Source organism: Hymenobacter sp. (assembly GCF_036387835.1).
Taxonomy (GTDB): Bacteria; Bacteroidota; Bacteroidia; order Cytophagales; family Hymenobacteraceae; genus Hymenobacter.
Map to the genome: position 1 here is coordinate 1 of NZ_DASVSY010000016.1, position 49,162 is coordinate 49,162.

The following is a 49,162-nucleotide window of genomic DNA, read 5'->3' on the forward strand; positions in this document are numbered from 1 at the left end:
TACAGCCTCCAACATCGTGACGCCTGCTCGAAACGGGTCGTTCAACGACGAGACGCGAAGTGTCGCGTCTCTACACCGTTCACGAAACGGCTATAAGGCAAAACTGGATCGGACGTAGTTTGAAGAATGGTTACTGTACACTCACCGTGGCCCTGAATTCGCTCGGCGCCTTACCTCAGGGCGCAAACACCACCCGCATACATTCGTCGGTTTTGTGCTTGAACATCTGGTAGCCTTCCTGGCCGCGTTCCAGGGGCCAGCGGTGCGTGAGCAGGTAAGCGGGGTCCACGTCGCCGCGCTGCACGTGCTCCAGCAGGCGCGGAATGTACTTTTGAGCATGCATCTGGCCCATACGGAAAGTCAGCGCCTTGTTCATGGCGGCGCCCATAGGCAGCTTATCGATGTAGCCACCGTACACGCCCACAATCGACAGCGTACCACCTTTGCGGCACGCCAGAATAGCCTGGCGCAGCACATGGGGCCGGTCGGTTTCTATTTTGAGCTGCTGCTTCACGAGGTCGTAGTAATGCAGCGCGCCGGGCGTATCCGCTTCCTGACCGACGGCGTCGATGCAGTGGTCGGGGCCGCGGCCGCCGGTCATTTCCTTTAGGGCCTCCAGAATGTCTACTTCCTCGTAGTTCAGCGTTTCGGCCTTGCCTTGGATGCGAGCCATAGCAAGGCGCTCCGGAAACCGGTCGATGGCAATAACGCGGCTAGCCCCGAGCAAAAAGGCGCTCCGAATGGCCATCTGTCCAACGCCGCCCGCGCCCCACACGGCTACAATGTCGCCGGGCTGGATGTTGCACATGTCGGCGGCCATAAAGCCCGTCGGGAACCCATCGGACACAAACACCGCCGACTCGTCGGACACACCGTCGGGTATCTTGAACATGCCGTTGTCGGCAAATGGCACCCGGATGTACTCGGCGTGGCTGCCGGCGTAGCCGCCAAAGGCGTGGGAGTAGCCGAAGATGCCGCCGGGCGAGTAGCCGTAGGCTTTTTCGGCGATGCTAGCGTGGGCGTTGCCGTTGTCACAGAGCGACCAGCTGCCATGGTCGCAGAACCAGCAGCCGCCGCAGCCTACCACCGAGGCTACTACTACCCGGTCGCCGCGCTTCAGCTTTTTCACCTCAGGGCCTACTTCCACTACCTCGCCCATAAACTCGTGGCCGATAATGTCGCCCTCCCGCATACTCGGCACGTAGCCATCAATCAGGTGTAGGTCGGAGCCGCAGACTGACGACAGCACAACGCGCACGATGGCATCTTTAGGATTCAGGATTTCGGGGTCCGGTACGCGTTCCACGTTCAAGTGGTTGGTGCCTACCCAGCACAATGCTTTCATAGCGGTTTGATTTGGCTTGAGCGGAAAATAATGTGTGGCAGCAGTGGCTAACCTTTGTCGTGCCCCCGGCCCGAGGGCTGCCCCTCAATGGTGGATATTTCCCCGGTTTCCATGATTTGCTTGAAGCGGCGCATGTCCGAGCGCACCAGCTGCTTGAAAGCCGGGTTGAACAGCTTAGCCACACCCTGCCCGAGCGCCCCCACCGGCGCCCGGTAGCTAATCACCGACTGAATTTCGGTGCCCTTGTCGCCGGGCGCCTCCCGAAACGTGACCCGCCCCGCATGGTCCACCGCCGACCCCGGCAACGACTGGTAAACCAGCAGGCGGTTGGGGTACTCCGTCAGGATAATGGCATCCCAGGCCACCGTGCCTAAGCCGCCCGGAACCCGGGCTTCCCAGTGCGAGTGACGCTCATCTATCTGCTCTACCCGCTCGAGATGCTGCATGAAACGGGGCAAGTTTTCGAGCTGACGCCAGAAAGCATACACCTCTTGCACTGGCCGGTAGATGGTGAACGTCTCGGTTATTTCGATGGGGTCGAGTTGCTTGGCAACTGAGTTGCGGCCCAGCGTCTCGTTGAGCGGGCAGTAACCCGAAGCGCCCCTAAACACCAGGCTGCCGCCTACTACTGAGTAGCCTACCGTGGCCGCGGGCTTAGTACCGCGGCGCATCCCGAGGTAAAGCAGCACACCACCGGCCGCCGCCGAAAGCAGCCGCTCAGCGAAGCCAACATTAACGCGGGATGTCCCGCGGGCTGGTGTAGGCAGGGCCTTGCGGCGCCCCGCCGCAGCGGTGGGTTTTGAACTCATAAGCGCAGATGAAGTAGGTTCAGTTTGGTAGCTTACGTTCTTGTTAGCCCCTCGTCGTGGCGAAAAACACGTAATACGCCCTGCGGATAGTACCTATTTTGCGTATTCACGCCATTGAGCGTGGAAGTGGAGTTAGTGCCTGGGGAAATCCTGTGGCTTCCGTTCCGCGACGAGCACAGCGAGTATCTGGTATTGCCTGAATACTTAGCAACTCAATCTGCAGGATTTTCTCGCCACAAACTGGCAATTCGCTTAATCAGAAGCAATCGGAACCAACCACCGAAGCCAGACCGTTCTGGAAAACAACCTTTGTAAGTCTTCGCTGTAAACTACAGAGCTTCTATATAGAAGTGCAGGCATACACTCTACATTTAGTTGCGCTTCGTTACAGCTATCCGCTTCTACTCACTCTGCATTCGTCATGCTGCACACCTTTTTGCTGCCTCCTTTCGCCAACCCGATTCGCCAAGCTCAGTTTGAGGCGGTGCAAGCGGCGCTGGAAGCAGAGCCCAACGCCCCGATTTCGTTGTTGCTAGGCAACTTCGCAGTGGAGGAAGGCGGGGACGTGTACGATGCTGTACTAATACGCCCACACAGCCTGACTGTCCTGCTATTTGTGCCCGGTGGCGGGCTTTTGGATATCTCACCATCCGCTCCTGGCGTTTGGCGGCTCGATGAGCAGACGCTACGCATGCCCAACGGGGCCGCCAATCCATTCGGGCAATTTCGGCGCTTGAAAGAAGCGTTAACTAACTGGCTGGTTTCGCAGCTAGGTGCTGGCCGCATAGCGCCCGAGCTTATCACCGGGCTTGCTTTGTTTGAAGAGCCCGTCACGTTTGGCCCCGGAGTAGAGCAGTATCTGCGTACCCAGCCCGGCGCCGACAGCTTTCAGTTATTTTCTGCGGTTGATCAACTTCCACGCCGCCTCCGCCAACTGGCCCACCCCGAAATTCAGTTAACCGACGCCGAGCTGACTGGTTGGGCGCACGACTTAACCGCCGAACACCCCGAAGCGCCAGAAGCCAACGAATATGCCGACGACGATTCAACAGGCGAAGGTTTCTGGACGCAGAAAGCCCGCCAGCTCTGGCGCTGGCTTGGCGCCGAAGACGTGCCGCACGATGCGCCCTTCGGCTCGGCAGAAGCAACCGTAGCCGCCAGTAGCGAAGAAAAGCAGCACCTCGAACAGCTGCGCCAGCAGGTACGGCTCGAACTCAGCCAGCAGCGCCAGGAAATGGAAGCCCGCGAAGCCGAGCGAGAGGCCAGCATCACCAGGCTGCGTGCCCAACTAGCCCAAGCCCCAACCGCCGACACCAACGCCGCTCTGGAAACTCGACTAGCTACTGAAACCCGCGAGAAAGTAGCGCTGGAAGAAACTATCCGCACTTCTCGCGCCGAAGCAGCCGCCCGCAATCAGGAGCTAGATGCCCGCATTCAACAGCTCGGCCAACTCATCGAGCAGATGCAGGCCCGCCCGACAGCCTCTGCCCCAACCACTGCGGGCACCCCCGCCCCGCGGCCTGTGGCTCGCGTTGCGTCTACTAACCTTTTGCAGCGGCCTACTTCGCAGCTACGGCTACCGCGCGTAGCCTTGGTTGGGGCCGTTGCGGTCGGCCTCGGCGTCGGCGTTTGGGGCCTCACGAAAGTGTCTTGGGGTGATGATAAACGCGAAGAGCTGCCGCGTTATTCATCAGTGAATGAGCCTCAGCAAGACGAAACTTCAGACGAAGAAAGCTTCAACGACGAAGTCATTGATTCAACCGTCCAGGAAACTCCTACCGTCCGGGATTCCGTAACCGGTGAAGAGCAACCCAATTCTGAGGCCGTTGCCCCCGCCAACGAAACTCCTGCCGAACAAGCTCCTCAAGATTCCTTGAATTCAGAACCCGCAACGCCACCAGTCACCGACTCCATCGGCACGCCAATCGAGTAGCCAGACCCGCTACCTCGGTATCTACCGCCGGGTACCAGCAGGCTTCTTTTTGCAACTACCCGCCATCAGTGGATGAAGCGCAAACAACTGCTATCCACCTGGAAACCCGTCCGGAAGTTGCCGAAACAAGGTGGCAAGCCTTTTCGGATTGCACGCGCAATTATGCTTTCGTAGCCATAGAGGCCGAGTAAGCGTAAGGCAACGTTCTCAGGAGCCTAATTGCACGTGCATGTGTCCCTCTTCCTGCTCCTGCTCAGGCACAAAAAAAGCAACTTACTAGGCCGCTTTTTGCTGTTTATTGGGTACATCGCCTGCCCGTTTTATTCAGCAGCCCACTTACCGGATTTCTTCAGGTATTTAACCAATAAGTAAAGAAAGCTTAGTGCTCCTAGAATAACTCCGAGCAAGGTATTGCGCAGGCTTTCATTACTATTTGTGAGTTCCGGGTATTTCAGCAGCAGAATAAGCGTAATACCCACCAGCCACACAAACTGCGTGTTATACTCCTTTAAAATCCAGCGGCCAGCGCTGAAATCGTGGCTGCTGAAAGTATCGCCCAAGCCCGCCGGATTTATCAGCCAACGGTTGACACGGGTGCAATACGCATCGAATTGAGCACCAAACTTGCCCCGCAGAAAGTTTTCCTCTGCCAACACGATAGCCTGATAAATAAACAGGAACAGTGGAATAAACACCGTCATGTAAAGCAGCGAATTGCATAGCACACCTACGCCGGCCAGCATCAGAATATTACCTACATAAAGTGGATTTCGGCAGTGGTTGAACATGCCTTGCGTCACTAAGTCTTCGGCGTATACTTTTTTGTCTTTACCTCCTCGCACAATATATACTAGGCCAATTGAGGCCCCCCGAATAAGCTGCCCCGTCACGGTTATGATAAGCCCTATGGTAATAGGCCAAACGTAATAATGCGCGCCAAATACTTCGGGTTTGAAAAGAGGAGGTGAAGGAATAAACAACGCTATGTACAGAAAAATAAAAAGCGTATTTCTGTACTTGAAGAAAAAATTACCAATTGAAATCATCTATTTTTTTATTGCAACAAGGCCCGAGAAATTATACCACTTGAAGAAGACCTCGCAGGAAGCAAAACCGGCTTCTCTCAGCATATGGATGTTTTCGCTCAGTTTGTATGGAATAAGAACATTTTCTAAGGCTTCTCTTTTTTGAGAAATCTCCATTTCACTGTAATGGTTTCGGCGCTTATAGTTGTAGTAATATTTTATATAGTCTCGGTTGAAGATGCTGTCTTCCGTCAGTATTTTCTCGACTAGTATTAGTACGCCATTGGGCACCATACCTTCGATAATCGACTTCAGCAATTTCTCCCGGTGAATAGGCCGAATAAATTGTAAAGTAAGGCACAACACTACTACGGAAGCATTCTGAATATTTACCCCCTGATGCAGATCGGTTACCTGAAGTTCATAAGGCCTTACCAAACCGGCCTCTTTCAACTTAGTGTCGCATTTTTCCAGCATTTCAGCGGCGTCGTCAATACCAATAAACTTGATATCGGACGGCACCGAAGTGTCCATGCCAATCATGGTAGTGCCAGTCGAGCAGCCAAGATCGTACACGTTGGTTCCTTCCTGCGCATGATCAGCGGCTAATTCAGAAATCATCCGTTGAATTTCTCCGTAATAAGGAACAGAGCGGTTCACCATATCATCGAAGACACCGGCAACCTTGGCGCTGAATTTAAAATCAGACGCTTGCTTTATTTCTTCCTTAAATACTTCATCCGTATTTTTTTCGGAATTTTCTAGCATGGTTTTTTTATTTTGCTGAAAAAGTTGAAATGTCTTAGAGGCTATTTTTTATTATCAACTCACTAATTCTTACACCACTCAGAACGCCTACAATAAAAATATTTATCGAGTAACCTCATACGCTAAGGCGGGCAAATTTAGGCTAATTTCTGCAATGCCAAACCCATCCTTTCAATTGAAGCCGAGCTTGCCGCTACCTACTAGGGCAGCAAATGCAACCTAGCAAGCTCTGAACGAGGGGTAAAAGCAGCTTCCCAACAGTTTGCCTCCCCCTTTCTACCACCCTCTGGCCAAGTCAGAGCGCAGCAGCAGTGGTATTGTTCGCAGCATCCTACCAGAATCAGGGAAGCAATTGAGGTCGGTGAAGTAAGTACTGTGGCACTTAAACCAGTAATTCCCGTATACAGCCGGACGCCAGTAGAGGCTGCGGCACGCATTTTAGCAAAAACTACACTCTTTTGTCGCCACAGAGCCATACTTGGCGCTCTGTGCCTAATTGGTCGTCAAGTGTCCCCGAAATTATGATTTGCTTCATTGACTTGGGTTAGCTGAGGTTCAACCAATGCCGGGAGCAGCAGTAGAAAATCCTGCTCGAAGCGAGAAACTAAGTAAAGTTATGCTTCGTCTCACCGCAAAACGTTGCTATGAAAGGGTGAAATTCAAGAATCTGCAACTGCCAAGCTCAGCAATATAACCTTGGTGGTCTTCCTCTGTTACTTGTTCGAAACACCAACCAGCCGCTGAGTACGCACCTCATTTTGCCTTTTAGCGCGTGTGAAAGGAGCAGCTTAATAAAAATTTCAAAGGCTTGAATTATATCAACAGGTCTTAGTAACAGCACTGCATTTTTGTTATTAGAATAATCAAAATTTATTTATTGTATATCTGTTGCTACGCCAGAGCTTATCTAACCCTAGACGCATACCAGCAAGCTCTATCAAATAATTTCTTTATATTTTTGTACTCGCACAGTGAGTTAAGATTATTACCGCAACTCAGGCCTATACTAAAACAGTGGGAATAGTAAGAGCTGAGTTACTGTAATTAATTGGGGGCGACATGGATAAAATAACACCACGTTTAATAAGCACAAATTCAAGCTTATTTCTTGACACTTTAAGATTAGCTGCTGCACTAATAGTTGCTATCTTTCATGCGTATATTATGTGGTTTCCTGAAAAGGATAGCACTACTACGCCCTTATTTAATATTTCGCACGCGGCGGTTGTTATATTCTTCGTTTTGTCAGGTTATGTTATTGCTTACACAACCACTATCAACAACCGGGGTAGCTTACAGTACGCCCAAGCACGATTAAGCCGTCTCTACTCAGTGGTATTACCGGCATTACTTATTACCGGTCTAACGGAGCTTATCATACGCTATGCTGATACCGACTTACATGCTATGTATTCGAGAGGTGCCTCCTTGCCTCGCTACATATTGTCGGGTACATTTTTAAACGAAATATGGTTTTTTTCGGCGGCACCACCCATGAATTCGCCGCTGTGGTCGCTTAGCTATGAGTTTTGGTATTATATAATTTTTGGGGTTTGGTTTTTTCGTAGTACCGGCTGGAAATCAACTGTCTTACTGCTGCTAGCTTGCTTGATTGCCGGACCCAAAATCCTTTTGATGATGCCCATTTGGTTGGCTGGCTTCGCTGCTTATCGCCTACCTAAGCTCAACATTAGCGCCACTACCTCATGGCTCTTTGTGTTGCTGGCAGTTTGCGTAACTATAGCAACCGTAGTGTACGTTCCTATTTTTCCGCGCCCAATAGGAACCCCTCCACTTTTCTTCGCCAATCAATTTGTTACTGATTGGGTAAATGGTTTTTTCTTTGCAGTTGCGCTTTGGTTTTTACCTCTCAGCACCCGTGTAGTTCCTTCAGGAAACTTAATAACTTCATTTCGCAAAATCGCAGATCTTACATTTCCAATTTATGTTCTGCATAATCCTTTATTAATTTTATCCCGCGCTATTATGGGTTATGAGAAAAATAACCTCGCGCACATGTGGCAGAATCTTATAGTTGTATTAATAGCAGCAGCTATCATTGGTGTTTATTTAGAAAAACAACGTCCACTCTGGTCTAAGTTCTTTGGGAAGTTGCTCGGTTTAAAAACCAAACTTAAAAGCGTATATACCTAATACTGTTAGTCAATATTAGCTCTCATAAACCATTGTAATATAGCTGATGAATAAGCCACTGCGGAATTAAATTATTATGCCGTAGCCTCGCGATGAATACCGAATCAGTTATTGAAATAACAAGTTCAGCATAACGGTTTATCGTCCACTTGAAATAAGCATCACAAAAAACAGCCTTCCCCAAACCGTTACCGGTATTTGAGGAAGGCTATTTTTATATGCAGTAGTGCTGTACAGCACCGCTTAGTCTTTAATAAGGCTTGGCGTCGTGAGCCATTTCTTCGGCTTCCTGTACGGCTTCGGAAGTGGAATCAGAGCTTGTCATCTTGGCCGGATGATGTCCGCTCTTTTTAAGACCCTCGGCCACGCGACGGCCGTAGTCGGCGTCGCACTGCGTGAACAAGTCAATCATCTTGTCTTGTACCACCTCTGCGGCGCCCGATAACGCATCCACCAAGTTGTTGATGAGGTCGTCCTTTTCCCAATCCTCGTGCAAGCGCCACCGCTCGCCGGCTTGCTTGAAGTTGTTCTGGCGGTCGATGGACTGACGTACCAGATTGGCTTCGTAGCGCGGCGTGTGCTCGGTACCCGCTTTTGGGGCTTCCTTCAGGCCATTTAGGTTAGAAGGCTCGTAGTTGACGTGCGGGTTCTGGTTGGGGGCCGTATCCACGTGGTACGTCATCTGGCCATCGCGCTGGTTGGTCGACACGTGCTTTTTCGGGGCGTTGATGGGCAGTTGCAGGTAGTTGGTACCTACGCGGTAACGTTGCGTGTCCGAGTAAGAGAACGTACGACCTTGCAGCATCTTGTCGTCCGAGAAGTCGAGGCCGTCTACCAGTACGCCGGTACCGAAAGCCACCTGCTCTACTTCGGCGAAGTAGTTTTCGGGGTTGCGGTTCAGCGTCATCATCCCTACGGGCAGGTGCGGGAACTGGTCTTCGGGCCACAGCTTGGTGTCATCCAAGGGGTCGAAGTCCAACTCTTCGTGGTAGCCGTCGGGCATCAGCTGCACGCGCAGCTCCCACTGCGGGAAGTCGCCAGCCTTGATGTGCTCGAACAGATCCTGAGTAGCGTGGTTGAAGTTCTTGGCCTGAATGGCTTCGGCTTCGGGCTGCGTCAGGTTCTTTACGCCCTGCATCGGCTCCCAGTGGTACTTCACCAGGTGCGCTTCGCCGGCTTCGTTGACCCACTTGTAGGTGTTTACACCCGAGCCCTGCATCTGGCGGTAGTTGGCCGGAATGCCCCAGGGCGAAAACAAGAACGTGAGCATGTGCAGCGACTCCGGCGTGTTGCTCATGAAGTCGAAAATGCGGCCGCCGTCCTGCATGTTAGTTACCGGGTCAGGCTTGAGCGAGTGTACCATGTCCGGGAACTTGAGGGCATCCCGGATAAAGAACACCTTCAGGTTGTTGCCTACCAGGTCCCAGTTGCCGTCTTCGGTGTAAAACTTCACGGCAAAGCCCCGCGGGTCGCGTAGCGTTTCGGGCGAGTGCCCACCGTGAATTACCGACGAGAAGCGCACGAACACGGGCGTTTCCTTGCCTTTCTGCTGGAACAGCTTGGCGCGGGTGTAGCGGGCAATAGGCTCGTCACCAACTTTGCCGTAGGCTTCGAATACGCCGTGTGCACCAGCGCCACGGGCGTGCACCACCCGCTCCGGAATCCGTTCCCGGTCGAAGTGGCTGATTTTCTCGAGCAGATGGTAGTTTTCCAGCGTAACCGGGCCACGGTTACCTACTGTGCGCGAGTTTTGGTTGTTGGTGACCGGATGCCCCTGACGGGTGGTTAGCGTCTGTGCACCTTCGCCATCAGTAGTTCGCTTATCGTGCGAAGTACCGGCCCCGGTGACAGCCGTGCCCGTACCCGAAAGGGCATCGGAAGCACCATTCTGATTCTTGTCCTGGTCCATGAAAAAAGCGTTTTTAAAAGTTAACTAGAAACAATCCTGATAGAGAATACAAACTCTTTACCAGGCTTAGAGTTTGCGATTTTCGCCATAAAATTTCAGTTATCACACTGCAAATGGCGTTTTTCTTTCCTTGGTGGGCCACTACAACTCACGGCGGTGGTACCTTTGCACTTCATGCCTTCTACCGCTACTGCCACTCGTACGTATACTATCGGCTTCTGGCTGATGTGTTTATCGTCGTTTCTGTTTTTTGCCAGCTTCAACATGCTGTTGCCGGAGCTGCCAGCCCACCTGACGCGGCTCGGCGGCGGCGAATACAAGGGTTACATTATTGCGCTCTTCACCCTCACAGCCGGCCTTTCGCGGCCGTTTAGCGGTAAGCTGGCCGACACGGTGGGGCGGATTCCGGTGATGGTATTCGGGTCGCTGGTGTGTTTTGTATGTGGCTTTTTTTACCCGTGGGCGGCCACTGTATCGGGGTTTCTGCTGCTGCGACTACTCCACGGCTTCAGCACGGGCTTCAAGCCTACCGCCACGGCTGCTTTTATCGGCGATATTATTCCGCTGGCCAAGCGCGGCGAGGCCATGGGCCTGCTCGGGGTGGCCGGGTCGTTGGGCATGGCGGCTGGTCCGGCCCTAGGCAGCCGACTGACAGCGGCCACTTCGCTCAACACGCTTTTCTACTTTTCGTCGGGGTTGGCACTTTTAAGCTTGCTGGTGCAGGGCACCCTGACGGAAACGCTGCCTTTGGCCCAGCGTCAGCGTTTCAGCTGGAAGCTACTTCGCCTGAAATGGAACGAGCTGCTGGAGCCCCTCGTGTTTCGGCCGGCCGTTGCGACGCTGCTGTGCTTGTTTCCTTACGGCGCCATTCTGACGGTGGTACCCGACCAAAGCACGGCCCTAGGTTTAAAAGCGGCCGACAAAGGGCTGTTCTATACTTGCTTCACGTTGGCCTCGTTGGCAATACGGCTGCTGGCCGGCCGAGCCTCCGATAAGTACGGCCGCCTGCCGGTGTTGCGGGTTTCCACAATTATACTGGCTGTAGCGCTCGGGGTGCTTACGCTGGCCACTCACTCCATACCGCTATTCCTGGGTGGCGCTGTGTTATTTGGGCTATCTACGGGGCTCAACTCGCCCGCTCTCTACGCCTGGACCATTGACCTGAGCCACCCCGAGCGGCGGGGCCGTGGGGTAGCCACCATGTACATTGCTCTCGAAGCAGGTATCGGCTTAGGTGCCTTGCTCGCCGGCTGGATATTCTCTAACCAGATCGAGCGTCTGCCCTACGTGCACGGCCTGAGCCTGGCCGTGACGCTTACCGCCGTGGTATACCTGTTATTCGGAGTGAAAAAGCAGGCAGTAGTATCGTAAGAAAATAATAATAAGAGGATTATATATACTATTTGGTAGCTAGTTCGTTTTCTTGCACCTTTAGATTAGCTAACCTTCCTCTTATCACTTACAGGGCGATAGAATTGCAATTTTCGCCTGCTCTACTCCATGCTGCTATCCTTTACTCGCCATTTGCAGGCTTTACTTGCCTGCTTGTTACTGACGGGGCCATTAACGGCACAAAAAATTATTAATCCGCCTATCAAGTTTGGCAATGTGGCACCTGCCGACTTCGCTAATCAGCCCGTGGCTACTGACACGGCGGCGGTAGAGGCCGAGTTCTTGTGCGACTTCGGCACTAGCAAGATCATAGGCTCACAAAACCATTTTCAAGTGGTATTCGAGCGAACGGCCCGGCTGCGCATCAACCGCAAATCCGGCTACGACTGGGCCACGGTGCAGGTGCCATTGTACACCAAGGACGGTAGCGCCGAACGCCTTTCCAACCTCAAAGGCTGCACCTACAACCTTCAGGATGGCCGCGTAGCGCAAACCAAACTTAACGCCGAGCCGCTGTTCAAGGAAAAAGTCGACAAAAACCACTTGCAGGTATCGTTTACCATGCCCGATGTGCGGGAGAACTCCATCGTAGAATTCTCTTACACCATCACCTCCGACTTTATATTCAACCTCCAGGACTGGCAGTTCGAGCACAGCATTCCGGTGCGCTGGAGCGAGTACCGCGCCACCATCCCGCAGTTCTACCGCTACAAATCCGTCACCCGCGGCTACTTACCCTTTGCGGTGCAGGAAACCATTACGGTTCCCTACAGCACCAACTACAACATGTCGGCGGAAACCGGCCTTGGCCCTAGCAAGGACGCCCACATTTCGGGGCAGGCTTTGCAGCTGCGGTGGGTTATGAAGAACGTGCCCGCCTTCCGGTCGGAACCCTTCATGACCACTCCGCATGACTACATGCGCAGCGTGCATTTCGAACTAGCGGGCAGCGACTTTACGGGCACCGACTACCATGACTTAACCGGCAAGTGGGAAACCCTCTGGAAAACGCTCCGCGAAGACGAAGAATTCGGCAAGGCCCTAACCTCTCCGGCGCCACTGGCGGCCCAAGCGAAAGCCCTGCAAGTTAAATATCCAGATCCTACGGCCCGGGCCGCGGCCGTGCTAGCCTTGGTGCAACGGAGCGTGCAATACAACGGCCAGCCGCGAATATTTTTGTCGCAGCCCTTGCGTCGGACGTTTGAGAAGCACTTAGGCAACGCCGCCGACGTGAACCTGCTGCTAGTGCAAACCTTACGCGAAGCCGGTTTGCAGGCAACTCCCCTCCTGCTTAGCACCCGCGACCATGGACAGGTACAAACCACTATGCCGGTTATTTCGCAGTTTAATTACGTGGCGGCGCACCTCGCACTACCCAACCAACCCGACGTGCTGCTAGATGCCACCGAGCCTCAGCTACCGCTTGGTTTCCTACCCGAGCGCTGCCTCAATGGCCAGGGCTGCCTCGCTGACACCGAGGGCCGGTGGCTACCATTGAAACCCACTGCCAACCACGTTCAATACCGTACTGCCAAACTGCATCTTAGTCCGCAGGGCTTGCTGGAAGGCAGCGTTAAGCTCGAATACGGTGGCTACGCCGGCCTAGAAGCTCGTCGTCAAATCCGGGAAAGCTCGACGGGCGACTACTTAGGACGCATCAGTCACCGCTGGAACGATTGGCAGCCGACCGCCTTAAAGCTGGTTGCGCTCGACTCAGTGCGCAAACCCTTAGCCGTAGAACTGAATCTTTCTCTCCCGAATGACAACCCTGATGCCGCTCTGTTTTATCTGCCGCTACTTAAGGCAGTAGATCTGGCGCCTCATCCTTTTCAGTCGGAAAACCGCGTCTACCCCGTGAACCTGGGCATGCCGCACGAGTACACGAGCCTCGTGACGCTGACGCTGCCCCCCAATTTCACGGTGCAGGAACTGCCGGCTAACCTGATGCTGGCGTTGCCCAATGGGGGCGGGCGGTTTAGCTACCAAGCCAGCTTGGTTACTCCAGAAACCATCCAGATTTCCACCCGGCTTCAGCTCTCGAAGTCGGACTACAGCCCCGAGGAATACGCCGGACTGCGTGAAATTCACCAGCGGGCCGCGTCTAAGTATGCCGAAATGCTGGTAGTGCGCCGGAAGTGAAAATCGAATACGCAATAGTATATGGGTACTGAAGCCGTTTAGGAAGTCAGCTAAACCCTCTAGACCGTCCTGCTTGATCTGGCGTCTACTTGTTGAAACACCTTGCATGCTGACGTCCGATCAGTAATCCAGCATCAGCACCCAAGGAGCTTCGGCGGCGTCCGGCATGACAGTCGAGCAACTTCTTAACCGGTTTCACTGTGTCTAGAAAGAGAATAGAAGCTCGAAAGCAAGTAAAATTATATCAATAATTAATAAACTTTAATTTTGTCTTTTCATTGATGAGTTTACCTGCAAAAAGGTGATATTTAAATCCTCTTCGACTCGCCTCTACTTTATCTAGATCAAGCATATTTTCTTCTTTCTCCTTGCGAGAAGGCCGACCGCATTTTGCTTCTCCTCACCTATTCATTATATGAAAAAACGTGTATTCTGCCAGCTTGCGCTATTAGGCGCGCTTGGTAGCGCCGCCTCGCTACCGGCTTTAGGCCAAACCGACCCTATTAAATTCGGCAAGCCCAACCTTGAGGACTTCAATTCTAAAAGCTTCGTGGCCGACAGCGCGGCGGAAGCAGTGGTACTTTGCGACTATGGCCGCTCCCGCTTCGAGTACATCGACGGGGACTTCCGCGTGGTATTCGACCGGGTTACGCGCATCAAAATTTTACGCAAAGCCGGCTACGAGTGGGCAACGGTGGAAGTGCCACTCTACCACCAGAGCAGCCGCGAGGAAAAGCTCACGAACGTAAAAGGCTTCACCTATAATATGGTGAACAACGAAGTTGCCAAGGAGAAATTCGACGCAACCATCTTCCGTGAGGAAGCCAGCTCCAACGTAACGATGCGCAAGTTTACGCTGCCCAACGTGCGCGAAGGCTCGGTTATCGAGTACTCGTATACCGTGCTGTCCGACTTCACCTTCAACTTTCAGGACTGGCAATTTCAGCATACGATTCCGGTGCGTTGGAGTGAATACCGAGCCTCTATTCCAACTTACTTCGATTATAAGATGCTGATGCAAGGCTACGTGGCGCCCACTATCGGTGAGCACTCGGATGGCACCATGCAGGTAACCGTATCAGAGGGTGGAGGCTTCGTTGGGGCTGGCATGAATACGCAACGCGTTTCGGGGAGTAGCACCACGGTTAATGTGCCGCTGAAAACCCACCGCTGGGTAACGAAAGATGTGCCTGCTTTCCGGGAGGAGCCGTTCATGACCAGTTACCGCAATTACATTTCGCGCATCGACTTCGAGTTGGCGGGGGTGCGTTGGGAAGGGCAACCGTATCGGGCGGTGGCCGACAGCTGGGAGAAAATCAACGACGACTTGTTGGCAGACGAGAATTTTGGGGTGCAGCTAAAGCGAGGCAGCTTCCTGAAAGAGCAGCTTACCGCGCTGCTGGCGCAGGAAAAAGATCCGGCGGCACGCATAGCGGCCATTCATACCCTGGTGCGCAAAGCCGTGAAATACGACGGCCACGACCGGCTGTATAGCACCACCACCATCCGCAAGGCCTACGACCAGCACCGCGGCACGGCCGCCGACGTGAACCTGCTGCTGATTGCCGCCTTGCGGGAGGCTGGTTTTCAGGCCAACCCGGTGCTGCTGAGTACCCGCAGCCACGGCATGGTCAATCAGGAGTTTATGCCGTTGCTTTCGCGCTTCAACTATGTAATGGCGCACGTGGCACTGCCCGAAGGCAAGGAGATGATGCTGGATGCCACCGAAGAACTGCTGCCTTGCGGCATGCTGCCTACGCGCTGCCTCAACGGCACTGGTCGCCTCATTATGCCCAAGGCCGCCGAGTCGCGCTGGGTTAGCCTGGTGCCCCAGCAACGACTCACGGAGTACCAACAGATTCAGCTCACGCTGGATGACAAAGGGGGGTATACCGGCAAGGTGCACTCCGAGCACAGCGGCTACGCAGGCTTGCAGCAGCGCACCCAGCTAAGCGAGAAAGGCGAGAAGAAATTTGTGGAAGAGCTGCTGCGCGGCCGTGAAGGCTGGAACCTAGGCAAGTACCAGTTCGGCCAGCGCGAAACCCTCGATAAGCCTCTCACCTTCGACTACGAGCTAACGGCAGCGGGTGGCGACGCCCCAGCCGGCATGCTTTACCTGAAGCCGCTGCAACACTTCGGCAATGCCCGCAACCCCTTCGTGCACGAAGACCGCAAATTTCCGGTGGACTTTGGCTTTGCTATGGATGAGACGCTGGTGATGACCCTTACGCTGCCCGCCGGCTACGAAGTGGAAGAACTGCCGAAAGCGGCCTCCATTGCCTTGCCCGACAACGGGGGCCGGTTCCTGTTTCAGGCTCAGCCTTCGGGCACTACCATTCAGATTATGAGCCGGCTCAACCTAACTCGGCCCGTATACTCGGCCGCAGAATACGCCAGCCTGCGCGAGTTCTACCGCTTGGTGGTCGCCAAACAGACCGAGCAAATTGTGTTGAAGAAGAAATCATGAGCCACTGCCTGCATTTCCTGAACCCGGGCCGCCAGATGAGCCTGCTGTTGGGTACTAGCTTGCTGGCGGGTACCGTACTGGCGGGCCCGACTCCTAAGTATTTGGTGGCAGACATTCCCGCCGCTTTGCGTGAAAATGCGCACGCGGTGGTTCGGCTATCCGAAGAAACGTTGCTGGTGAAGTCGGCGGGCCGCACCGTTGAAACCGAGCGCCGCGCCGTTACGGTATTCGATGAGGCAGGCTCCCGGTTTGGCACCAAGGTGGTGTACTACGACCAGCTGAACTCGGTAAACTACCTGCGCGGCTTCGTGTACGATGCCGACGGCCGCCTATTGCGCACGCTCAAGTCGTCGGACATCAAGGACGTATCCCTATCCGATGGGTTCAGTTTGGCTAATGATGGGCGGGGCCGCTCCGCCGATTTGCGCCAGCCGCAATATCCTTACACGGTGGAATTTGAATACGAAATCAGTTCCACCAACACGCTTTTCTACTCCACCTGGCGGCCCCAGGCCACCGAGCAGGTAGCAGTGGAGCAAGCGGTATTCCGGGTACTGACGCCCACCGAGTTGCCGCTGCGCTACCTGGAGCGGGACCTGCCCACTGGCACGGCCGTGGCGCGCACCACCCAAGCGGGCGGCTTGCAAGCTTACGAGTGGCGGGTGCAGAACCTGGCCGCCGTAGAAGACGAGCCCGACGGTCCGCCCGTGTCGGAAACGACGCCCGTGGTGTTTACGGCGCCGAGCCAGTTTGAAGTGCAGGGCCACCTAGGCACCCTCACTTCCTGGCAAACACTCGGTCTTTGGAGCTACCAACTGAATAGGGGGCGCGACGAATTACCGGCTGCTCTACAAGCGAAAATAGCCGCCTTGGTAGAAGGCGAAACCGACGAGCGGGCGCGCATCAAGAAAGTATATGAGTGGCTACAGGCCAACACGCGCTACGTATCGGTGCAGCTGGGTATCGGCGGCTGGCAGACGTTTCCGGCTTCCAGCGTAGCGGCCAATGGCTATGGCGACTGCAAAGCCCTTACCAACTACTGCCAAGCCTTGTTGAAGGCGGCCGGCATTACGGCGCATTGTGCGCTGGTGCGGGCCGATGAGGAAGATATTCGCACCGAGTTTCCGAGCCAACAGTTCAACCACGTGGTGCTGTGCGTACCGCTGCAGAAAGCTGCCAAGCGCGACACGGTTTGGCTGGAATGCACCAGCCAAACCAACGCCTTTGGCTATATGAGCAGCTTCACCGGCAACCGCCACGCCCTGCTTGTCACGCCCCAAGGTGGCAAACTGGTACGCACGCCCCGCTACGGCGCCCCGGATAACAGACGCGAGCGGCTGGCCGACGTGTATCTGGACGAGAAAGGCAGCGCCACCGCCAGCATCCGGACCCGCCGCACTGGGCTGGAACAAGACAATTATGCCGCGCTGGCCAATTCCATGAATGTGGTCGATCAGAAGAAGGTGCTGGCCGAACACCTGCCACTGGCCAACTTCACGATCAATAAGCTAGCCTACACTGCCGACAGACGCGGCTCGGTACCGGCGCTTACCGAAACCTTAGGTTTGGCTCTGCCGGGCTGGGCCAACGTATCGGGCAAACGGGCTTTTCTGACCCCTAACCTGCTTAGCCGCTGGAGTGCGCTGCCACCAAGTGCGGGTGAACGGCGGACTGCCATCTGGCTCGAAAATCCGTTCAGCTACGCCGATACGGTGCGCATTCACGTGCCGGCAGGCTTCAAGCCCGAAAGTTTGCCGGCACCCGTGCAGCTCAACACCGCCTTTGGCACGTATTCCAGCCAAGTGCAAGCCCTGCCCGATGGCACCCTATTGTACGTACGCCGGCTTCTGGTACCCCGCACCCGATTCGCCCGCTCTGAGTACCCCGCGTACCAAGACTTCCGCCGCCGCATCAGCGCGGCCGATAAAGCGCAAGTGGTGCTGGTGAAGACCGACGCGTAAAAGCAATAAACAACCAAAGAAGCCCTCTGAAAGCAATTCCAGAGGGCTTCTTGCTTTCCAAAGCACTGTTCGCTTGCAAGCAGATTATCCGGCAAATAAGGCGGAGAGCCTGCTCTTACCTGCTCATATAAACAAGTGATTTTAGATCAAAGCCCAGCTTTCATCGTACGCCCTGATTGAACTCAACCTACCTACAACCTATGAAAGTCAACCTAAAAAAGCTCTCCCAACAAGTAGTTGTTATTACTGGTGCCTCATCGGGCATAGGATTGGTTACGGCGCGTATGGCGGCCAAGCAAGGCGCCAAGCTAGTGCTGGCAGCCCGCAGCGAAGAAGCCCTGCAGCAGCTCACCAGCGAAATTCAAGAAGACGGTGGCCAGGCAACCTACGTGGTGGCCGATGTGAGCAGCCAGGAAGAAGTGCAGCGCATTGCCCAAGCAGCGCAGGAGCAGTTTGGAGGATTTGATACCTGGATCAACAACGCGGGGGTTTCCATTTATGGCAAGCTCGAAGAAGTGCCTATTGAGGACATGCGCAAGCTGTTTGAAACCAACGTCTGGGGGTTGATCTACGGGTCGTTGGAAGCCGCTAAGCACCTCAAGCAACGTGGGGGCGCTATCATCAACCTGGGCAGTATCTTGTCGGAAACCACCGCTATTCTGCAAAGCATCTACAGTGCCAGCAAGCACGCGGTAAAAGGCTTCACCGATGGGTTACGCATGGAGTTGGAGCTCGATGAAGCCCCCATTTCGGTTACGCTCATCAAGCCGGCCGCTATTGATACGCCTTACCCGCTACACGCCAAAAACTACATGGAGCGGGAGGCCAAGCACGCGCCCCCGGCCTACGCACCCGAAACCGTGGCCCGCGCTATTCTGCACGCCGCCGAAACGCCCACCCGCGAAGTAACCGTAGGCGGCGGCGGCAAAATGATGGAAACCATGAACCATTGGGTTCCGCGCTTACTCGACAAGTTCATGGAAAACGTGTTTGTAAAGCAAGAGCAGGCGGAATACCCTGCTGGTGCACTTGAAAACAATGGCCTCGACCAACCCACCGGCAAACTGGAAGCCCGCGGCAACTACGATGGCCATACCCGCGAGACCAGTCTCTACACCACCGCTGTTCTTCACCCGGCCGTAACGGCGGCCGTAGCCGTGGGCGCCGGCGTAGTACTGGCCGCTTGGCTCACCAAATCGGCAGGAAAGAAATCGAACGGCAAATTTTCCAGCCAAACGTACCGCGGCGTGCTGCCTCCCGAATCAATCCAGTCAACTTTGTATGCTAAAAAGTCAAGCAGCTGAAAAGTTTATTTATCAAGCAACAGACAGTAGCAAGGTACTCAAAGGTAGGACACTAGTTTTACTGTGATGGATGATAATGTCGGTTCTACGGCTTCTTAAGAGACATAAGTGGCTGACGCACCACATCCAAAACAAAACCAGCACCCGACTTCTTATGCAAATCAGGTGCTGGTTTTTTTGAACCTATATTTTATCTCTTATTAAAAGTACTGATGAGTATTGGATAGCCTAACGTAGCCGATATACCAGACCCACGTACATGCATCTTAGCAGCACCTAAATTACCGTTGTAACTATATTGCACAGGCACTAAAATCATATCTGTAAAGCCTTGAGTAATAGCAAAACTTAAATTCAAGCGTTCTTTTCCCAATCGATAAAAGTGAGCCATGACACCTATAGTTAAGAAACTCCCCCATTTATGATTGTAGTATGGCTGTTGACGAAATTCAATTATATCTCGTGCTGGATTGGTCTGTCCAGTAATAGTTGTAGAATTAAAATTACCACAGTTCAAACAATTATTACCTATTAGATTTAGCCCTCCGCCGAGAAAGACATCTAACTTAAAGCTAAGCAAATAGGCTTTATCTAAGGTATCTAGAGCACGTATATTATAACGTTTGACTAAATAATTTAACATAAGAGGAAATTGATGCAAATAGGCACTATTTGCATGTCCTTGTTTATCCCCTTTCTTAGACGCATTTACAGTTATATTATCCGGAACCTTGATTTTATATCCCCAAGACAAACCACTGCCTCTATATCCTAATGCAAAAGAAAATTTTTTATTAAGTTGAACCCGTGGTTGAATATTTAGAAAATTATGAAGAATAAATTGCCTTTTTATAAAAGGTTCATTAGCCCATCCAAAATGTCCACCCTCTGCATAGTTATATCCAAAACCTATCCCTGCATCAAGATAGACTTTTGCTTGAGCAAAACTATTTTGAGCAGAGATAGATACTAGATTTACCAGTAAAATGATTTTGTGTACGTTAGTCACATATCATTTATTTATTTATTGATTGATGTAATAGCGTCTAGAACGAAAACCGCCACATCCGAATACAACTCCCACTTGGTACAAATTCAAACCGCGAGTACCCTCGTAATAACGTCTTACTGCAGTATTATCACTGCAAGCATTAGCAGTTGAGCCAAAGTCCGAATCAGTAGTATTCAAGCATTTCTCACGCCAATATGCTCCGGGATTAGCAATAATACTCATACAGGCCTTCTTTGCGAACCAAACTCTTAAAAATCTATTTTGATATTTAACCTTAGCAAGGAGTGAAAAATACAAACCATATTTTTGATATTCCACATTACATTTTAAACGCTCATCACTATCTATATAATCGTAGTCATCATCAACTTGTGCAGCAGCTCCTGGAGCACAACCTATACCAGAGCCTATTCTAATATTGCGTGCAGATGTTCCCTGATCTCCTGCATCAACTAGATCAAGCACATCTTCATTAAGATAGTAATAGTTAACATCATCACTGTAAGAACCTCGTGACATAGAGGAATATAGATCAGAATACCTATCCTCCGGAATATATGTCACTTTCCCGGCTGCAAAATCAAGTTTATAAATCTTTTCTGAAATTTGCACGGTTCCTTCCGGTGATAATAAAGTCGCAAAATACATATCTCCTACCGGACAAACTGAAGAATCCCCTTGTGCTTCTGCGTCAGCGTACTGCTTTCTCAAAGAAGAAAATCCTTGAATATTTTCCCAATTACTTAAATGATCATCTATTGTTTCGTCAGGTTGTAAATCATCCAGCGAACTAAGCACAGATTCGAAGCTTTCACGAGTAGGAAATGACAAGTATCCGTTTCCAGTATTATAGTATACAATCGGAGCACTTCTATCATCATCAACTTTTGTAGAGCTTAACTTTGGCTTAACATTATCGTTGACCTTTTCGCAACTTGAAAAAATCAAAAAAATAGATGTGATGAACAAAAATCGCAAAGGATTTTGCAAACGGTAAGAATTTTTCATGGGTTCTACTGTGATGTGTTTTAAATAATTGTACAGCCAAACATACTAAGCTGCATCTTAATAAGTAAATTTAAGAAGTGCAAAATATTGGCTTTATTGCTATACGTAACAGAAACTTAACATATTGAGAAAAGCTGTAATTATATTATACTAGCATTAAAATGGCACATTATTACGATATTACCACGCTTTTTGTACTGAAAGAATCTAAATGTGACATTTTCCACTTTTCGCTTTTCCTTTTTTACTATGCTGTTACCCTTTACTTTCTCGCGGCGCGTTTGGCACAAAGCCGTTCTAGGGGGCTTGCTCCTGGCGGCGGGGTCTCCACTCGCGGCTACCGCACAACGGGTGCTATGGGCTGATGCCACAGAGCCGTTACCAATCGCTTCCAGGGTCACTACGCAAGCCCTGAGCCAGTATCGCGCCGTGAGTGTGCAGCTACCGGCTCTGCGAGCGGCGCTGGCCGATGCTCCTACCGAAGCCAGCCTGCGCAGCTCTACTATTGTGATTTCTTTGCCGCTGCCCAATGGCACCTCGGAGCGTTATCGGATGGCGCAAGTGCCCGTGATGGCCCCGCAGCTGGCGGCGCGCTATCCGATGATTAAAACCTACGTGGGCCAGAGCCTCGATGATGCCTCGGCCAGTGTCCGGCTGGATGTGTCGCCGGCTGGTTTTCACGCTATGATTCAAGGCGCTGGCCGCACGGTGTATATCGACCCGGCGGCTGACGGCAACGCGGTTCAACACCTTGTGTTCAACAAGAGCAGCATGAACATGGCGGGGCAAAACCAGGTGTGCTACACAACGGAAACGGCGCCAGTGCTGCCGGCTCCTACCGCGGCCCGCTCACCCAACGGCACTACGCTGCGAACTTACCGCTTAGCCATGGCTTGTACCGGCGAATATGCCGCTACCAAGGGCGGCACTACGGTGGGCGCGCTGGCGGCCATCGTGGCATCGGTGAACCGCGTGAGTGGTGTGTATGAGCAGGAGTTGGCTATCCGCTTTGTGTTGATTCCGAAAACGGACACGCTCATTTTCCTGGATGCTGCCACCGACCCGTACACCAACCTCAGCAACTCCGCTACGCTAGCCACCAATCAAACAACTGTAGATCAGCGCATCGGAACGGCTAACTACGACATTGGCCACATTTTCAATACCGATGGCGGTGGTATTGCTAGACTTGGCGCTGTGTGCCAGACTGGCCTGAAAGCCCGCGGCACCACTGGTTTACCTAACCCCACCGGCGACGCCTTCGACATCGACTACGTAGCGCACGAAATGGGCCACCAGTTTGGCGGAGATCATACGTTCAATGGCAGCACAGGCAGTTGCGCGGGTGGTAATCGCTCGGCTGGCTCGGCTTATGAGCCTGGCAGCGGTACTACCATCATGGCCTACGCCGGTATTTGCTCTCCCCAAAATACGCAGCCAAACAGCGACCCGTATTTCCATAGCCGCAGCTTCGATCAGATTGTTACGTACATAAACGGGCTTGGCAACTGCAGTGTTAATACGGCTACCGGCAACACGCCGCCCGTGGTGAATGCTGGCGCCAACTACAGAATTCCGATAGGCACGCCTTTCACCCTCACCGGTTCGGCCACGGATGCTGATAGCGACCCGCTTACTTACTCTTGGGAGCAATTCAATCTAGGCCCTGCCGGCGCGCCTACCGCTCCGGTGGGCGACGCGCCTATTTTCCGGTTTTTCTCGCCCACAACTAGTCCGTCGCGCACGTTCCCGCGGCTGTCTAACCTGCTGGCGAACACCACGGCGCTGGGAGAGATTCTGCCTTCTTACTCGCGCCGTTTGATATTCCGCCTCGTAGCCCGTGACAACCGCGCGACGGGCGGGGGTGCAGATTACGACTCGATGACTGTAGCCGTATCCGGTACTGCCGGACCTTTTTTGGTGGCCTTGCCTAATACGGCTACGGCCTCTTGGCAAGTTGGTGCGCCTCAGCAAGTGAGCTGGGATGTAGCCAACACCACTGCTGCCCCCATCAACGCAGCCAACGTGGACATTCTGCTTTCTACGGACGGTGGCTTAACCTTCCCTACGGTGCTGCTGGCAAACACGCCCAACGACGGTTTCGAGAACGTAACCGTGCCGACCACTGTGGCGGCTACCACCACAGCCCGCATCAAGGTGCAGGCTTCGGGTAATATCTTTTTCGATCTTTCCAATCAGAACTTCACTATTCGCAATAGTGGTGTCCCCACCTTCTTCCTGGGCACAGCGGCTACCCAGCTTTCCTCTTTTTGCCCCGGTGCCACCTTAACCGTACCGGTTACGGTGGGGGCCATTCAGGGCTTCACCGGCACAGTAGCCTTATCGGCCAGCGACTTGCCAGCGGGCATTACGGTGAGCTACAACAACAGTAGCGCTGCGGTTGGCACCACGGTACAAGCTACCATTGCTACTACTACCACTGTTGCCGCCGGCCTTTACACTATTTCCTTAACCGGCACTAGCGGCGCTCAAAGCCAAGCCCAACAAGTCAGTTTCCGGGTGTTGCCGGCTGCTACCGCAGTTGCTATGCCCCTTACCCCAACGACTGGAAACCGGGTCGGCCCACGGCCACGCTTCACATGGGCCCCGGTGCCAAACGCCACTGCTTACGAAGTGCAGATAGCGTCTGACGCGAACTTTAATACGGTGCTCTTAACGCAGGCCGCCATTACTACTACCAGTTTTACGGCTACTTCGTTGAACTTAATCACGGGCAGCACCTACTACTGGCGCGTACGAGGCATCAGTGCCTGCGCCACCGCGCCGTATTCAGATATCACGGCTTTCCAAATTGGCACCCTGACCTGCACCACCACAACGGCCACGCAAGTACCCGTGACTATTGGGGCGACGACGGCCAACACCATAACCTCGGTGCTAAACGTGCAAACCGGAGAACGGGTAGGTGACATTCGCATCAGCAACTTGGCCATCACTCACCCGAACGTGGGTGAACTGACAATTTCGCTCACCAACCCCGCGGGCCGCACAGTGGTGCTGTTGGCGAATGCCTGCCCCGGCACGGCGAATATCAACCTTAGCTTGAGCGATGCGGCAGCTTCGGCCGTGACCTGCCCACTCACGGGCAGCCCCACGTACCGGCCGGCCAACTCGTTTGCTGAATTGCTGAATGACCCTGCCAACGGCAACTGGACATTGACTATAGCTGATAATGCCCCCGGCAACGGCGGGGAGCTTACCGGTTGGAGTTTGGAGCTTTGCACGGTAGGTGAAGTTCCCGCCGTTCCAACAGCACTGACGGCCATTCTCAATGGCATAACCAACAACGTAGCCAACGTTAACCTGCTATGGCTGGATAACGCCAGCAACGAAACAGGTTACCAGATTGAGCGGACGGGCTCAAACAACACAGCGTACCAGCTTGTGGCTACTGTGCCCGCTAATACCACCTTTACTACCGACCAGATTAGTGGTGCTATCAGTGGCACCACCTACTGCTACCGCATTCGGGCAGTAAACGCCACTGGGACTTCTGCCTATTCCAACGAGAGCTGCGTGAGCGTAACCATACTGGGCAACAAGAGCGCGGCCTTACTCCGTGGCGTACAGGTGTTCCCGAACCCGAGCGCGGGCTTGTTCCAAGTGAATATCGACAACGCCCAGCGCGGTGCTATCACCTTGCGCGTTACCGACGCCCTGGGCCGCACCGTTGAGCGAGCAGTACTCAACAAAACCAACGCTCCGCTTCAGCATTCGCTCGACCTGAGCAAGCTAAGCACCGGAGTATATCAACTCCACCTGGATATGCCTGATGGCACTGCCGTGGTGAAGCTGATGAAGCAATAGTAAGTGAAGCCGTAAGCTTTCTAGAAAGGTGGCTCCCGTAGAGGAGCCACCTTTTTTGGTACGTGGCCTGCGCCACAATAGACGCTAACAACCTCATAGAGAAACGGCATGTACAGCCATTTTGCACCCTTCACTAACAACCAAGTCGTGCGCTACACAAACGTGCAACCTCAAGAGACGCTACATACTGTGCAGCTCACTTGCTCAGGCTTGTTTACACATCTGGTTCCTCGATATGCCTTGTCTCATACCTAGGTATGTAAGCTTGTGCAGAACAGTAGTCAATCTTCTGCCAATTGAAAATCAGGACACGATACCCACTGAAAGCAATAAAGGCAGCACCCGCATGGATGCTGCCTTTGCTGTCGAAGAGGCGGACGTCTTATTCAGGCGTTATTCCACTACTACCTTCCGTACTACGGTTTGTTTGCCGGCCTGCAGCCGCAGCATATAAATGCCCTTAGCCAAGGCCGACGTGTTGAACGACTGCTCAGCCGTTCCCCCACGAATTATCAGTGTACGCTCGGTTACTACCTGACCAAGCGGATTGAGCAAGGTGGCTTGGGCCGTACCCAAAGCAGCAGTACCATTTACACGCACCATGAGTTGGCCCGTACTGGTGGGGTTCGGAAATATCTGTACTTCACCTTTGGCTAGTTGCTGCTGCGTACTTAGCACTGTGTTGGTCAGGGCGATAGAGAAGGCGCCTTGTACGTCGGAAGTAGCGTATGGCGCTATTGCAATGTAGTAGGTGGTATTTGGGGTGAGGCCCGTTACGTTCAAAGAACCAGCGGGTGAGTTGTTGGTTTCGCCGCCTTTGCAGGCCACTTGCCTAAAGCCCGAAGAGCATGTCGTGGCCGAAAACACTCGAACAGAACCCGCCGCTGAGCCCGTAGTAGCGATACCTACGTTGGTACTACCCGCTCCGCTGGCCGTCGTAGTGAAACGGAACCATACATCCTTAGGATTGACAGCTACTCCGCAGCCCATAGGAGGCGGGTTGGTGTAGCCGGGAGCCACGCTGGCCGTAGTGGTGGTAGCCCCTAAGTTGGTAGCATTAAGGGGAGTGGCGCCGGCAGACGGTGCGGGCAGTGGTATGGCATCGCACGGATCGTCGTTAGTGGGGCCAGTCGTAAAAGTAGTGTTTATTACAGTGCCCGTTACGCCGCCGGTGCAGTTGGTTTGCAACCTGAGCGCATAGGTCGTGCTGTTGGTAAGGCCAGTGATAACAATGGGAGAACTAGTGGGCGCAGGCGTTAAGGTAGTAGCTGTGCCTCCTGTCGGGGTGTAGGTTACGGTGTAGCTGGTATGGCCTGCACCGGGCGAGAAAGTAAGGGTGGCTGAAGTTCCACTCACCGAGCTAACCGCAAAGTTGCGAAGCGTACCACATACGTTGGCGGGGGGTGCAAAGCGATATATCTGTCCAGTGGCCGGAACGGCAGCAATATTCAATGGATCGACAGTGGAGCTGGCTGTAGGAGTAGCCGAGGCGTTGTTGAGGGCCAGAAAGCTTCCTGCTCCGGTTCCTAGCCCCCCTAGTCCAATGGATGCACTTGCCGAATTTAGTGTCCCAGCCTCACGGCGATAAATAAACTCGATGTTGTTGGAGCCTTCATACAGTTTCACTTGGAACGATACGGCCGGGGCAGGAGCATCGTAGTCCCAAAGGAAATTGCGCCATTCAAACGTGAAAACCCGGTTCGGAGCCGTACCCGTAGTCAAGTAGGAGGCCGCCCCACCATTAGCGCTTGCAATACCGCTAAGATCGTCCCAGAGCGGAGCCAGCAACGGCCGTGGGGCTGAGGCCGCCGTCAGATTATTCTCCTGACCGAGAGCTGTGTTAGCTGTATTGAATGTTAGAAATCCGTTGGAGGAAGCTTGCAGCTGGGTATAAATACTGCCATCATAAGCGAAGGAGAAACCCAGTTGAATAGTCGATGACAGAGCATCGTCGGTTAACAGGGCAGGCACGGCAGTTCCTCCGGTCAGCTGTGTGAACGTGCCGGCTACTGGGGTAAACGTGTAGGTATTTACTTGAGCTGACGCAGAACTAACAGTTAAAGCAACACTAGTTACCGCTGCTATTAAACGCTGAAAAAACCTAATACGGGTTTGTATGCGTGTTTTCATTCAAAAAACAAGAAAAACAGTGGAAAGACGCGAGGCAAAATAGTTTATGGCCTATTTCAACTCGTAATAGGCCAATATAATCTATAAATCCTTCTCGAAAGATGAACACAACAATTGATTGATGATTTCGCCAGATGTAAAAAGCCCGCTGCATCAGCAAATACTGTCTTAAGTCACAGATTAGTAGCGTTCTGTTTCCGCTAGCTAGCAAACCAGTACTAGCGCTACCAGTTATTATTTGTTAAACAATACGCAAGCTGCGCAGCATAGCACACAGCTTCATCATCGGCGCACAGCAGATAAACGACTTGGGCGTAAACCAAAGCTTAGCAAGCCAAGCAAGATGTCCTTAGAAACGGTAGCGGGCCTGCGCCTTAAGCTCAGTACGTTGCGGGCCCTGAATTTCTTCCAGACCAGACCCTACCGTGGACTGATGGCGGTAGTGCGTTTCGGCCAGCCGTAGCCAGAGCGTGAGGTGACGCGTGCAGTTGATTTCAACTAAACCGTAGATGCGCGTGCCTTGACCGGAAAGCGCCGGCACGGAAAAGGCATACAGCACGTCCTGCTCGAAAACATACTGCCGGGTATCGTAGTCGTCGGTGTCGAAAAGGGCGTAGCGGGCCGAGAGGCGCAGGCGCCGACCGACTCCTACCGTAACATCCTGCGCCAACACGTAGCCCGCGCGCCAAGCGCCTTCGTTTTCGCGGTAGCGGGTACCCTGCACGCGTGTGCGCAGCCCGAGTGTAGCAGTAGGATTGGCATCGTAGTAAAGCAACAGGCTGCGGCGCACCGTGGGTACCGGCATGGGCACGGGCTGGTTGCTATCGGCATCGTACTCCTTTTCGCGGGTGCGTACTTGGGCGTAGAGCAAGCTGGTTTTGGTAGGCGCGTAGGCCAGCCGTATCAGCCAGTCGTGCCCGCGCGAGGGGGCGCCTACCTGGTATTTCAACCACGGAAACCAGAATTGGTCGTAGTAAGCTGAAACCTCCCACCGGGCTACGGGCCGCAGCTTCGCCCCCAGATACAAGCCCGACTCGTTGCTATTACGGGTGTTTTCGCTGAGTGCGTTGCCGTACAGCGTATGAAAGTCGCGGGCATAATGCCGCACCAGCGCCGAAACGTCGAGCGTGGGGGCCACACTGGCTAGCAAGCCATTGACGGTGCCTATGCCGCCGGAGCTGCTGCGGGCGGTTTCGCCGAACAGCAGCACATTGCCGCGCACGTAGCTATAATGCGCACTTAAAGCCAGATTGTGCTGCCCCCGAAACTCATATTGATTGTAAAGCTCGGGGCGGCGCTGGATAGCTTTATCGAAATGAGTATCGACGGCGGTGAGCCCGGCGGCGAAGTTGCTGCTGCGGCTGTTGTAGCTGAGGTTGCCACCGGCGATGGTTTCGCGCAGGGCTTGGCGGTTGGCTAGCTCACTTGGGGTACGGTGGAAGCCCGTCAGCTGAAAGCCCGATGAGTATTCGTCGAATTCTGCCAGCGAATCGGCGGCAAACTGCACGTTGGCATCCACCCGCTTGCGCGAAACAAACGCCGTAGCCCGCACCGTAGGCGCCAAGCTAACCGTAGCCGCCGCGCCCCGAAAAAACGTGCTTTCCAGCACCGACGAGTACGGCCGCACCCCTACCGAGCTGCGCCGCAACGTGGTAATTGTTTCGGCTCCCTTCCCCACCTGCAACCCCGACGACAGCAGCAGCCCCTGCCCGAATTGCAGCTGATAATCGCCCACGGCTAACGTCTTCAACCGCCCCCGCTCCTGCACCACCAAATGCCCCGACAGAAAATCGGCCCCATAGCGACGAGAACCGGGGTTCCATACCAGTTGCTCCCCCGCATCCTTCTCGGCCGTGAAGCCGAAGCTGAAATCTTTGGTGTGACTAACACGGTAGCGCATCAGTAGCTTATCGGGCGAACCTACGTAGCGGGTCGGCCCCTGGCCTAGGCTGTCCAGTGGGGCTTCGGAGTAGCCTTTGCGACTTTCGAGTACCCGCTCATAGCGCACAAATAGGGCGTTGTTGTCTTCCTTGAGCACCCGCTGCCACAGCGGCCCGCGGAGTGCGTTGCTACCTCCCGCAGTTTGCGCGGTAACAAAGGGCGCCATCCGATAGATAGTCCGCAGGTCGAAGCTCGGCACCACTTGCAGCTCATACAGCGTCAGAAGGGAACCACGCTGCTGGCGGTAGTCGAGTAGGCTGGTAATCTGGTTTTCAGAGAGTAGCAGCAGGCCCCGGAGCTCTTCGCGGGTGGCCGTGTTGAGGTTGAGCGGCGTCTGGTAGTACTGCAGCAAGGTCTCGTAAAGGTCCTCGTAGGGCACCTGGTCGCTCTGAATTTCGGCAAAAAGCTCCTGCGTCAACCGGTCGAAGTCGGCTGGTGGGCGCACGTATTCTTGCGCTTGCGCCATAAAAGCCATTAACAGAAGCCCAACCAGTATTGCTAGGCTACGCTTAGACTTTGAAAGTTGCCTACAGTTCAACAGTGCACACCGCATCACTTCTTCTCGAAGAGAAATCCCACACCCACATGCTGACTCAGCCCCAGCGCCGCGTGCCAAGCCGCCGCATAGTCGATTTGTAAGGCGCCAGCCTGAAACCCGATGCCGCCTGTACTTTCCTCCGTCAAAGTTCGAAAACCGACCCGCAAGGCTAGTTTTTCAATGATGTGGTATTCAAGGCCCGCTTTGAAATCAGCGTCCTGCTCCACGTCTTTCTCGGTTTCAATGCTAAGCAACACCTTAGCCGTAGGCTGATAAGAAAGCCCTGCTTTGAGCACGGTAGGCACCCGCTCCTGCTGATAATCGGCTAGCCTGGCTTGGTTGAGATTATAGAGATACGCTCCAAATACCAGCCGTTTCGGCACCAACTCCGCCTGCCCGCCCAACGAAACAGCTATGGCCCGCTTGCTCCCCAACCCCTCGATGCTAAGCTGCAGCATATCCACCCGGGCTCCAATACTCACCAAACCGCCTCGGTAGCCGTAGCCCGCGCCTACACGCTGTTCGCTGTATAGCTTGCCCCCAAAACGCTGCACCTCCACACCTACCACCCCGTTTTTAGCTTTGTTGTTTTCCACTGCGCCCAACGGCATTGCGGCGGCCACAGCTACCGTGTTTAAGGCACTCAGCAAGTAGCGGTTCTCGGCATACACTCCTACTGCTGGCTTGCTGAGTTGCCCCAAGCCTGCTGCGTTGTTGCCTACCGCCCACACGTCACTTAGGGTTACGGAGGCATTACCTAGCGCAGCTGCTCGTGCACCGCGCGTACCAGGGCCATTGCCTTGGCCATAAGCGGTAATTGATAATAGAAATAAAATAACTACAATAAAGTAGAGTTGTCTCATAAACAAGTCAATACAAGCTTCAATAATAGTCAATTTAGAATAACAGACTACTAGCTTTATAGCGGTTATTTTTTGTGGGGCTTACTGTTGCTAGTCGCAAAAAAGCCCCGGCATCAACGGCACCGGGGCTTCTAAGTTGTTATGCTGTCTAGAAGCAGCACTATCTTCTAGCTCTGTAAAGCAGCAGTTTACGGAAGGCTTCACGCTACCGCTTACATACCAGCTGCCGTGCTTTCCTTGCCTTTCTTCTTTTTCACTTTGGTTTTCTGACCGTCTTCGGTTTTCACTTTCATCTTCTCTATGTCGCTCAGGGCCTCTACCGAGGCCGTAGCGGCTGGTCCTACCCCAGGGTTCGGGCCGTTATTGACTATCGTCATTTCATCGACGATGTGCTTGGCGCCACCTAGCTTTTCGATGCACCAGAGCACGTAGCGGATGTCGGCGTTGATGCAGCGCTTCAATTCGGGGTCGTAGGCTAAGTCGCCGGTCATGGCTTCCCAGTTGCCGTCGAAGGCCAGGCCAATTAGCTCGCCTCGGCCGTTGATGACGGGGGAGCCGGAGTTGCCGCCGGTGATGTCGTTGTCGGTGATGAAGGCTACGGGCAGGTTACCGTCTTTGTCGGCGAAGCGGCCGTAGTCTTTCTGCTTAAGCAGCTCCAACTCTTTCTTGGGCACTACAAACTCCTCGTTGGTGGGGTCTTCTTTTTCCAGAATGCCCTGCGCGGTGGTTTTGTAGTCGTAGCGCACGGCGTCGCGGCCTTTGTAAGGACGCACGCTGCCGTAGCTGAGGCGAATGGTGGAGTTGGCGTCGGGCGAGTACACTTTCTGGCTGTTTTTCTCGCGCAGCGCGGCCACGTAGAGGCGGTTGGCACGGGCCAGATTAGCTTGTAGCGCCTGCATTTTCGGCAGGATGTTCTGCGTGTAATTCAGGTACACCGAGTTGAACGTCTTGAAGCCAGGATCAGCTTCCAGCTTAGCCAGCGTAGGATTGGCCAAGAAGGCTTTCACCTTGGCTTCCGAAGTCAGGAAAGAGTTGGTGAACACATAATCGGCATACTTGGACCATGAGCCGGCGTACTGCTTCAACACAGTCTGGAACACTTCGGGCAGTTGCGCTTGGGGCACATCCTTGCCGTACAGGGTCATCAGCGCGGCAAACACCTTTTTATCGGTTGGAGCGCTGTAATCTTTGAAGTATTCGGCCACCGGCTCCTTCAAGGCTTCTACGGCCTTCTGAACGGCGGCCTTGTCGGTCGGCGTGGCTTTGAGCGTTGTGTAGAGCGGCATCATGCGCGACGACAGCGCCACGATTTCCGTCCCGAAGGCGGCTTCGTTCACGTAGTTCGCGCTTAGGTTGTATTCGCGCAAGCCGGTATAAGCCTGGTTGATAGCGTTTAAGGCTTCCCCGTACTGTTGGGTGCGGGTAGGGTCGGCGGCTATCCATTGGGCCAGGGCCGCTTCTTCGGCTTTCTTGGCATCTACCGTTTTTAGGCGCTTCATGCCTTCATTCTGACCAATGAAATACTTCCAATAGTTGGCAATACTGGCGTATTTAGAAGCATACTTCAGGCGTAGTGCCGGGTCTTGGTCCATGTCTTCTTTCCAAAGCTTGAGGCGGGTGTCGCGTAGCTTAATGCGGGCCGGGTTGCTTTGGTCGAGCGTCATTTGGAGGCCCGCGGCGGGCAGGAAGCGTTGGGTGCGGCCAGGGAAGCCAAACACCATGGCGAAGTCGCCCTCACTCACGCCCTGCAAGCTCACGGGCAGGTGCTTTTTGGGTACGTAAGGAATATTGTCGGCCTGCGGCGTGGCGGTCGGCTTGTTGTTTTTGTCGGCGTACACCCGGAACATCGAGAAGTCGCCGGTATGGCGGGGCCACATCCAGTTGTCGGTGTCGCCCCCGAACTTACCTACGGCCTCGGGTGGCGCGCCCACCAGGCGCACGTCGCCGAAGCGCTGGTACACGAACAGGTAGTACTCGTTGCCGCCGAACATGTCGCGCACGTAGGCAACGTACTGGCCGTTTTCTTTGGCCGCGTCAGCCATTTCTTTTTGGCGCTTCTGCACCGTGGCCACGCGCTCCGGCTCCGGCGTGGTGGGCGTAATGCCTTCCAGCACTTTGCCGGTTACGTCTTCCATGCGCACCAGAATATCTACAAACAAACCCTGGTTGGTTTTTTCCTCGGCTTTGGTGGCGGCGAAAAAGCCGTTTTGCAAGATGTTGTTTTGCGGCGTGCTATGCGTTTGAATAGCATCGTAGCCGCAGTGGTGGTTGGTGAGCAGCAGGCCTTGGCTGCTTACAAACTCGCCGGTGCAAAAGCCCCCAAGCTGCACCACGGCATCCTTCAGGCTGGCGTTGTTGACGTCGTAGATTTCTTCGGCCGTGAGCTTGAGGCCTTTTTTCTGCATGTCGGCCTGGTTGAGCCGCTTCACGAAGAGCGGCAGCCACATGCCTTCGTCGGCGCGGGCCGTGAACGGGAGCAACAGCGTCAGGAGCAGGGCTTTCGCCCAGTTGTTTTTACGCATGAGTGGGAAGGAAAAAAGAAGGAAAAAGAACCGATGAGTCTGGCTGGCTAATTTACGAAAAGACTTGGCCCCTAACGGAGAAGCGTAGAGTTTAGAAAGGCTTGTTGAAATACAATCTTTCTGCTTCGTTTGCAGTTCTTTGCTGGTATGTCTTATTTGATTCGCCAGTTGCTATTGGGGCTGCTGTGGGTGTACCGCTACCTGATTTCGCCGCTTACTCCGGCCAGCTGCCGCTACACGCCCACTTGCTCGGCCTACGCCGTGCAAGCCATCCAGAAACATGGCCCCTGGCGAGGCGGCCGGCTGGCATTGCGCCGTATTAGCCGCTGCCACCCCTGGGGCGGCCACGGCTACGACCCCGTGCCGTAGGAGTGAACAAGTAATTGAGTGACTAAGTGAAGTAACACACGGTGCAGGTGTTGCTGACTGCCGCTTCCTAACAGTGGAGCCCTTCATACCGTATGCTACTTCACTCAGTCACTCAATTACTTGTTCACTCTTTGATGTCCAGAATATCGCTGCTTGCTCTAGGTCTCATTGCCTTATTAGGTTCCGGCTGCTCCCAGGCCCAGAGCGACACCGCCGAACAGCTCAATGATTCGCCTAAATCAGAAAAAAAGAAAGGGAAGAAGGATAAGAAGGACGGCAAAGAAGATAAAGTGATGGCCACCGGCCTACAACCCGTAGGCGAGTTGCAAGGCAGCGTACCCGAAAGCTCCGGCCTGGCCCACGGCAACCGCCCTGGCACCTTTTATACCCACGGCGACGCTGGCACCACCCCCGTCCTTTACCTCATCAACGAGAAAGGCGAGTTGCTCGGCCAGCGCGAACTTCCCGTACCAAACGTCGATTGGGAAAGTCTCGCTGATGATGGCAAAGGCACCATTTACGTCGCTGATGCGGGCAACAACAACAATTCGCGCCAAGACTTAGCCATTTACCGCGTCAATCCTGACCAACCCAATAAAGTCGGCAAGATCAGCTTCCGTTACGCCGACCAAAAAGCTTTCCCGCCGGCCAAAGAGGAGCGTAATTTCGACTGCGAAGCCTCGCTCTGGCACGCCGGCAAGCTCTATCTGTTCACCAAAGACCGCGCCCAGCGCAGTACTAGCAAGGTCTACACCCTGACTGATCAGCCCGGCACCCAAACGGCACAGCTGCTCACCATGCTTCCCATTGCCGGTGAAGTAACCGGCGCCGACCTCAGCCCCGACGGTCGTCACTTGGCCCTGGTAGGCCAGCAAGCCTTGTATTTGTACGACGGTAATGACTTAGAAAGTGCGCTGAAAGCCACTCCCAAAACGGTTTCTCTTAAAGGCGCCGGCCAAACCGAAGGCATCTTGTTCCTTGACAATGGCACGCTGCTTATCAGCACTGAACAAGGGTCGCTCTATCGTTACCAGCTGTAAAGCCTTAGCATAAAACCCAAGAAAAAAGGGCGTAGAGCTTAGCCTTTAAATGAAAGCTCTAAGCTCTACGCCCTTTTTTCTTGGTTCTGTACTTAAACTTTGATAGCCTTCTTGTTGCCGGCTTCTTCTTCGTCTAAGTCCCGCGGGGCATAGCCGTAGGGGTTGTTCGGGTCTTTGCCGGCGCGCCACAACACCCATATGCCCACTAAAATCAGCGGCAAGCTCAGAATCTGGCCCATGTTCAGCGGCAGCTTATCTTCAAAGCCTTCCTGATTTTCCTTCAGGAACTCGCCCAGGAATCGTTGCGTGAACAGCAGCACTACAAACAGCCCGAACAGCAAGCCACGCGGCGTGCGGTCCTTGGTGCGGTTCCACATGCTGTAGAGCAGCACAAGCAGGAAGATACAGAAAGCAGCTTCGTAAATCTGCGTGGGATGGCGCGGCACTGTCATCGGCGAGTCGGGCGCAACGGGGGTGCCTTTGGGTAACAGCCGATAGGTTTGCGTACCATCGGTGCGCACCACAGGCTGCGCCGCTACCTGTACGGCACCAGGCGGCAGGGGCCGCGTAACCGGCTGAAAATGGTCGGCGTCGCGCACGAACACGAAGGCCCAGGGCTTATCGGTTGGCTCGCCTACAATTTCGGAGTTCATCAGGTTGCCCAAGCGAATCATAGCCCCGCCCAACGCTACTACAATCACGATGCGGTCGAGCACCCAGAGATAATCGAACTTGTTGTTGCGGGCAAACAACCAGCAGGCCAGCAAGATGCCTAACGTAGCCCCGTGGCTGGCCAAGCCACCTTCCCAGATTTTGAATATTTCCAGAAAGTGCTCGGAGGTCAGGTAATAGTCGGGGTCATAGAACAGCACATGCCCCAGCCGCGCGCCCAGAATGGTACCCGCCAGCATGTAGATGGTAATTACATCCACCCAACGCGGCGACGTCCGCTCCGACTTGTAGATGTGGGAGAGGATGAATGTGCCGAACACAAAGCCCGACATGAACAGCAGCCCGTACCAGCGCAGCGTCAACGGCCCTAGCTTGGCCAGAATGGGGTCGGTATTCCAAGTGATGTAAGCGAGGAAAGAAAGCATGGTTACGAAATGATGAAAGGACTCAAAGGTACTCAGACATTCGGTTTGCGACTTTGCAAACCGCTTGTCCACTCAGGTATTGGGCAGAGGCACGGCGTACTGGTGGCAACCAATCAGCGGGCGGGTAAAGGTCCTTGCTGACCCTCAGGATAAAGTTGGTATAGGTTTGTGGACTCAGATGAGCGCAGTGCGACACCGTCGCCGCTGAGCATCAGCAGCAAACCCAGCATGAAGGCATAGCTAGGCCAGCGCAGCCAAGTGGGCAACGATTGGCGCTCCGTTACTGCCTCGCTGACGAGCCGGGCGCGTACCCGACTATAAAAGAATGGCTGAGGCTGGGTAGCTTGTTGGGCACGCCATTGGTGCAGCAGGTTTTCCAATTCTTCATCAGTAGTAGAGCGAGTGGCGGAATCAGGCATGACGCAGGGGAAGAAGAAGGTGGTTACGAAGGGTTTTGCGGGCGCGGAACAACAAGGACTCCACCGCCGGCACAGTGGTTTCAAGAACAGCTGCTATTTCCTCGTAGCTTAATTCTTGCTCGTGCCGTAGCGTAAAAGCCACTTGCTGCTGGCTAGGCAGTCGAGCGATGTGCGCGAGCAAAAGCGCCAACTGCTGCTGCCCCTCCATTTGCGCCTGCGGGTGCGCATAATCAGTTAGCTCGTGTAGCACTTGGTTGTCGAAACCCAGCAGACTGGTGAAATAGGCAAAGCGCTTCTTGGCCCGAGCCCGCTGCCGGTGTTTCAGAGCCCGCGAGGTAGCCAACCGATAAAGCCAAGTACTTAGTGTGGCTTCGCCCCGAAACTTGCTAATCGTTTGGTACACTTCCACAAACACTTCCTGCGCCACGTCCTCTGCCTCTTCCGGCGACCGTAGCAAAGCGAAAACCGTACGGTATATACGATTCTGATATCGCTCTACTAGCGTGCGAAACGCAACCTCACTGCCCTGTTGCAATTGCGCTACCAGTTCTGCATCGGCGGAAACAGCGAAGCACTGCGCAGGCGGCACGACACTCTGAGCAGTAAGCAGCGGAAGTGTATACACCAGTGAAGCGAAAATTAAAGGCTAGAGACGACACCTGTTCAGCGCTTGGTTTTCCCGCGACGACTGAGGTTATGTCTGCTTAGGCCAATTTAGCGCGTAAAACTTGCGCCCACGCTCCTACCTTTTCTATAACAGCCAGACAAACAAGGTAGTGCCTCATAAATAATCCGCAGCATTCTTCTGAAGCTCGTCCGAAATCCACCCAGCAACTACAGCTTGCTTAGCTCTTCGGTGTAGCCGCCGCTCAGAATGGGGAAGCGCAGCCACGAGCGGGGGTCCACGTTATAGTCGTCGAGGTGGAAGCTTGGGGCATACCGTTCGCGCTTCCACTGGTTGCGGCTCCAGAGGCTGTAAAAGCGCTTGACGTAGGTTTTCAGCTGCTCCGGGTCTATGCTAGGTTCCTCTTGCACCAAGGTGGCCAGCACTTGTTGCGGACTCAGCCGGTTGTAAAAAGCCAGCCGCTCGATGCGGTTAAGCAACACGTAAGGCATCAGGTCCCGCTCGTCGGTTTGCTTTTCTTCGAGCGGGCGCAGTTCGGCGGTAGGCTGGAGGTTGTTCACGTGGCTAAGCGCCGGATAGCCCAGTTCGGTTTGGGCCCACACCAGCCATTTCTTTACGAAGTCCTTATCAACGCCCCCGATGGGCGAGATACTGCCAGCCGTGTCGCCGTCCATGGTGCAGTAACCCACCGAAGCTTCCGAGCGGTTGGAGGTGGTGATGAGCAGGCAGTTCTGCACGTTGGCCAGCAGCCAGATGGCCGGGGCCCGTACTCGCGCCTGAATGTTTTGCAGCGCCAGGTCATCGGTTTTCCAGCTCAGCTCGCGGTTTAGTGCGCTCTGAATCTTGCCCACGTACCCCGTCACCTCCTGGTCGATTTCCCAATTATAAAACACGGCCCCAATGGAATCTGCCAGTTCTTTGGCCGAGTTGAACGTGTCGTCGGAAGAGTTGACGGTACCCTGGTAGGCGCAGGTGAGCAAGCGACGAGTGAGCTGTTTGTTTATTTCTCTCTGCTGCTGGTCGGGATCCGTTAGAGAGGCATCCTTCGGGCCGGGCATGTTTTGGTCGGGCGCAGGGGCCACCGGACCAGCTATTGCTTCAATTTCTTCGGTGGTAAAGCAGCCACTACGCCGCATAAATTCGGCCGTGCCAAGCTCCGTGGTACCCAACCGTACCATTTCAGCCACCGATACGGCGCACAGGCACGAATCGGCGCCGCCACTCAAACTTAGCACGAAGCCCCGGCTGCGGGCTTTGCGCATGTAGTCGAACAAAGCCAGGCTTAGCGCCTGATTCAGCTCCCGGTACTCATCGGGAGCAGGCAGCGGGTCAATGGCATCGAGTGCAACTGGTTCGAGCGGCGTCGTGAAATCAACGTCGGCATATTCCAAATCCACCTCTTTGAAGCTCATGAGCTGATTGCGCTGCAACAAATGACCATTGCGGGCCACCAGAATCTCGCCATCGTAGGTGATGCGGCCAGCTTCGTTGCCGAGCAAGTTGGCGTAGAGGTAGGTGCAGTTGAAATTGCGCGAGGCCCGCAGCACCAGCTGGTAACGCAGGTCGGTCTTGCTCATAGCAAAGTGCGAGGCCGACGGATTGACAATCAAATCCACCCGGCCTTGCAGCCGGCAGGCTGGCCGCACGTTGTCGGCTCGCCACGCATCCTCACAAATTTCAAAGCCGAACTTTACGCCTTGGTGCTCGAAAATCATGTCTCCCAAGGTCCACTCCTCCCCTTCCCAAGTCACGGTAGTGGTTTCGCCGGCTGGCCACGGATAGAAAAAACGCGGCTCATAATGCACACCGTCGTTGGCGAGAAACTGCTTGGCCGCAAAGCCCAGAATCTGACCGTCGCGCAGTACGGCGGCCGTATTGTAAGTGTGGTGGTTGAGCCGCACCGGCAAGCCTACTACCACGCAAATACCTTCGGTCCAGGGCCGTACCTGCTGCAAATGAGCCAAGGCTTGCTCCGGCAGCCAGTCACTCAAAAACAAGTCTTCGCAACCGTAGCCCGTCAAACACAGCTCCGGCAGACAGAGCAGTTCTACCCCCGCTGCTTTGGCCTGCTCGATAGCCTCGCGGATAACCCGCAGATTATGGGTCCAGTCAAACGGTATTTGGTTGAGGGCGCCGCCGGCAATTCGCATAAGTCGAGAAATTGAATTTCCACAAAACAACTCCATTTCTAGCAATTGAGTTGCCGCCTGCCTCTGAGTACCTCCGCGAAACTACTGCGGGCCTCTGTGAGAACCACTATTTGAGGTTTCTCGCAGAGGCCCGCAGTGGTACACAGAACGTTCTGCTACACCCCTAGCATGTCCAAGGCTCGCTCAGCGGCTAGCTGCTCGGCTTGTTTCTTACTTAGGCCCATGCCCGTGGCTACGGCTTCTTCGTCCAGCAGCACGGTGGCCGAAAACTCCATCACGCCACCCGGCCGGGGCTCCCCGCTAAGCTCGTAGCGGAGGGCTTTGCCGTTGCGTTGCGCCCACTCAATGAGCTTGCTCTTGAAGTTGGTGGTAGTTTGGATCATGGACTTCACGTCTACGTAGGGCTTCACAATGCGGCCCAGCACAAACTTGCGGGCCGCTTTGTAGCCTTGGTCGAGGTACACCGCGCCTACCAGCGCCTCCAGGGCGTTGCCGTTCACGGAGCGCGAACGGGCGGCGCGGCCTTGCCCTGGATCGAGTTGCACCAGCTTATCGAGGCCTAGCTTCAGGGCCAATGAGTTCAGGCTTTCCCGGTTCACGATGCGGCTGCGCATCTCGGTCAGGAAGCCTTCTTGCTCGTACGGAAACTTGCGGAACAGATACTCGGCTACCACCGTGCCGAGCACTGCGTCGCCAAGGAACTCTAGTCGCTCGTTGCTTTGCTGCCGTCCTTGCTCGCCCTGCTGCCGTACCACTGAGGAGTGGGTGAAGGCCAAACGGTAAAGCCGCACGTTGGAAGGCGTGCGGCCCGTTACCGTAGCAATTGCTTGCAGGAAGGCTTGGTCCTGCCCCAGCATCCGCCGGAAAAATCCGAACAAGGGCAAGCCCGCCATTAGGATTGAATCTTGCGGAACACCACCGACGTGTTGTGTCCGCCGAAACCAAACGTATTACTCATCGCCACATTCACCTCGCGAGACTGCGCCTCGTTGAACGTGAAGTTCAGTCGAGCATCCAGTTCCGGGTCGGCGGTGAAGTGGTTGATAGTAGGCGGCACAATACCGTGCTGAATAGCCAGAATGCTAGCTACTGCCTCAATTCCGCCGGCTCCACCTAGCAAGTGGCCCGTCATGCTCTTGGTCGAGCTGATGTTGAGGTTATAGGCCTGCTCCCCAAACACCTTCTGAATAGCCTTCACCTCGGCTCCGTCGCCGAGGGGCGTGCTTGTGCCGTGGGTGTTGATGTAGTCCACCTCCTCAGGCTGAATACCAGCATCGCGTAGCGCGTTCTGCATAACCAGTACCACGCCTTCACCGGTTGGGTCAGGAGCCGTGATGTGGTAGGCATCCGAAGAAAGGCCGCCGCCGATAATTTCAGCATAGATTTTCGCGCCGCGGGCTTTGGCATGCTCGTAATCTTCGATTACCAGCGCGCCCGAACCTTCACCGAGCACGAAACCGTCGCGGTCCTTATCGTAGGGGCGGGAGGCCGAGGGAGCATCATCGTTCCGTTCGCTCATGGCCTTCAGGGCATTGAAGCCCCCTACGCCGGCTTCGGTGATGGCTGCTTCCGAACCACCGGTTACCACCACATCGGCCATACCGAGGCGGATGTAGTTGTAAGCGGCCACAATGGCGTCCGAAGAAGAAGCACAGGCCGAAGTCGTGACGAAGTTGGGGCCGCGGAAGCCGTTCTTGATCGAAATATTGCCCGACGAGCTGTCGGCAATCATTTTCGGAATGAAGAAGGGGTTGTAGCGGGGGGTACCGTCGCCCTTGGCGAAGGTGAAGCACTCGTTCTGGAACGTTTGCAACCCGCCAATGCCGGAGCCCCAGATAACCCCAACCCGGTCCTTGTTGACGCCCTGCGCCAAGCCGGCATCGAGGATGGCCTCGTCGCTGGCAATGACGGCGAACTGCGTGAACAGGTCCATCTTCCGACCTTCTTTGCGGTCGAAGTAATTATCAGGATTGTACTCCTTCACTTCGCAGGCGAAGCGGGTCTTGAACTTGCTGGCGTCGAAGCGGGTGATGGGCGCGGCACCACTCGTACCCTGGCGCAGACCGTCCCAATAAGTGGGAACGGTGCTGCCAAGTGGCGTGATGGCCCCCAACCCCGTAACGACAACTCTCCGAGAAGCCATAGGAATGGGCAGAGATTACGAAAAAGTGGAAAAGCAAAACGGTCGGCGGCAGGCCGACCGAATGCGCAAAAGTCGCTAGAAAACGAGTAGTTGGCAGTAAGTAGCGAGTGGTTGAGATAAACCTATAAGCTTGGAAGGTCTCCTTACTCTATACCAAGTACTTAATACTATCCACTTATTTGGCGTGTTCCTCGAGGTAGCTGATAGCCTGACCCACGGTGCCGATGTTTTCAGCCTGGTCGTCGGGAATAGACACGTTGAATTCTTTTTCAAACTCCATAATCAGCTCAACCGTGTCGAGCGAGTCGGCACCTAGGTCGTTGGTGAAGCTTGCCTCTGGAGTTACCTCAGATGCTTCTACGCCTAGTTTGTCGATGATAATGGCTTTTACTTTTTCTGCAATTTCAGACATTTCCGTGGGGGTTTAGAGAAAACTCGCCACAAATAACACCATCTTCCCTAACATTTTCAAACATCGGGTCTCTAATCTTGCCAGTACAAGATTCTGACCTGAGCAGTTTATTTCGTGGGCTAGCTGTGTAAATTTGCTCGCTCTGGCTTTAGTATACGCTTATGAAAACGCTTACCCTGGACGTAGAATACGAGTGCAACTTCGACTTATTCGGGGTCGTTTCGTCGAGCCGGGAGCATACCCTGGCCTGGCAACTCAACCAGCTATTGCGCCTGCGTTTGATCAAACAGCACGACCTGATTTACGATTTGTTTAGTCAGGGCCGCCTCGTTATCAGCAACTACTTGCACGCCACCGAACACTTTACGTTGCGGCTGCTGCGCAACCGTTCCCTCGATCCTTCGATGCTGAAAAAGCCCTTCCTGGCGCCCGATATCAAGGAATACGACTACCTGATTCAGGTCAGCGACGGGACAGGCATGCTGGCGCCCGAAATTCTAGTGAAAGAACTTGCAGCCTTGCCCGTGGTGCAGTACGTATGTCAATTCGACCCAAATAGCCTGAAGTTTAAAGAAAATCTGCTCTTTTGAGGATTGTAGCGCCAAGCTCCAGCTTGGCGAACAGTCAGCGCCGCGTGCTGACCTCCACTTCACTCACCGTTCAACGACTCACCAAGCTGGAGCTTGGCGCTACTTGCCCATGGAAACACGTGCTCAGTTCAATAAAACCAAAATTGTGGCCACCGTCGGCCCGGCATCCAACACCTACGAACGGCTGGCCATGCTCATCCGCGAAGGGGTGGATGTATTTCGGCTCAATTTTTCGCACGGCTCCTACGAAGATCATCTGTCGGTAATCAACACCGTTCGGCGCCTGAACAAAGACTTGCGCACCAATGTAGGCTTGCTGCAGGATTTGCAAGGTCCCAAAATCCGATTGGGCGACGTGGAAGGCGGCGGCGTGGAAATTACGCGCGGCGACAAGATCAAGCTGGTGTGCGGCGAAAAGGAAGTCAGTACGGCTACCCGCCTGAGCACTATTTACATGGGCCTAGCCCGTGACGTAAAGGCCGGCGACATGATTTTGCTGGACGATGGCAAGATTGAACTGAAGGTACTGGCTACCGACCGGGAAACCGAGGTGGACGTGGAAGTGGTGTACGGCGGCCTCGTGAAGCCCCGCAAAGGCATCAACCTCCCCGATTCCGAAGTGTCGGCCCCCTCCATGACCGAGAAGGACATTGAAGACCTGAAATTCGGGTTGGAGCACGACGTGGACTGGATTGCCTTATCGTTTGCGCGCCGCGCCGAGGATATTCGCTTTATCAAGAGTTTGATTGCGGAAGGCGGTAAGTCGACCCGGGTTATTGCCAAAATCGAAACACCCGAAGGCCTCCGCAACCTCGACGAAATTATTGCCATTACCGATGCCGTGATGGTGGCCCGCGGCGACTTAGGCGTGGAAGTGAAGATGGAAGAGGTGCCGATGGCGCAAAAGATGATTGTAGAAAAGTGCAACAAGGCCGGCAAGCCCGTCATTGTAGCCACGCAGATGATGGAAAGCATGATTTCGGCCCCGCGCCCGACCCGTGCCGAAACCTCCGACGTCGCCAATGCCGTGATGGACGGTGCCGACGCGCTGATGCTATCCGCCGAAACCGCCGTGGGGCAGTATCCGGCCGAAGTTATCCGCTCGATGGTGGGCACCGTTGCCAGCGTGGAAAGCCGCATGGCTAGCCTCTACAACCACTGGTTCCCCATCGACCCAACTGCCCCAAGCTTCATGGTAGACAGCTTGCTGTCAGCGGCTTGCCACTTGGCCAAAAACACGAACGCCAAGGCCATTACGGCCATGACGCACCGGGGGTATACAGCCTTCCAGATTGCGAAGTACCGCCCCAAGGCCAACATCTTCGTGTTTACCGACAACCGCCCCCTGCTCACCACTCTCAGCCTGGTGTGGGGCGTGCGCGGCTTCTACTACGACCGGATGGTAAGCACCGACAACACCGTGCTGGACATCAAATACGTGCTAACCACCATGGGCCACCTCCAGAAAGGCGACGTGTTCATCAACACGGCCTCCATGCCAATCAACGAGAAAGGCAAAGCTAACATGGTGAAGGTAAGCGTGGCGTAAGTTGTGCGACTGTCATTCAAAAAGCCCTCCTGATGGATCAGGAGGGCTTTTTGTGTTAGAAAAGCCTTGTTCATTGATGCTGCAACCGCAGATGCTGCGTAGTCTCGCCGGGCGCTTGCAGCTGCACCACGTATACGCCGGGCACCAAGCCTTGCAACGACACCGTAGTGGTAGTTTGTCCGGCCGCCAGCTGCTGCTCCTGCACCACCCGCCCTACGCTGTCTAGCAGGCGCACTACAACCTTGCTTCGCGCTGACTCCGGCAGTTTGAGCGTGGCCGAGGCAGTGGCGGGGTTAGGATAGAGCTGGAATGCTGAAGCCCGTTGTGCAGCTTTAGTTGGCAGCAGCGTGCCAAAATTAGTGCGGCTTCCACAGGTTTGTACGGTGCCGTTGATAGTGCGGCGGGTGTACACAAGCTCGTGCTCTGGCTGTCGTACGGCTCCCACGCCCGGTGCGCTGAATAGCTGTTGATTAAGCGCATCCAGGCCAGGCCCATAAACAGCTCCGGTGCCTGTGCTTCTGAAAAGTGCTTCCAGCAGCAGCGTAGCCGGCCCGCCGCACGCTCCTCCTGGCCGGGAACTCACCACGGGGTATCCCATTAGTATTCCACTAGCGCCAGCGCCTAGCGGCTCGTAGCCATACGCCAGCAGCGGGCTGCTAAGCGGTATCAGAAGACCCAGCCCGCGCCACTGCCCGGTGCTCCGCGACGCGGCAAATCGCACCATATAGATGGGCGAAACTACCGTACCCGCGCTAACGCAGCCGGGGGCTCCGTTGTACACGGTCCGGCTTTGCTCCTGGAACGTGTAGACGAGGCTGTCGGTGGTGAGCTGCCGCGTCAGCACCCGGCGCAATATGGTGCCGGTGGCGCAGCCGATGGGGTTGAAAGTGAATTGCTGATAATTGTAGCCTAGCTCATCGCCGGGCTGCAAGTCAAGCAGCGTTAGAGGATTGTAGTAGCTCAGGCCCGCCGGTGCGGGCCGGCGGGTTAATGTCAGAATTTTGGGTGTTGGAACTCCAAACAACAAATTGGCAGGACCTGACACCAAGCCAAAATTCTTGCTCAATACGATGATTGCGCCTGTTCGCACCTGAAACGTAACCACCGAATCCATTACTCCATCTATGAGGCTGGTACCGCGGGAAAGCAAAGTGGTCGTAACCCCGTAGTCGGTGAAGGCACTGCTCCAAGTGGTTCCAACTGGCACAAACGGCTTCAGCACCAACGAACGGTCCAGCAACAAGGGGCTTGGGTCATCCTGCCAATACAGCGTGTAGGTTCGTTGAGGTGCATTATAGCGCATCAGCTTACCGAACTGGTTGTTGCGTGACTTTTGCCACGCGAAGCTGTTGATACGCTGCACCGTACGATTGAAAAAGTATACCGAATCGTAGCCACTAACCCCGGCCGAATCGAGGCGCAAGGTTAGAACGGTGTCGGCGGAGGCGCCGCGAAAAGCGTGCACGTCGCCATTGAGGCGGAACGGGCGCCAGTTTTGTGCTTGCGTAGGCAGCCAACTCAAGCAGCAACACAAAATCAGGAAGAGGTAGAGTTTTCTCACGTATACAACGAGCTAAGCTAGAATAAGCAGTCATAAGATATAAAAATAAAGATATATTCATGCATAACGCGGAAAGGCCCCGCACTTGCGCGCGGGGCCTTTCGTGTATAAAAGAGCAGAAAGTAGCTTTTGCTGCTTAGGCAGCCAGCGACTTCACGAACTTAGCCAGCTTCGACTTGTTGTTGGCGGCTTTGTTCTTGTGGATAATGTTCTTTTTGGCCAGACGATCCAGCATCGACGACACTTTGCGCAGCAACTCTTGTGCAGCCGTAGCGTCGGTGGTTGCCCGCAGCTTCTTGATGGCGGTGCGGGTAGATTTTGCCTGGTAACGGTTCAGCACGCGCTTAGCTTCGTTGGAACGGATGCGCTTAAGGGCCGACTTATGATTTGCCATGAGTTAAAAAGGTCTTCTGCTCGGGTTCAGTTCAATTGGGTTGGCAAAGGTAAGGCTTAACTCGGAAATAGCAAAACATATACATGATTGCGGCAGCGCAAGCCTCCATTTCTACCACTATAAGCCTAACCGCTACATTATCATCCTGCCGTACTTGCTGCAATAAGCAAGGCCTTACCCGAAACGCTGCAACTTAACTAAGCTGTGTATGATTAGCTTAGCAATGTCAGCCAGCGAAATACTGCACGCCGTCTGCTACTTAAACAAGCTTAGTACGACCGTTAGCACCATCCGGTCAGCACGCCAGATGAAGCATGCTGGACGCGGCACAGCCTAATCAACCTTTTTCTCCAGCTCGCCGGCCATAGTGCGGTGCGACCGTAACATAGGCAGTGTTTTAGTGGCAAAGGTCTGGACGGTTGGTGTTTCGGCACCTTTGCTTTTCACTTCAAACATGGCAATGTCCATGGTGTGTGCGGTTTCCATGGCATCCATATACGCCTCATCGAACTGCTTACCCGCCGATTTAGTTGTCAGCTGGTCGAGCATAGCTTGGTGAATAGGCATCAGGGCTTGTGAAGGAACTACGCCAAGCGGCTTAGCAATGGTCTGGAGCTGCTGAGTGGCTTTGGTATGATGATCGACCATCATTTGAGCAAATTTCTTTACGCTAGCACTGGTTGCTTTTTGCGCAGCCATTTGTCCTGCTTGAAGCTCCAATAAGTTGCTGCTGGCAGCGGTTAGCAAAAACGTGGCATCAGGCATGGTAGCAAAGGTGCCCATGAAGGCGTTCATGTCGGTAGCACCGCCCCCACCAGATGTTCCACCTGCGGCGCCAGCGGCATCCGCGCCGGTTACGGCGGTGGTTCCGCTGCTTGCTGGTGCTCCACTTGTGCCCGCCGTACCGGAAGTACCGGCGGAGCTCGCGCCAGCAGTTGCTCCTACCCCACCGGTACCGGCGCCGCTGTTGCCGGCTCCGGTGGCCGAAGTGCCACTAGTTGCGCCCGTGCTGGCTCCGGTTCCACTTCCGGAAGTGGAACTAGCACCCGTTCCTGTGCCTGTAGTGCTGCAGGCGGCACCAAACATTGTGGCACCGATTACCAAAAAGTAGGAAATGGCTCTTGTTGGTTTCATAGCATGTAAGTTTGGCTTAGTGCTTGGTCATACGATGCTGAATAAACTAGGTAGATGTTTTTACTTAATTTAATTTATATTAATCTCGACATAGTACTACTGATGAGGTACTGTTTTTCTTCTCTTTCGCTGCTTTTCTTAGGTAGCATGACCAAGCAACTTTCAGCCCGAAGTTGCAGTTGATACAACCATAAGCCCGGTTTTACCATTGTATGAACGTATGCATGCCTACTTATATTTCCTTACCCGACCAGCCCCCCGCTCTTGTACGTCAGCTTGCTGTTCCATGCCCCTAGTAATACACTCCCGCTATCAGCCGCCATTCTATCTGTTCAATGGCCATTTACAAACCATCGTTCCGAGCCTGTTGCGCACGGTGCCGGAAGTGCATTACGAGCGGGAACGGGTAGAAACTGAAGACGGTGACTTTCTCGACCTCGATTGGTCGCGCCCCACCGACCGCACTACCGATACGCTCTGCATTGTCTCGCATGGGCTGGAAGGCGACGCCGGCCGGCCCTACGTGCGCGGCATGGTGCGCGCTCTTAACCGCGCTGGCTTCGACGCCCTAGCCTGGAATTACCGCAGCTGCAGCGGCGAAATGAACCGCCTACTCCGCTCCTACCACCTCGGCGATACCGACGACCTGGATTTTGTAGTGCGCTACGCCTTGGGCACCACCCGCTACCGCCGCGTGTACCTCACGGGTTTCTCGGCCGGTGGCAACGTGACGCTGAAGTACCTCGGCGAGCAGCCCGAACGAGTGCCGCAGGAGGTACAGCGCGCCGCCGTTTTCTCGGTTCCCACCGACCTCAAGTCTAGCTCCATGCACATCAGCCGCCTGGAAAACCGCCTCTACCTCAACCGGTTCCTGAAGTCGTTGCGCAAGAAGATGCGCGAGAAGGCTATGCTCCTGCCCGATCAGGTGGACCTCAACGGCCTCGACGAGTTGCTTGACTTCCCGCAGTTCGACGACCGGTACACCGCGCCTATGCACGGCTTCAAATCGGCGGAAGAATACTACGAACACGCCAGCTCCGGCCGCTACCTAAGCGGCATCCGCATTCCTACGCTGCTCGTCAATGCCCAAAACGACCCGTTCCTGCCGCCCTCCTGCTTCCCCCGCGACTCGGCGTCGCGCAGTGCGTTTGTGTTCCTGGAAACGCCGCAGGAAGGCGGACACGTTGGCTTCGGTGAAGGCACACCCGACGGTGAGTATTATTCGGAGCACCGGGCGGTTGAGTTTCTGACGGCGAAGGTGCCAGGATAATTAACTATTATAACTACTCATCTCATTCCTTGAAATGTTTACTTAACGTAATGCTAGTTATAATCATAGCATTAGAATAGTAATAGTTGAGGAGCATTATATAGCTGTAGTAACTTTGTTATTATTTAGTTGCGATACAGGATATGCTAATTATTATTCCATTGATCTATGCACAATGCGAGATATGCGTTCACGAAAACGAGCAATAAAAGAATCATGAAAAACAGCACATAAGCTGCTTGCATAAAACTCCGCTGATTTGCTTTCGCAAAGGCTAGACCTGTAAAGCATAAGTAGGCTATTAGGCTGTACCAGATTGTGAATACCAGATAGTTTTCTGCTCGTGTAGTGCTTGAATATTGCTCGTATACTCTTCCTAAAAAGGGGGCACCTATAAACTGAAGAATCAGAATAGGGAGCAACAAATAGCGATAAAAGGTATCAGAGAAACGGCTATAGCTCATGAGTTACTTCACAAAATGAAATATTTCTTCCTTTTCTAAACGTCTAGATAAGGCCTGCTTTCTCGAAAACTTTCACCTGTCAGACCATATTCTAGCTTGTAACGTTTGTTGAACGGTCGTTTGAGAAACGTTACGGATCTTCTCTTTACCCCTGCCCAACTGAGTTAATCGGCACGAACACCAACTTCTTTGTCTCGAAGAACTCTTCCGCAAAAAAATCTTGGAGGTCGTAGACTTTAGTTACAAGTCCTGATTCCTCTATTTCCTCGGTCAGGTCGCCGCCTTTCAAGTAATACAGGCCGCTGGTGGCGTTGCCGGTGGGTTTGTAGCGGTGGGCAATCCAGGTGTGGAAGGTAGCGAGGCGGGCTACGGCGCGGCTCACGATGTAGTCGTACTTGGGGCGAAGCTGCTCGGCGCGGATTTGCTCGGCGGTTACGTTGGTGAGGCCCAAGGCTTGGGCCATTTCCTGCACGGCGTGGATTTTCTTGCCGATGCTGTCAACGAGGTGAAACTTCACTTCCGGGAACAGAATAGCCAATGGCAGGCCTGGCAAACCGCCGCCCGTACCTACGTCGAGCACCGAGGCGCCGGCCGGAAACTCCACTACTTTGGCAATGCCCAGGGAGTGCAGAAAATGGCGCTCCGCCAGGTTGCTGACGTCGGTGCGGGCTACCAGGTTGAGGCGCTCGTTCCAGCTGCGGAACTCGGTATCGAGCTGCTGGAACAGTTGGCGCTGGTGGTCGGTGAGGTGCGGGAAGTAGTGGGTGATGATGTCCATGGTGCCGGCAAAGGTAGTGTAGCGCGGAAGCCACAGGAAATCCGTTCCGCGACGAGCACAGCGAGTATCCTGCGTTGGCGCAAGTGGCGCAGTACCGGATACTCGCTGTGCTCGTCGCG

General features: G+C 54.3%; 35 protein-coding genes. 13 read left to right on the forward strand and 22 right to left on the reverse strand.

Features of this window, described 5'->3' with window-relative positions; all coding sequences use genetic code 11:
* Positions 1 to 175 precede the first annotated feature (175 nt).
* Positions 176 to 1,345 carry a zinc-dependent alcohol dehydrogenase gene (locus VF639_RS03220; RefSeq protein WP_331144442.1) on the reverse strand — a complete coding sequence of 390 codons (1,170 nt, stop codon included), beginning with the start codon at positions 1,343 to 1,345 and terminating at the stop codon, positions 176 to 178.
* Between the two features lie 47 nt (positions 1,346 to 1,392).
* Positions 1,393 to 2,154: an SRPBCC family protein gene (locus VF639_RS03225; RefSeq protein ID WP_331144443.1), complete on the reverse strand. Its 762-nt coding sequence runs from the start codon at positions 2,152 to 2,154 to the stop codon at positions 1,393 to 1,395.
* 421 nt (positions 2,155 to 2,575) lie between these two features.
* Here VF639_RS03225 and VF639_RS03230 point away from each other — a divergent pair, with 421 nt between their 5' ends.
* The gene (locus VF639_RS03230) at positions 2,576 to 4,087 is read left to right on the forward strand and encodes a hypothetical protein (protein ID WP_331144444.1); all 1,512 of its coding nucleotides are present in this window, start codon (positions 2,576 to 2,578) and stop codon (positions 4,085 to 4,087) included.
* 320 nt (positions 4,088 to 4,407) lie between these two features.
* Here the strand turns inward: VF639_RS03230 and VF639_RS03235 are convergent, their stop codons facing one another.
* Positions 4,408 to 5,067, reverse strand: a complete 660-nt coding sequence (locus VF639_RS03235) for a methyltransferase family protein (protein WP_331144445.1) — start codon at positions 5,065 to 5,067, stop codon at positions 4,408 to 4,410.
* A gap of 66 nt (positions 5,068 to 5,133) precedes the next feature.
* On the reverse strand, positions 5,134 to 5,880 hold the full coding sequence (cmoA, locus tag VF639_RS03240) for a carboxy-S-adenosyl-L-methionine synthase CmoA (RefSeq protein WP_331144446.1): 747 nt from the start codon (positions 5,878 to 5,880) through the stop codon (positions 5,134 to 5,136).
* A 1,059-nt stretch (positions 5,881 to 6,939) separates the two neighbouring features.
* Between cmoA and VF639_RS03245 the strand changes: the two genes are divergently transcribed.
* Entirely contained in the window at positions 6,940 to 8,034 is a 1,095-nt protein-coding gene (locus VF639_RS03245; RefSeq protein WP_331144447.1) for an acyltransferase family protein, read from the forward strand.
* Between the two features lie 250 nt (positions 8,035 to 8,284).
* Here VF639_RS03245 and VF639_RS03250 read toward each other — a convergent pair whose 3' ends face one another.
* Positions 8,285 to 9,943: a catalase gene (locus tag VF639_RS03250; RefSeq protein WP_331144448.1), complete on the reverse strand. Its 1,659-nt coding sequence runs from the start codon at positions 9,941 to 9,943 to the stop codon at positions 8,285 to 8,287.
* A 174-nt stretch (positions 9,944 to 10,117) separates the two neighbouring features.
* Between VF639_RS03250 and VF639_RS03255 the strand changes: the two genes are divergently transcribed.
* The 5 genes from VF639_RS03255 (at position 10,118) to VF639_RS03275 (ending at position 19,206) form a co-directional block, all read left to right on the forward strand.
* Positions 10,118 to 11,314 carry an MFS transporter gene (locus VF639_RS03255; protein ID WP_331144449.1) on the forward strand — a complete coding sequence of 399 codons (1,197 nt, stop codon included), beginning with the start codon at positions 10,118 to 10,120 and terminating at the stop codon, positions 11,312 to 11,314.
* 129 nt (positions 11,315 to 11,443) lie between these two features.
* Positions 11,444 to 13,474, forward strand: coding sequence for a DUF3857 domain-containing protein (locus VF639_RS03260; protein ID WP_331144450.1), 2,031 nt, complete (start codon positions 11,444 to 11,446; stop codon positions 13,472 to 13,474).
* A gap of 415 nt (positions 13,475 to 13,889) precedes the next feature.
* A complete protein-coding gene (locus VF639_RS03265) occupies positions 13,890 to 15,941 on the forward strand; it encodes a transglutaminase domain-containing protein (RefSeq protein ID WP_331144451.1) in 2,052 nt (683 codons plus the stop codon).
* Positions 15,938 to 17,902: a DUF3857 domain-containing protein gene (locus VF639_RS03270; RefSeq protein ID WP_331144452.1), complete on the forward strand. Its 1,965-nt coding sequence runs from the start codon at positions 15,938 to 15,940 to the stop codon at positions 17,900 to 17,902. The genes VF639_RS03265 and VF639_RS03270 overlap by 4 nt, the downstream gene beginning before the upstream one ends.
* A 200-nt stretch (positions 17,903 to 18,102) precedes the next feature.
* Positions 18,103 to 19,206, forward strand: coding sequence for an SDR family oxidoreductase (locus VF639_RS03275; protein WP_331144453.1), 1,104 nt, complete (start codon positions 18,103 to 18,105; stop codon positions 19,204 to 19,206).
* A 190-nt stretch (positions 19,207 to 19,396) separates the two neighbouring features.
* On the opposite strand, the gene VF639_RS03280 is transcribed toward VF639_RS03275, so the two are convergent.
* Together VF639_RS03280 and VF639_RS03285 are read right to left on the reverse strand one after the other, a co-directional pair.
* Positions 19,397 to 20,215, reverse strand: coding sequence for a hypothetical protein (locus tag VF639_RS03280; protein WP_331144454.1), 819 nt, complete (start codon positions 20,213 to 20,215; stop codon positions 19,397 to 19,399).
* A gap of 15 nt (positions 20,216 to 20,230) precedes the next feature.
* Entirely contained in the window at positions 20,231 to 21,226 is a 996-nt protein-coding gene (locus VF639_RS03285) for a hypothetical protein (RefSeq protein ID WP_331144455.1), read from the reverse strand.
* Between the two features lie 249 nt (positions 21,227 to 21,475).
* Between VF639_RS03285 and VF639_RS03290 the strand changes: the two genes are divergently transcribed.
* Positions 21,476 to 25,054, forward strand: coding sequence for a reprolysin-like metallopeptidase (locus tag VF639_RS03290; protein ID WP_331144456.1), 3,579 nt, complete (start codon positions 21,476 to 21,478; stop codon positions 25,052 to 25,054).
* A 393-nt stretch (positions 25,055 to 25,447) separates the two neighbouring features.
* Here the strand turns inward: VF639_RS03290 and VF639_RS03295 are convergent, their stop codons facing one another.
* The 4 genes from VF639_RS03295 to VF639_RS03310 all read right to left on the reverse strand — a co-directional run bounded on the left by VF639_RS03295 (position 25,448) and on the right by VF639_RS03310 (position 33,048).
* Positions 25,448 to 27,025, reverse strand: a complete 1,578-nt coding sequence (locus tag VF639_RS03295; protein ID WP_331144457.1) for a T9SS type A sorting domain-containing protein — start codon at positions 27,023 to 27,025, stop codon at positions 25,448 to 25,450.
* 508 nt (positions 27,026 to 27,533) lie between these two features.
* Positions 27,534 to 29,591 (reverse strand): ComEA family DNA-binding protein, encoded by a 2,058-nt coding sequence (locus VF639_RS03300; RefSeq protein WP_331144458.1) that lies wholly within the window; start codon positions 29,589 to 29,591, stop codon positions 27,534 to 27,536.
* A gap of 86 nt (positions 29,592 to 29,677) precedes the next feature.
* Positions 29,678 to 30,526, reverse strand: coding sequence for a PorV/PorQ family protein (locus VF639_RS03305; protein ID WP_331144459.1), 849 nt, complete (start codon positions 30,524 to 30,526; stop codon positions 29,678 to 29,680).
* Between the two features lie 212 nt (positions 30,527 to 30,738).
* Positions 30,739 to 33,048: a S46 family peptidase gene (locus VF639_RS03310; protein ID WP_331144460.1), complete on the reverse strand. Its 2,310-nt coding sequence runs from the start codon at positions 33,046 to 33,048 to the stop codon at positions 30,739 to 30,741.
* Positions 33,049 to 33,195: 147 nt separating this feature from the next.
* Here VF639_RS03310 and yidD point away from each other — a divergent pair, with 147 nt between their 5' ends.
* Both yidD and VF639_RS03320 read left to right on the forward strand, forming a co-directional pair.
* The gene (gene yidD, locus VF639_RS03315) at positions 33,196 to 33,417 is read left to right on the forward strand and encodes a membrane protein insertion efficiency factor YidD (RefSeq protein WP_331144461.1); all 222 of its coding nucleotides are present in this window, start codon (positions 33,196 to 33,198) and stop codon (positions 33,415 to 33,417) included.
* 134 nt (positions 33,418 to 33,551) lie between these two features.
* Positions 33,552 to 34,457, forward strand: a complete 906-nt coding sequence (locus VF639_RS03320; RefSeq protein ID WP_331144462.1) for a hypothetical protein — start codon at positions 33,552 to 33,554, stop codon at positions 34,455 to 34,457.
* A 92-nt stretch (positions 34,458 to 34,549) separates the two neighbouring features.
* Here VF639_RS03320 and lgt read toward each other — a convergent pair whose 3' ends face one another.
* The 7 genes from lgt to VF639_RS03355 form a co-directional block, all read right to left on the reverse strand.
* Positions 34,550 to 35,554, reverse strand: coding sequence for a prolipoprotein diacylglyceryl transferase (gene lgt, locus VF639_RS03325; protein ID WP_331144463.1), 1,005 nt, complete (start codon positions 35,552 to 35,554; stop codon positions 34,550 to 34,552).
* Between the two features lie 113 nt (positions 35,555 to 35,667).
* Entirely contained in the window at positions 35,668 to 35,973 is a 306-nt protein-coding gene (locus tag VF639_RS03330; RefSeq protein ID WP_331144464.1) for a hypothetical protein, read from the reverse strand.
* Complete coding sequence (locus VF639_RS03335) at positions 35,966 to 36,598, reverse strand: RNA polymerase sigma factor (RefSeq protein WP_331144465.1); 633 nt, start codon at positions 36,596 to 36,598, stop codon at positions 35,966 to 35,968. Before VF639_RS03335 ends, VF639_RS03330 begins: the two co-directional genes overlap by 8 nt.
* A gap of 209 nt (positions 36,599 to 36,807) precedes the next feature.
* Positions 36,808 to 38,748: an NAD(+) synthase gene (nadE, locus tag VF639_RS03340; protein ID WP_331144466.1), complete on the reverse strand. Its 1,941-nt coding sequence runs from the start codon at positions 38,746 to 38,748 to the stop codon at positions 36,808 to 36,810.
* A gap of 155 nt (positions 38,749 to 38,903) precedes the next feature.
* Entirely contained in the window at positions 38,904 to 39,641 is a 738-nt protein-coding gene (gene rnc, locus VF639_RS03345) for a ribonuclease III (RefSeq protein WP_331144467.1), read from the reverse strand.
* Entirely contained in the window at positions 39,641 to 40,891 is a 1,251-nt protein-coding gene (gene fabF, locus VF639_RS03350; RefSeq protein WP_331144468.1) for a beta-ketoacyl-ACP synthase II, read from the reverse strand. The genes rnc and fabF overlap by 1 nt, the downstream gene beginning before the upstream one ends.
* Before the next feature lie 175 nt (positions 40,892 to 41,066).
* Entirely contained in the window at positions 41,067 to 41,303 is a 237-nt protein-coding gene (locus VF639_RS03355; protein ID WP_019948606.1) for an acyl carrier protein, read from the reverse strand.
* A 161-nt stretch (positions 41,304 to 41,464) separates the two neighbouring features.
* Here VF639_RS03355 and VF639_RS03360 point away from each other — a divergent pair, with 161 nt between their 5' ends.
* Complete coding sequence (locus VF639_RS03360) at positions 41,465 to 41,893, forward strand: IPExxxVDY family protein (protein ID WP_331144469.1); 429 nt, start codon at positions 41,465 to 41,467, stop codon at positions 41,891 to 41,893.
* Between the two features lie 109 nt (positions 41,894 to 42,002).
* Positions 42,003 to 43,442 (forward strand): pyruvate kinase, encoded by a 1,440-nt coding sequence (pyk, locus tag VF639_RS03365; RefSeq protein WP_331144470.1) that lies wholly within the window; start codon positions 42,003 to 42,005, stop codon positions 43,440 to 43,442.
* A gap of 70 nt (positions 43,443 to 43,512) precedes the next feature.
* Here the strand turns inward: pyk and VF639_RS03370 are convergent, their stop codons facing one another.
* From VF639_RS03370 to VF639_RS03380, 3 genes are all read right to left on the reverse strand, one after another.
* A complete protein-coding gene (locus VF639_RS03370) occupies positions 43,513 to 45,003 on the reverse strand; it encodes a T9SS type A sorting domain-containing protein (protein WP_331144471.1) in 1,491 nt (496 codons plus the stop codon).
* Between the two features lie 136 nt (positions 45,004 to 45,139).
* Positions 45,140 to 45,397: a 30S ribosomal protein S20 gene (rpsT, locus tag VF639_RS03375; protein WP_331144472.1), complete on the reverse strand. Its 258-nt coding sequence runs from the start codon at positions 45,395 to 45,397 to the stop codon at positions 45,140 to 45,142.
* A 333-nt stretch (positions 45,398 to 45,730) separates the two neighbouring features.
* Positions 45,731 to 46,531: a DUF4142 domain-containing protein gene (locus tag VF639_RS03380; RefSeq protein WP_331144473.1), complete on the reverse strand. Its 801-nt coding sequence runs from the start codon at positions 46,529 to 46,531 to the stop codon at positions 45,731 to 45,733.
* A 286-nt stretch (positions 46,532 to 46,817) separates the two neighbouring features.
* Here VF639_RS03380 and VF639_RS03385 point away from each other — a divergent pair, with 286 nt between their 5' ends.
* Positions 46,818 to 47,801: a YheT family hydrolase gene (locus VF639_RS03385; RefSeq protein ID WP_331144474.1), complete on the forward strand. Its 984-nt coding sequence runs from the start codon at positions 46,818 to 46,820 to the stop codon at positions 47,799 to 47,801.
* Positions 47,802 to 48,410: 609 nt separating this feature from the next.
* Here VF639_RS03385 and rsmG read toward each other — a convergent pair.
* The coding region (gene rsmG, locus VF639_RS03390) for a 16S rRNA (guanine(527)-N(7))-methyltransferase RsmG (protein WP_331144475.1) at positions 48,411 to 49,162 on the reverse strand (752 nt) is incomplete at its 5' end.

Bases quoted from the DNA above. Each gene is read 5' to 3' on its own strand.
- VF639_RS03220 (WP_331144442.1), bottom strand. From the start codon at position 1,345: ATGAAAGCATTGTGCTGGGTAGGCACCAACCACTTGAACGTGGAACGC.
- VF639_RS03225 (WP_331144443.1), bottom strand. From the start codon at position 2,154: ATGAGTTCAAAACCCACCGCTGCGGCGGGGCGCCGCAAGGCCCTGCCT.
- VF639_RS03230 (WP_331144444.1), top strand. From the start codon at position 2,576: ATGCTGCACACCTTTTTGCTGCCTCCTTTCGCCAACCCGATTCGCCAA.
- cmoA (WP_331144446.1), bottom strand. From the start codon at position 5,880: ATGCTAGAAAATTCCGAAAAAAATACGGATGAAGTATTTAAGGAAGAA.
- VF639_RS03245 (WP_331144447.1), top strand. From the start codon at position 6,940: ATGGATAAAATAACACCACGTTTAATAAGCACAAATTCAAGCTTATTT.
- VF639_RS03250 (WP_331144448.1), bottom strand. From the start codon at position 9,943: ATGGACCAGGACAAGAATCAGAATGGTGCTTCCGATGCCCTTTCGGGT.
- VF639_RS03255 (WP_331144449.1), top strand. From the start codon at position 10,118: ATGCCTTCTACCGCTACTGCCACTCGTACGTATACTATCGGCTTCTGG.
- VF639_RS03260 (WP_331144450.1), top strand. From the start codon at position 11,444: ATGCTGCTATCCTTTACTCGCCATTTGCAGGCTTTACTTGCCTGCTTG.
- VF639_RS03265 (WP_331144451.1), top strand. From the start codon at position 13,890: ATGAAAAAACGTGTATTCTGCCAGCTTGCGCTATTAGGCGCGCTTGGT.
- VF639_RS03270 (WP_331144452.1), top strand. From the start codon at position 15,938: ATGAGCCACTGCCTGCATTTCCTGAACCCGGGCCGCCAGATGAGCCTG.
- VF639_RS03275 (WP_331144453.1), top strand. From the start codon at position 18,103: ATGAAAGTCAACCTAAAAAAGCTCTCCCAACAAGTAGTTGTTATTACT.
- VF639_RS03285 (WP_331144455.1), bottom strand. From the start codon at position 21,226: ATGAAAAATTCTTACCGTTTGCAAAATCCTTTGCGATTTTTGTTCATC.
- VF639_RS03290 (WP_331144456.1), top strand. From the start codon at position 21,476: ATGCTGTTACCCTTTACTTTCTCGCGGCGCGTTTGGCACAAAGCCGTT.
- VF639_RS03300 (WP_331144458.1), bottom strand. From the start codon at position 29,591: ATGGCGCAAGCGCAAGAATACGTGCGCCCACCAGCCGACTTCGACCGG.
- VF639_RS03305 (WP_331144459.1), bottom strand. From the start codon at position 30,526: ATGAGACAACTCTACTTTATTGTAGTTATTTTATTTCTATTATCAATT.
- VF639_RS03310 (WP_331144460.1), bottom strand. From the start codon at position 33,048: ATGCGTAAAAACAACTGGGCGAAAGCCCTGCTCCTGACGCTGTTGCTC.
- yidD (WP_331144461.1), top strand. From the start codon at position 33,196: ATGTCTTATTTGATTCGCCAGTTGCTATTGGGGCTGCTGTGGGTGTAC.
- VF639_RS03320 (WP_331144462.1), top strand. From the start codon at position 33,552: ATGTCCAGAATATCGCTGCTTGCTCTAGGTCTCATTGCCTTATTAGGT.
- lgt (WP_331144463.1), bottom strand. From the start codon at position 35,554: ATGCTTTCTTTCCTCGCTTACATCACTTGGAATACCGACCCCATTCTG.
- VF639_RS03330 (WP_331144464.1), bottom strand. From the start codon at position 35,973: ATGCCTGATTCCGCCACTCGCTCTACTACTGATGAAGAATTGGAAAAC.
- nadE (WP_331144466.1), bottom strand. From the start codon at position 38,748: ATGCGAATTGCCGGCGGCGCCCTCAACCAAATACCGTTTGACTGGACC.
- rnc (WP_331144467.1), bottom strand. From the start codon at position 39,641: ATGGCGGGCTTGCCCTTGTTCGGATTTTTCCGGCGGATGCTGGGGCAG.
- fabF (WP_331144468.1), bottom strand. From the start codon at position 40,891: ATGGCTTCTCGGAGAGTTGTCGTTACGGGGTTGGGGGCCATCACGCCA.
- VF639_RS03355 (WP_019948606.1), bottom strand. From the start codon at position 41,303: ATGTCTGAAATTGCAGAAAAAGTAAAAGCCATTATCATCGACAAACTA.
- VF639_RS03360 (WP_331144469.1), top strand. From the start codon at position 41,465: ATGAAAACGCTTACCCTGGACGTAGAATACGAGTGCAACTTCGACTTA.
- pyk (WP_331144470.1), top strand. From the start codon at position 42,003: ATGGAAACACGTGCTCAGTTCAATAAAACCAAAATTGTGGCCACCGTC.
- rpsT (WP_331144472.1), bottom strand. From the start codon at position 45,397: ATGGCAAATCATAAGTCGGCCCTTAAGCGCATCCGTTCCAACGAAGCT.
- VF639_RS03380 (WP_331144473.1), bottom strand. From the start codon at position 46,531: ATGAAACCAACAAGAGCCATTTCCTACTTTTTGGTAATCGGTGCCACA.
- VF639_RS03385 (WP_331144474.1), top strand. From the start codon at position 46,818: ATGCCCCTAGTAATACACTCCCGCTATCAGCCGCCATTCTATCTGTTC.